At 69.1% G+C, this 55,735-nt stretch carries 53 protein-coding genes, 1 tRNA gene and 1 pseudogene (1 of these 55 cut by a window edge); 37 read left to right on the top strand and 18 right to left on the bottom strand.

Annotated features, from left to right (window positions below; all coding sequences use genetic code 11):
- Positions 1 to 537, bottom strand: partial view of a hypothetical protein gene (locus ELI80_RS10745; protein ID WP_136651919.1) — the 5' portion only. 21 nt of this gene lie to the left of the window's left edge; the window shows 537 of its 558 coding nt (coding positions 1–537); the start codon lies at positions 535 to 537; the stop codon falls past the left edge of the window.
- Between the two features lie 124 nt (positions 538 to 661).
- On the opposite strand from ELI80_RS10745, the gene ELI80_RS10740 reads away from it, so the two are divergent.
- Positions 662 to 1,096, top strand: coding sequence for a SufE family protein (locus ELI80_RS10740; protein WP_136651918.1), 435 nt, complete (start codon positions 662 to 664; stop codon positions 1,094 to 1,096).
- Here ELI80_RS10740 and ELI80_RS10735 read toward each other — a convergent pair.
- The gene (locus tag ELI80_RS10735; protein WP_136651917.1) at positions 1,081 to 1,632 is read right to left on the bottom strand and encodes a glutathione peroxidase; all 552 of its coding nucleotides are present in this window, start codon (positions 1,630 to 1,632) and stop codon (positions 1,081 to 1,083) included. The two genes, ELI80_RS10740 and ELI80_RS10735, sit on opposite strands and share 16 nt — an antisense overlap.
- A complete protein-coding gene (gene mnmA, locus ELI80_RS10730) occupies positions 1,629 to 2,798 on the bottom strand; it encodes a tRNA 2-thiouridine(34) synthase MnmA (RefSeq protein WP_136651916.1) in 1,170 nt (389 codons plus the stop codon). The genes ELI80_RS10735 and mnmA overlap by 4 nt, the downstream gene beginning before the upstream one ends.
- Before the next feature lie 158 nt (positions 2,799 to 2,956).
- On the opposite strand from mnmA, the gene sciP reads away from it, so the two are divergent.
- The 4 genes from sciP (at position 2,957) to recG (ending at position 8,503) form a co-directional block, all read left to right on the top strand.
- Entirely contained in the window at positions 2,957 to 3,241 is a 285-nt protein-coding gene (sciP, locus tag ELI80_RS10725; RefSeq protein ID WP_136651915.1) for a CtrA inhibitor SciP, read from the top strand.
- Positions 3,242 to 3,322: 81 nt separating this feature from the next.
- Positions 3,323 to 4,036: a response regulator transcription factor CtrA gene (gene ctrA, locus ELI80_RS10720; protein WP_136651914.1), complete on the top strand. Its 714-nt coding sequence runs from the start codon at positions 3,323 to 3,325 to the stop codon at positions 4,034 to 4,036.
- Positions 4,037 to 4,292: 256 nt separating this feature from the next.
- Entirely contained in the window at positions 4,293 to 6,344 is a 2,052-nt protein-coding gene (gene ligA, locus ELI80_RS10715) for an NAD-dependent DNA ligase LigA (protein ID WP_136651986.1), read from the top strand.
- Positions 6,320 to 8,503 (top strand): ATP-dependent DNA helicase RecG, encoded by a 2,184-nt coding sequence (gene recG, locus ELI80_RS10710; RefSeq protein WP_136651913.1) that lies wholly within the window; start codon positions 6,320 to 6,322, stop codon positions 8,501 to 8,503. Before ligA ends, recG begins: the two co-directional genes overlap by 25 nt.
- A gap of 303 nt (positions 8,504 to 8,806) precedes the next feature.
- Here the strand turns inward: recG and ELI80_RS10705 are convergent, their stop codons facing one another.
- Positions 8,807 to 9,283, bottom strand: coding sequence for an iron-sulfur cluster assembly scaffold protein (locus ELI80_RS10705; RefSeq protein WP_136651912.1), 477 nt, complete (start codon positions 9,281 to 9,283; stop codon positions 8,807 to 8,809).
- A 60-nt stretch (positions 9,284 to 9,343) separates the two neighbouring features.
- On the opposite strand from ELI80_RS10705, the gene hisI reads away from it, so the two are divergent.
- Positions 9,344 to 9,703 (top strand): phosphoribosyl-AMP cyclohydrolase, encoded by a 360-nt coding sequence (gene hisI / locus ELI80_RS10700; protein ID WP_136651911.1) that lies wholly within the window; start codon positions 9,344 to 9,346, stop codon positions 9,701 to 9,703.
- Here hisI and gluQRS read toward each other — a convergent pair.
- Both gluQRS and trmFO read right to left on the bottom strand, forming a co-directional pair.
- The gene (gene gluQRS / locus ELI80_RS10695; protein WP_136651910.1) at positions 9,692 to 10,549 is read right to left on the bottom strand and encodes a tRNA glutamyl-Q(34) synthetase GluQRS; all 858 of its coding nucleotides are present in this window, start codon (positions 10,547 to 10,549) and stop codon (positions 9,692 to 9,694) included. The two genes, hisI and gluQRS, sit on opposite strands and share 12 nt — an antisense overlap.
- Positions 10,525 to 11,868 carry a methylenetetrahydrofolate--tRNA-(uracil(54)-C(5))-methyltransferase (FADH(2)-oxidizing) TrmFO gene (trmFO, locus tag ELI80_RS10690; RefSeq protein ID WP_136651909.1) on the bottom strand — a complete coding sequence of 448 codons (1,344 nt, stop codon included), beginning with the start codon at positions 11,866 to 11,868 and terminating at the stop codon, positions 10,525 to 10,527. Before trmFO ends, gluQRS begins: the two co-directional genes overlap by 25 nt.
- A gap of 82 nt (positions 11,869 to 11,950) precedes the next feature.
- On the opposite strand from trmFO, the gene ELI80_RS10685 reads away from it, so the two are divergent.
- Entirely contained in the window at positions 11,951 to 12,670 is a 720-nt protein-coding gene (locus ELI80_RS10685; RefSeq protein ID WP_161596457.1) for an FkbM family methyltransferase, read from the top strand.
- Positions 12,671 to 12,757: 87 nt separating this feature from the next.
- Here the strand turns inward: ELI80_RS10685 and ELI80_RS10680 are convergent, their stop codons facing one another.
- Positions 12,758 to 13,399: a 50S ribosomal protein L25/general stress protein Ctc gene (locus ELI80_RS10680; protein ID WP_136651907.1), complete on the bottom strand. Its 642-nt coding sequence runs from the start codon at positions 13,397 to 13,399 to the stop codon at positions 12,758 to 12,760.
- A gap of 168 nt (positions 13,400 to 13,567) precedes the next feature.
- On the opposite strand from ELI80_RS10680, the gene ELI80_RS10675 reads away from it, so the two are divergent.
- Positions 13,568 to 14,392: an alpha/beta fold hydrolase gene (locus ELI80_RS10675; protein ID WP_136651906.1), complete on the top strand. Its 825-nt coding sequence runs from the start codon at positions 13,568 to 13,570 to the stop codon at positions 14,390 to 14,392.
- Between the two features lie 3 nt (positions 14,393 to 14,395).
- On the opposite strand, the gene ELI80_RS10670 is transcribed toward ELI80_RS10675, so the two are convergent.
- Together ELI80_RS10670 and ELI80_RS10665 are read right to left on the bottom strand one after the other, a co-directional pair.
- Entirely contained in the window at positions 14,396 to 15,559 is a 1,164-nt protein-coding gene (locus ELI80_RS10670) for an alpha-hydroxy acid oxidase (protein ID WP_136651905.1), read from the bottom strand.
- A 19-nt stretch (positions 15,560 to 15,578) separates the two neighbouring features.
- Positions 15,579 to 15,959 carry a hypothetical protein gene (locus ELI80_RS10665; RefSeq protein ID WP_136651904.1) on the bottom strand — a complete coding sequence of 127 codons (381 nt, stop codon included), beginning with the start codon at positions 15,957 to 15,959 and terminating at the stop codon, positions 15,579 to 15,581.
- Positions 15,960 to 16,051: 92 nt separating this feature from the next.
- On the opposite strand from ELI80_RS10665, the gene ELI80_RS10660 reads away from it, so the two are divergent.
- The 3 genes from ELI80_RS10660 to rpoD all read left to right on the top strand — a co-directional run bounded on the left by ELI80_RS10660 (position 16,052) and on the right by rpoD (position 20,806).
- Positions 16,052 to 16,636 (top strand): TetR/AcrR family transcriptional regulator, encoded by a 585-nt coding sequence (locus ELI80_RS10660; RefSeq protein WP_136651903.1) that lies wholly within the window; start codon positions 16,052 to 16,054, stop codon positions 16,634 to 16,636.
- A gap of 95 nt (positions 16,637 to 16,731) precedes the next feature.
- Positions 16,732 to 18,639: a DNA primase gene (gene dnaG, locus ELI80_RS10655; RefSeq protein ID WP_136651902.1), complete on the top strand. Its 1,908-nt coding sequence runs from the start codon at positions 16,732 to 16,734 to the stop codon at positions 18,637 to 18,639.
- A 190-nt stretch (positions 18,640 to 18,829) separates the two neighbouring features.
- Positions 18,830 to 20,806, top strand: coding sequence for an RNA polymerase sigma factor RpoD (rpoD, locus tag ELI80_RS10650; protein ID WP_136651901.1), 1,977 nt, complete (start codon positions 18,830 to 18,832; stop codon positions 20,804 to 20,806).
- 57 nt (positions 20,807 to 20,863) lie between these two features.
- Here the strand turns inward: rpoD and ELI80_RS10645 are convergent, their stop codons facing one another.
- Positions 20,864 to 21,415: an NADPH-dependent FMN reductase gene (locus ELI80_RS10645; protein ID WP_136651900.1), complete on the bottom strand. Its 552-nt coding sequence runs from the start codon at positions 21,413 to 21,415 to the stop codon at positions 20,864 to 20,866.
- Between the two features lie 118 nt (positions 21,416 to 21,533).
- Here ELI80_RS10645 and ELI80_RS10640 point away from each other — a divergent pair, with 118 nt between their 5' ends.
- From ELI80_RS10640 to ribD, 4 genes are all read left to right on the top strand, one after another.
- Positions 21,534 to 22,937, top strand: coding sequence for a DNA recombination protein RmuC (locus tag ELI80_RS10640; RefSeq protein ID WP_136651899.1), 1,404 nt, complete (start codon positions 21,534 to 21,536; stop codon positions 22,935 to 22,937).
- A 62-nt stretch (positions 22,938 to 22,999) separates the two neighbouring features.
- On the top strand, positions 23,000 to 23,344 hold the full coding sequence (locus ELI80_RS10635; RefSeq protein WP_136651898.1) for a hypothetical protein: 345 nt from the start codon (positions 23,000 to 23,002) through the stop codon (positions 23,342 to 23,344).
- Positions 23,345 to 23,485: 141 nt separating this feature from the next.
- Positions 23,486 to 23,950, top strand: coding sequence for a transcriptional regulator NrdR (gene nrdR, locus ELI80_RS10630; RefSeq protein ID WP_136651897.1), 465 nt, complete (start codon positions 23,486 to 23,488; stop codon positions 23,948 to 23,950).
- A complete protein-coding gene (gene ribD / locus ELI80_RS10625) occupies positions 23,947 to 24,963 on the top strand; it encodes a bifunctional diaminohydroxyphosphoribosylaminopyrimidine deaminase/5-amino-6-(5-phosphoribosylamino)uracil reductase RibD (RefSeq protein ID WP_268939872.1) in 1,017 nt (338 codons plus the stop codon). The genes nrdR and ribD overlap by 4 nt, the downstream gene beginning before the upstream one ends.
- Before the next feature lie 3 nt (positions 24,964 to 24,966).
- On the opposite strand, the gene ELI80_RS10620 is transcribed toward ribD, so the two are convergent.
- The 3 genes from ELI80_RS10620 to ELI80_RS10610 all read right to left on the bottom strand — a co-directional run bounded on the left by ELI80_RS10620 (position 24,967) and on the right by ELI80_RS10610 (position 29,507).
- Positions 24,967 to 26,976, bottom strand: coding sequence for a capsule polysaccharide biogenesis protein (locus ELI80_RS10620; protein WP_236641447.1), 2,010 nt, complete (start codon positions 26,974 to 26,976; stop codon positions 24,967 to 24,969).
- Positions 26,977 to 26,981: 5 nt separating this feature from the next.
- Positions 26,982 to 28,109: a polysaccharide biosynthesis/export family protein gene (locus tag ELI80_RS10615; protein WP_438943069.1), complete on the bottom strand. Its 1,128-nt coding sequence runs from the start codon at positions 28,107 to 28,109 to the stop codon at positions 26,982 to 26,984.
- A gap of 132 nt (positions 28,110 to 28,241) precedes the next feature.
- Positions 28,242 to 29,507, bottom strand: a complete 1,266-nt coding sequence (locus ELI80_RS10610; RefSeq protein ID WP_328592249.1) for a capsule polysaccharide biogenesis protein — start codon at positions 29,505 to 29,507, stop codon at positions 28,242 to 28,244.
- Positions 29,508 to 29,796: 289 nt separating this feature from the next.
- Here ELI80_RS10610 and ELI80_RS10605 point away from each other — a divergent pair, with 289 nt between their 5' ends.
- The 7 genes from ELI80_RS10605 (at position 29,797) to ELI80_RS10575 (ending at position 35,509) form a co-directional block, all read left to right on the top strand.
- A complete protein-coding gene (locus ELI80_RS10605) occupies positions 29,797 to 30,411 on the top strand; it encodes a riboflavin synthase (protein ID WP_136651896.1) in 615 nt (204 codons plus the stop codon).
- Positions 30,408 to 31,016, top strand: coding sequence for a hypothetical protein (locus tag ELI80_RS10600; protein WP_236641445.1), 609 nt, complete (start codon positions 30,408 to 30,410; stop codon positions 31,014 to 31,016). Before ELI80_RS10605 ends, ELI80_RS10600 begins: the two co-directional genes overlap by 4 nt.
- A 45-nt stretch (positions 31,017 to 31,061) precedes the next feature.
- Complete coding sequence (ribB, locus tag ELI80_RS10595; protein ID WP_136651980.1) at positions 31,062 to 32,180, top strand: 3,4-dihydroxy-2-butanone-4-phosphate synthase; 1,119 nt, start codon at positions 31,062 to 31,064, stop codon at positions 32,178 to 32,180.
- Positions 32,181 to 32,197: 17 nt separating this feature from the next.
- The gene (locus ELI80_RS10590; RefSeq protein ID WP_136651895.1) at positions 32,198 to 32,752 is read left to right on the top strand and encodes a 6,7-dimethyl-8-ribityllumazine synthase; all 555 of its coding nucleotides are present in this window, start codon (positions 32,198 to 32,200) and stop codon (positions 32,750 to 32,752) included.
- On the top strand, positions 32,749 to 33,213 hold the full coding sequence (gene nusB / locus ELI80_RS10585; RefSeq protein WP_136651894.1) for a transcription antitermination factor NusB: 465 nt from the start codon (positions 32,749 to 32,751) through the stop codon (positions 33,211 to 33,213). The genes ELI80_RS10590 and nusB overlap by 4 nt, the downstream gene beginning before the upstream one ends.
- 536 nt (positions 33,214 to 33,749) lie before the next feature.
- A complete protein-coding gene (locus ELI80_RS10580; RefSeq protein ID WP_136651893.1) occupies positions 33,750 to 34,661 on the top strand; it encodes a DUF481 domain-containing protein in 912 nt (303 codons plus the stop codon).
- Positions 34,662 to 35,020: 359 nt separating this feature from the next.
- Positions 35,021 to 35,509 carry an MmcB family DNA repair protein gene (locus tag ELI80_RS10575; RefSeq protein WP_136651892.1) on the top strand — a complete coding sequence of 163 codons (489 nt, stop codon included), beginning with the start codon at positions 35,021 to 35,023 and terminating at the stop codon, positions 35,507 to 35,509.
- A 1-nt stretch (position 35,510) separates the two neighbouring features.
- On the opposite strand, the gene ELI80_RS10570 is transcribed toward ELI80_RS10575, so the two are convergent.
- Positions 35,511 to 35,738: a DUF6324 family protein gene (locus ELI80_RS10570; protein ID WP_136651891.1), complete on the bottom strand. Its 228-nt coding sequence runs from the start codon at positions 35,736 to 35,738 to the stop codon at positions 35,511 to 35,513.
- Positions 35,739 to 35,840: 102 nt separating this feature from the next.
- On the opposite strand from ELI80_RS10570, the gene ELI80_RS10565 reads away from it, so the two are divergent.
- Positions 35,841 to 35,917 (top strand) — tRNA-His (locus tag ELI80_RS10565).
- Between the two features lie 272 nt (positions 35,918 to 36,189).
- Here ELI80_RS10565 and ELI80_RS10560 read toward each other — a convergent pair.
- Positions 36,190 to 36,675 (bottom strand): DUF2937 family protein, encoded by a 486-nt coding sequence (locus ELI80_RS10560; protein ID WP_136651890.1) that lies wholly within the window; start codon positions 36,673 to 36,675, stop codon positions 36,190 to 36,192.
- A gap of 5 nt (positions 36,676 to 36,680) precedes the next feature.
- Positions 36,681 to 38,039 (bottom strand): proline--tRNA ligase, encoded by a 1,359-nt coding sequence (gene proS / locus ELI80_RS10555; RefSeq protein ID WP_136651889.1) that lies wholly within the window; start codon positions 38,037 to 38,039, stop codon positions 36,681 to 36,683.
- A 181-nt stretch (positions 38,040 to 38,220) separates the two neighbouring features.
- On the opposite strand from proS, the gene ELI80_RS10550 reads away from it, so the two are divergent.
- Entirely contained in the window at positions 38,221 to 39,651 is a 1,431-nt protein-coding gene (locus ELI80_RS10550; protein WP_136651888.1) for an AI-2E family transporter, read from the top strand.
- Between the two features lie 7 nt (positions 39,652 to 39,658).
- On the top strand, positions 39,659 to 40,348 hold the full coding sequence (locus ELI80_RS10545) for a P-loop NTPase family protein (RefSeq protein WP_136651887.1): 690 nt from the start codon (positions 39,659 to 39,661) through the stop codon (positions 40,346 to 40,348).
- Between the two features lie 36 nt (positions 40,349 to 40,384).
- On the opposite strand, the gene trpA is transcribed toward ELI80_RS10545, so the two are convergent.
- Positions 40,385 to 41,182: a tryptophan synthase subunit alpha gene (gene trpA, locus ELI80_RS10540; protein WP_136651886.1), complete on the bottom strand. Its 798-nt coding sequence runs from the start codon at positions 41,180 to 41,182 to the stop codon at positions 40,385 to 40,387.
- Positions 41,183 to 41,334: 152 nt separating this feature from the next.
- On the opposite strand from trpA, the gene ychF reads away from it, so the two are divergent.
- The 12 genes and pseudogenes from ychF (at position 41,335) to ELI80_RS10485 (ending at position 55,235) form a co-directional block, all read left to right on the top strand.
- Positions 41,335 to 42,432, top strand: coding sequence for a redox-regulated ATPase YchF (ychF, locus tag ELI80_RS10535; RefSeq protein WP_136651885.1), 1,098 nt, complete (start codon positions 41,335 to 41,337; stop codon positions 42,430 to 42,432).
- 612 nt (positions 42,433 to 43,044) lie between these two features.
- A pseudogene (locus ELI80_RS16655) lies at positions 43,045 to 43,404 on the top strand (hypothetical protein).
- 36 nt (positions 43,405 to 43,440) lie between these two features.
- Positions 43,441 to 44,097: an IS256 family transposase gene (locus tag ELI80_RS16650; RefSeq protein ID WP_438943068.1), complete on the top strand. Its 657-nt coding sequence runs from the start codon at positions 43,441 to 43,443 to the stop codon at positions 44,095 to 44,097.
- A gap of 276 nt (positions 44,098 to 44,373) precedes the next feature.
- Complete coding sequence (locus tag ELI80_RS10525) at positions 44,374 to 45,927, top strand: ABC transporter substrate-binding protein (RefSeq protein ID WP_136651884.1); 1,554 nt, start codon at positions 44,374 to 44,376, stop codon at positions 45,925 to 45,927.
- Between the two features lie 15 nt (positions 45,928 to 45,942).
- Entirely contained in the window at positions 45,943 to 46,887 is a 945-nt protein-coding gene (locus ELI80_RS10520) for an ABC transporter permease (protein WP_136651883.1), read from the top strand.
- Complete coding sequence (locus ELI80_RS10515) at positions 46,884 to 47,741, top strand: ABC transporter permease (protein WP_136651882.1); 858 nt, start codon at positions 46,884 to 46,886, stop codon at positions 47,739 to 47,741. The genes ELI80_RS10520 and ELI80_RS10515 overlap by 4 nt, the downstream gene beginning before the upstream one ends.
- Positions 47,738 to 48,730: an ABC transporter ATP-binding protein gene (locus ELI80_RS10510; RefSeq protein WP_136651881.1), complete on the top strand. Its 993-nt coding sequence runs from the start codon at positions 47,738 to 47,740 to the stop codon at positions 48,728 to 48,730. Before ELI80_RS10515 ends, ELI80_RS10510 begins: the two co-directional genes overlap by 4 nt.
- Positions 48,714 to 49,694, top strand: a complete 981-nt coding sequence (locus ELI80_RS10505; protein ID WP_136651880.1) for an ABC transporter ATP-binding protein — start codon at positions 48,714 to 48,716, stop codon at positions 49,692 to 49,694. The genes ELI80_RS10510 and ELI80_RS10505 overlap by 17 nt, the downstream gene beginning before the upstream one ends.
- Entirely contained in the window at positions 49,694 to 52,021 is a 2,328-nt protein-coding gene (locus ELI80_RS10500; protein WP_136651979.1) for a molybdopterin-dependent oxidoreductase, read from the top strand. The genes ELI80_RS10505 and ELI80_RS10500 overlap by 1 nt, the downstream gene beginning before the upstream one ends.
- Entirely contained in the window at positions 52,014 to 53,513 is a 1,500-nt protein-coding gene (locus ELI80_RS10495) for an aldehyde dehydrogenase (protein WP_136651879.1), read from the top strand. The genes ELI80_RS10500 and ELI80_RS10495 overlap by 8 nt, the downstream gene beginning before the upstream one ends.
- A complete protein-coding gene (locus tag ELI80_RS10490; RefSeq protein WP_136651878.1) occupies positions 53,510 to 54,814 on the top strand; it encodes an NAD(P)/FAD-dependent oxidoreductase in 1,305 nt (434 codons plus the stop codon). The genes ELI80_RS10495 and ELI80_RS10490 overlap by 4 nt, the downstream gene beginning before the upstream one ends.
- Before the next feature lie 34 nt (positions 54,815 to 54,848).
- Positions 54,849 to 55,235, top strand: a complete 387-nt coding sequence (locus ELI80_RS10485; RefSeq protein WP_136651877.1) for a Rid family hydrolase — start codon at positions 54,849 to 54,851, stop codon at positions 55,233 to 55,235.
- A 21-nt stretch (positions 55,236 to 55,256) separates the two neighbouring features.
- Here the strand turns inward: ELI80_RS10485 and ELI80_RS10480 are convergent, their stop codons facing one another.
- Positions 55,257 to 55,691, bottom strand: a complete 435-nt coding sequence (locus ELI80_RS10480) for a LysR substrate-binding domain-containing protein (protein WP_136651876.1) — start codon at positions 55,689 to 55,691, stop codon at positions 55,257 to 55,259.
- Between the last annotated feature and the right edge of the window lie 44 nt (positions 55,692 to 55,735).

Here is a 55,735-nt window from a genome sequence, read left to right as displayed (position 1 = left end):
GTTCACGCCGCCGCTGACTGTCACCGCGCCGATGTTGCGCAGCTCCGCCGTGCTGATCGGCATGGCGGCGGTGATCGTGTCTGCGCCTGGGCTGGCGGCGCGGCGCGCGTCGACCGAGCCTGCCGGCGGCGGCGAACCCAGCATCTGCAGCCGCAGCACGCCGTCCGCGTCGGGAACGATCCGCCCCCGCGGCTGAGCGGTCTGGTTCACCAGCCCGGCATCATGCCAGCCCTTCGTCGGCGCGATCGCCGTCACGACCAGCAGCCGGCCTTCGTTCAGCGGCTCCCACCGGGCCGACAGGATCTGCGCAATCGGCGTGCGGGCCTCGGCCTTGCCGTAGCCGCCCTCGGGTTCCAGCGTCTGCGGCCCCTCCGACGACAGGGGCGCGGTGATCCACCGCACCGGGTTCCACCGGCCGCCGCCCCCCGTTTCGCCCCGCGACCCGCCGCCGCAAGCGGCCAGAAGCGCCGCCGCGCAGGCAAGCGCCACGACCGGGCGGGCGGGCGGGATCGGCAGGTTGCGGAAATGTCGGGTCATGGCGCGGGCCTTCGGCTCGTGAACTCGTCTCCGGTGATAGGCGATCGGGCCGCCTGCCGGAAGGGGCGCTTTGACCATTCCCGGACGCGGGTCTAAGACGGGCGGCAAGCCGAAAGGAAGACCCATGGCCACCCCTGCCTTCGAATCGCTGGTCGAAGACTTCGCCTATCTCGACGACTGGGAGGATCGCTACCGCCACGTCATCGAACTGGGAAAGGCGATGCCGCCGATGGACGAGGCGCTGAAGGTGCCCGCAACCAAGGTCGAGGGCTGCGCGAGCCAGGTCTGGATCCAGCCGAGCGTGCAGGGTGAGCGCTTCGACTTCCAGGGAGACAGCGACGCGCTGATCGTGCGGGGGCTGATCGCCGTCCTGCACGAGCTGTATGCGGGCCTGCCGGTAGCGGACGCGGCGCGCGTGGATGCCACGTCCGAACTGGGGCGGCTGAACCTGCAGGATCACCTGTCGTCGCAGCGGTCCAACGGCCTGCGCGCGATGGTGGAAAGGCTGCGCGGCTCGGCGGAGGCCGCCGCCTCGGCCAGCGATCAGCCGGCGGGCTGATCCAGCGCCGTCTCGATCGCACCGATCAGTGCCGGATCGTCGGGCGCGGTGTCCGGGGCGAAGCGCGCCACCACGCGGCCGTCGCGGCCGATCAGAAACTTCTCGAAGTTCCACATGACTTCGGGCGCGGCGTTGACCGCGATCCCGTGCTTTTCCAGCCGCGGGCGCATCGCGCCCTCGTCCTCTCGCGCGGGTCGGGCGGCGATCAGCCCCGCGAACAGCGGCTGCTTGTCCGCGCCCGACACCGGCGCCTTGGCGAACAGCGGAAACGTCACGTCGAAGGTGCCGCTGCAGAACGAAGCGATCTCGGCATCGGACCCCGGCTCCTGCGCCATGAAGTCGTTGGCCGGGAAGCCCAGCACCACCAGCCCGCGATCCCGGTAGCGCCGGTACAGCGCCTCCAGCCCCTCGTACTGCGGCGTGAGTCCGCATTTCGACGCGACATTCACGACCAGCCTGACCTGCCCGGCCCAGTCGTCCAGCGTGGCGTCGCTGCCGTCGTTGCGCACCAGCGCGATGCTGCGAAGATCGGTCATGCCCCTGTTCCCCTGCCGGTGATCCATCCGCCGCCCAGCACCCGCGTGCTGCCGGATTCGTAGAAGACGCACGCCTGCCCCGGGCTGACGCCTTCCTCGGCCTCGATCAGCTCGACCTCGGCCGTGGTGGCGCCGGTCGGGCGCAGGATCGCCGCGCGCGGTGGGCGGGTCGAGCGGATGCGGACCGCGATCTCGCGCTCGGGGACCGCCGCCAGGTCGCCCGCACCGAGCCAGTTCACCTCGGCCACGCGCACGATGGTCGTGGCCAGCGCCTCGCGCGGGCCGACGACGACGCGGCGCGACGCCGGGTCCAGCCTCACGACGTACAGCGGCTCGCCCAAGCCCCCGATGGCGAGGCCGCGGCGCTGGCCGATGGTGTAGTGGATCACGCCCTTGTGGCTGCCCAGCACGTTCCCGTCCATGTCCACGATCTCGCCGGGATCGGCCGCGCCGGGACGCAGCTTCTCGATCACGCTGGCGTAGTTGCCGTTCGGGACGAAGCAGATGTCCTGGCTGTCGGGCTTGTCCGCGACACCAAGGCCGTAGCGCGCCGCGAGCGCGCGGGTGTCGGCCTTGCTGGCGAGCCCGCCCAGCGGGAAGCGCAGGAATTCCAGCTGCTCGCGGGTGGTCGAGAACAGGAAGTAGCTCTGGTCGCGGTTGGCGTCCGCGGCCATGTGCAGCTCGGCCCCGTCCGGCCCCGCCCGGCGCTGGATATAGTGGCCCGTGGCCATGCAGTCGGCGTCGAGGTCGCGCGCGGTTTCCAGCAGGTCGCGGAACTTCACCCGCTCGTTGCAGCGGATGCAGGGAACCGGGGTCGCGCCGGCGAGATAGGCGTCGGCGAACTCCTCGATCACGGCGTCGCGGAACTTGTTTTCGTAATCGAGGACGTAATGCGGAAAGCCGATCCGCTCGGCCACGCGGCGGGCGTCGTGGATATCCTGCCCGGCGCAGCACGCCCCCTTCTTGGCCAGCGCCGCGCCGTGGTCATAGAGCTGCAGCGTCACGCCGATGACGTCATAGCCTTCCTCGGCCAGCATCGCCGCCACGACCGAGCTGTCGACGCCCCCCGACATCGCCACGACCACGCGCGTCTCCGCCGGAGGCTTGGCGAACCCCAGCGAATTCAGTGCGACGCTGTGGCCCGGCACCGGGCTTGAGATGGTCATTGCGGCATGTCCCTGGGGCGGTCCGCGCAGGCGCGCGGCGGAATACGGAGAAATATAGGAAAATGCAGCGCAGACTCAACCCGCGCAGGACCCTGGCCTTCACGCGGATTTAAGCCGGCCGTCGCAAGGTCACGAGGTCACAGCAAGGCGATGTTTCCATGTACCTACGCAAGTCCGCGGGCCGACGCACCGCAACCCTGCCCGATGGCAGCATCCTGACCCAGGCCGACCTTCCGGCGGCCGACACGCGCTGGGTCGCGCGCCGCAAGCTGGCGGTGGTGCAGGCCATCCACCACGGCCTCATCGACCGGAAGGACGCGATGGACCGTTATCAACTGACGGTTGAAGAACTCGATGCCTGGATAGCGGCCGTGTCCGGTCCCGGACCGGATGCGCTGAAAGTGACGATGGTGCAAAAATACCGCAACACGACAGGCCACTAAGTGCTATAGGCGGGTTTCCGCTAACCGCAGGTTAACCAATTGCGGGCACAACGGCAGCGGGAACGGCAGAAAGGACATGTCATGCGAATCCTGTTGGTCGAGGATGATCCGGCAACCGCTCGCAGCATCGAGATGATGCTGACGCACGCCAACTTCAACGTCTACCGGACGGACCTTGGCGAGGAGTGCGTGGATCTCGCAAAGCTCTACGACTACGACCTGATCCTGCTGGACCTGGACCTTCCCGACATGAACGGGATGGAGGTGCTGCGCCAGATCCGCCTGTCGCGCGTCGACACGCCGGTGCTGATCCTCACCGGGTCGGATGACACCGAAAGCAAGCTCAAGGGCTTCGGCTTCGGGGCCGACGACTACATGACGAAGCCGTTCCACCGGGACGAGCTGATCGCCCGCAGCCAGGCCATCATCCGCCGGTCCAAGGGCCACAGCCAGGCCGTGATCCGGACCGGGCAGATGACCGTGAACCTGGATTCGCGCTCGGTCGAGGTCGGTGGCCGCTCGGTCAATCTGACCGGCAAGGAATACCAGATCCTGGAACTCCTGAGCCTGCGCAAGGGCACGACGCTCACGAAGGAGATGTTCCTCAACCATCTCTATGGCGGCATGGACGAGCCCGAGCTGAAGATCATCGACGTCTTCATCTGCAAGCTCCGCAAGAAGCTGTCGGAGGCGATGGGCGGCGAGAACCACATCGAGACGGTGTGGGGCAGGGGCTACGTCCTGCGAGACCCGCAGGAATCGTCGGCCGCGGAACAGGTCGCGCTTCGGGCCTGAGGGGCCGCCCTCCGCCGCCCCGGCCCTTGCAGATGGACAATCCCGCCGCCCAGCCATTATCAGGATGTCGTGCCCGGCTGTCGGGCACGGTCTTGGGGCGGATCGGGGCAGGCGGGTGACGGACAACCGGCGCGGCAGGGCAAAGGGCCGGGGTGCGGCAAGGCTCGCGGACACCGCACCCGACGCCGCCCACGTGCCGCCCGAGGCGGGACCCTCGTTCCGTCCGGCCGACACCGACGACGTCGCGCGTGCCGAGATGGTCCGGCTCGCGGCCGAGATCGAACAGGCGAACGCGGACTATCACGGCGCCGACGCGCCCACGATGGACGACGCCGCCTACGACGCGCTGAAGCGCGAGCTGGCCGGGATGGAGGCCGAGTTCCCCCACCTCGCCGCCGCCGATTCCCCCAGCGGGAAGGTCGGCGCGGCGCCGTCGGACGCGTTCCGCAAGGTCGCCCATTCCGTCCGCATGATGTCGCTGGAAAACGCGTTCTCGGCGCAGGACGTGGCCGACTTCGTGGCGCGGATCAGGTCGTTCCTGAACCTGGCCGCCGACGCCCCCCTTGCCTTCACGGCCGAGCCGAAGATCGACGGCCTCTCTCTCTCGATCCGCTACGAGCACGGGCGGCTGGTCCAGGCCGCCACCCGGGGCGACGGCACCACGGGCGAGGACGTGACCGCCAACGCGCTCACCATCCGCGACCTGCCCCATGAGCTGAAGGGCCCCGACATTCCCGGCGTGCTCGAGGTCCGGGGCGAAGTCTACATGACGCATGCCGACTTCGCCGCCCTGAACGCGGGGGGCGAGGGGCGGGTCTTTGCCAACCCGAGGAACGCGGCGGGCGGGGCGCTGCGCCAGCTCGACCCCGCGGTGACCGCGCGCCGGCCCCTGCATTTCTTCGCCTACGGCTGGGGCGCGCTGTCCGAGCCGCTCGGCCCCACGCAGTCGGGGGCGGTCGAACGGCTTGCCGCGCTGGGCTTCACGACCAATCCGCTGACCCGGGTCTGCCATGCGGTCGACGACCTGCTGGCCGCCTGGGCAGACATCGAACAGCGCCGGGCGACGCTGGGCTACGACATCGACGGCGTCGTCTACAAGGTCGACGACCTCGCGCTGCAGGCGCGGCTGGGGTATCGGTCGACCACGCCGCGCTGGGCGCTCGCGCACAAGTTTCCCGCCCAGACCGCGTGGACCCGGCTCGACCGAATCGAAATCCAGGTCGGCCGGACCGGCGCGCTGTCGCCCGTCGCGCGGCTTGCGCCGGTCACGGTCGGCGGCGTCGTCGTCTCGAACGCGACGCTCCACAACGAGGACTACATCGCCGGGCGCGCCGCCGACGGGACCCCGATCCGCGGCGGCGCCGACATCCGCGAAGGCGACTGGGTGCGCGTGTTCCGCGCAGGCGACGTGATCCCCAAGATCGACGCCGTCGACCTGGACCAGCGGCCGGCCGAGGCGCCTGCCTACGCCTTTCCGCACCGCTGCCCCGCCTGCGGATCCGATGCCGTGCGCGAGGCGGGCGACGCGGTCCGGCGCTGCACCGGCGGGATCGCCTGCCCCGCGCAGGCGATCGAGAAGCTGCGCCACTTCGTCTCGCGCGCCGCCTTCGACATCGAGGGCCTGGGCAGCCGCCAGGTGGAAGCGTTCTATTCGGCAGGCTGGATCGCCGAGCCCGCCGACATCTTCGCGCTGTCGCGCCACCGCGAGGCGCTGCTGGCGACCCCCGGCTACGGCGAGAAGTCGGTGACGAGCCTGCTGGCCGGGATCGAGGAACGGCGGGTGATTGCGCTCGACCGGCTGATCTTCGCCCTCGGCATCCGCCATGTCGGCGAACAGGCCGCCCGGCTGCTCGCCCGGCGCTACCAGCACTGGTCCAGCTTCATCGCCGCGATGGACGCCGCCCGCGGCGAGACCTCGGACGCATGGCGCGACCTGACCGCGATCGAGGGGGTGGGCGCGGTCCTCGCCCGCTCGCTCGTCATGTCCTTCGCGCAGGAAACCGAGCGCGCGGCGATCGACCGGCTGGTCGCGGAACTGACCGAGATCGTCCCGGCCGCGGCGCCGAAGACCGAGGACAGCCCGATCGCCGGCCTGACGCTCGTCTTCACCGGCACGCTGGAGCGGATGACCCGGGCCGAGGCGAAGGTCCGCGCCGAAGCGATGGGGGCGAAGGTCGCGGGGTCGGTCTCGGCGCGGACTGACCTGCTGGTGGCGGGGCCGGGCGCGGGGTCCAAGGCGAAGAAGGCGGCGGAGCTGGGCGTCAGGGTCATCGACGAAGACGAATGGCTGAAGATCGCACAGGGCTGACGGACCCGGGCGCTGAGGGCGGCGCAGAAGCGGGTGGTCAGGCGGGCGATCCGCCCCGGTCGCAGCCGCCGAAGGGCCGCCCGCCGCCGCTGTTCCCGTTGTTCGCCGCCGCCGACACGCTGCCGGGGATCGGCCCGAAAGCGGCCGAATCACTGCGCGCGCTGGACGTCCTGCGTCCGCGCGACCTGCTGCTGACCCTGCCGCACGCGGGTGTCACGCGCCGCAGCGTGGCGCGGCTCGCCGACCTGCGCCCGCCCGAAACGGCGACGGTCACGGTCACCGTCGGCCGCCACGTCCCGCCCGCCACCCGTGGCCGGCCTTGGCGCGTCGTCTGCTCGGACGGATCGGGCGACCTGACGCTCGTGTTCTTCAACGCGCGGCGCGAGTGGATCGAATCGCAGCTCCCCACCGGGCAGGAGCGGGTGGTTTCGGGCAAGGTCGAGCTGTTCGACGGCATGGCGCAGATGGTTCACCCCGACCACGTCCTGCGCAAGGCCGATCCCGCGCCGCCGGGCTTCGAGCCGGTCTACCCGCTGTCAGGCAGCCTGACCCAGAAGGTCATGGCCAAGGCCGCCGCCGCCGCGCTGGAACGGGTGCCGCCATTGGCCGAATGGATCGACCCCGGGCTTCTGCGCCAGAAGGGCTGGCCCGACTGGCCGGGCGCGCTGGCCGCGGCGCACGCGCCCGCGTCGATGGACGATTTGTCCGCTGACGCCCCCGCGCGTGCGCGGCTCGCCTATGACGAGCTGCTGGCGCATCAGCTGACCCTGGCGCTGGTCCGCCGGGACCGCAGGCGGGCGGCGGGTCGTGTCACCAGGGGCGACGGGCGCTTGCGGGACCGCGTGCTGGCGGGGCTTCCGTGGCCGCCGACGGGCGCCCAGTCCCGCGCCGTGGCCGAAATCGCCGCCGACATGGCCGAGCCCTGTCGCATGAACCGCCTGCTGCAGGGCGACGTCGGGGCGGGCAAGACGCTGGTGGCCTTCCTGTCGCTGCTGGTGGCGGCCGAGGCGGGCGGGCAGGGCGTGCTGATGGCCCCTACCGAGATCCTGGCGCGCCAGCACCTCGCCGCGCTGACGCCGCTCGCGGCGCTCGCCGGCGTCCGGATCGCCGCGCTCACCGGCCGCGACAAGGGCGAGGAGCGCGCCGCCATCCTGCGCGACCTCGCGGATGGTGGCATCGACATCCTCGTCGGCACCCACGCGGTGTTCCAGCGCGAGGTCGTATTCCACGACCTCCGCCTTGCCGTGATCGACGAACAGCACCGCTTCGGCGTGGCGCAACGGCTGGAGCTTGCGGCCAAGGGCCGCGAGGCGCCGCCCGACATGCTGGTGATGACCGCGACCCCGATCCCGCGCAGCCTCGCGCTCGCGCAGTTCGGCGACATGGAGCTGTCGGTCCTGGACGAGAAGCCCCCGGGCCGGCAGCCGATCACGACGATCGTCCTGTCCGACCAGCGCCTCGCCGAGGTGACGGCGCGGCTCCGCGCCGCGATCGACGGTGGCGCGCGCGCCTACTGGGTCTGCCCGCTGGTCGAGGAAAGCGAGACGGTGGACCTGACCGCGGCCGAGGACCGGTTCGTCCGCCTGCGCGCCGAGTTCGGGGACGCGGTGCGGCTGGTCCACGGCCAGATGCCGGTCGAGGCGCGGGACGCCGCGATGGCGGATTTCGCCCAGGGGCGCGCGCAGCTGCTGGTCGCGACCACGGTGATCGAGGTCGGGGTGGACGTGCCGCAGGCGACGATCATGGTGATCGAGCGGGCGGAAAGCTTCGGCCTCGCCCAGCTGCACCAGCTGCGGGGCCGCGTCGGGCGGGGAACGGGCCGGTCCGCGTGCGTGCTGCTGTACCAGCAGCCGCTGAACGAAAGCGGCCGCCGGCGGCTTCAGGTGCTGCGCGACACCGAGGACGGGTTCCGCATTGCCGAGGAGGATCTGGCCATGCGCGGCGCCGGCGACGTGCTGGGGACCGCGCAGTCGGGCCTGCCCAGGTTCTGGATCGCGGACCTGGAACGGCAAGCCGGGCTGCTGACGCTGGCGCGCAGCGACGCGCGCGCGCTGCTGGAGAGCGATCCGCAGCTTCGGTCGGCGCGGGGGCAGGCGGCCCGCGCGCTGCTGTGGTTCATGGAACAGGACAAGGCCATCCGGCTGATGTCCGCAGGCTGACACGAAGTTCTTAAAATGTTCTTTACACCTGCGGCGGCTTCTGGAACAAAGAGGCAACATCGAGTCGCAAGGAGAACGCCGTGTTCAACGAAGACCTGTCCGACATCCTCGGCGTTGCCGCGCTGTCCGTCACCACGATCATCGTCCTTTGGCTGCCGGCCTTCGTGGCGCTCGGCTGAGCGGACGCATCCATTCTGCCTGCCGCGCCGACCCTGCTGCCGCGCCTCTTTCCGGACGCTGCCGCCTGTTCCCCTGTCGGGTTGACGCGCGACTGGCCGGCCCTGTTCCTCGGGCCGGCTTTTTTCATGCCTCGTCGTTCCCCGCGGCATCCTCGATGGCGCCGAGGACCGCGTCCCAGGCAAGCAGGATCGAGGCGTGGCGGTTCGGAAACGCACATGCCGGCGACAGCACCTCGAGCCCGTCGAAGGGCGCGGCGGGCGCGGTCCCTGAAGCGTTAAGCATCCCTTCCAGCGCGTCCCGCGCGGCGCGGAGTTCCGGCGGGCTGCGGCCGATCACCACCTGGCCCAACACCGCGGCCGAAGCCTGGCCCAGGGCGCAGGCCCGCACCTCCTGCGCGAAATCGCCCACGCGGCCGTCTTCCATCACGACCTGCGCCGCGACGGTCGATCCGCATTGCGGCGACCGGCGGCTGGCGCTTCCCTGCGGCGCGGGCAGGCGGCCAAGCCGGGGAATGTCGGACGCGAGCGCGAGGATCCGGCGCGAATACAGCGCCATCAGGTCCTCGTCGGGGGCGGCTGGCGCGGCGTTGGTGTCTGGCATGGCTTTCCCCCTAGCTATCGTCCAGCCTAGATAGGAACGCGCCTGCCCGAAGGAAACCCGATGTTCGACCCCGGCACCCTGACCTTTGATGCGAACGGGCTGATCCCCGCCATTGCACAGGACCATGTATCCGGCGATGTGCTGATGCTCGCCTGGATGAACGCGGACTCGGTGAGGAAAACACTTGAGGAAAGGCGCGTAACCTACTGGTCGCGTTCACGTCAGGCGTTCTGGACCAAGGGCGCGACGTCGGGCCACACGCAGCGGCTGGTCGAGATGCGGGTGGACTGCGACCGCGACTGCCTGCTGTTGCTGGTGGACCAGACCGGCCCCGCCTGCCACACGAACCGGCGCAGCTGCTTCTATACCGCCGTGCGCGACGGGGCGGAGGTCGAGATCATGGCGCCGTCAGACGCCTAGCATCCGGCGGATGTCGGCGGGGCTGCAGCCCTGTTCGCGGTACAGGCGCAGCGCACGGGCGTCGTCCCGCTTCGCGAGCCGCTTGCCATGCTCGTCGCGGATCAGCCGGTGATGGTGGTAGAGGGGCTGCGGCAATCCCAGCAGGGCCTGAAGAAGCGCGTGGATGTAGGTCGATTCGAAAAGATCCTGTCCGCGGCTGACCAGCGTGATCCCCTGCGCGGCATCATCCAGCACGACGGACAGGTGATAGGACGTGCCCATGTCGCGCCGGGCCAGCACCACGTCACCGATCCCCGCAAGGAAGGCCGGTGCGGTGATCCGGTGGGTGCCCGGCACGGCCTCGTCGGCGAAGCCGATCCGGTGAAGGTCCAGCAGCGCGAGCGCCTGTCCTGCGTCCAGCCTGATCGCGTCGTCGGGGGCAGCGTCGGACATCGGGCGGCCGCGGCAGGTTCCGGGATAGACCGGGCCGTCCGGGCCGATCACCTGCGCGCCTTCCTGCGGCGCCGAAAGCGCCGCGCGGATGTCGGCGCGGCGGCAGCGGCAGGGATAGATCACCCCCAGCCGGCCGAGCTGGTCCAGCGCGTCGGCGTAGGCGGGCAGGCGGTCGGACTGGCGCATCACCGGCGCGGGCCAGTCAAGGCCCAGCCATTGCAGGTCCTCGTGAATGGCGCTTTCCCATCCCCCCCGGCAGCGGGATCGGTCGATGTCCTCGATCCGCAGCAGGAACTGGCTCGGATCGGCAAGGCGGGCCGCGGTCAGGGCGGCGAAGGCATGGCCGAGATGCAGCGGGCCGGTGGGGGACGGGGCGAAGCGGGTGCGCCTCAGCCCTGCTGCGCGGCCAGCCATTCGCCGAAATCCTGCTTCGCGCGGGCGGTGTAGGCGGGGTAGCGCGCGGCGCGACCGCGGCGGCCGCCCTTCGCCTCGACCGGGGGGAACAGGCCGAAGTTGACGTTCATCGGCTGGAAGGTCTTCGCCTCGGCACCGCCGGTGATGTGGTGGACCAGCGCGCCCATCGCGGTCGTCCCGGCAGGCGGGGGCAGATCGCGGCCCAGAGCCTGCGCCGCGGCCATCCGCCCCGCGAGAAGGCCCATTGCCGCGCTTTCCACGTAGCCTTCGACACCCGTCACCTGCCCCGCGAAACGCAGGTGCGGCGCGCTTCGCAGCCGCATCCGGTCGTCGAGCAGGGTGGGTGAGTTGAGGAAGCTGTTGCGGTGGATGCCGCCGAGCCGCGCGAAGGCCGCGTCCCGCAGGCCGGGGATGCGGCGGAACACCTCGGTCTGGGCGCCGTACTTCATCTTGGTCTGGAAGCCGACCATGTTGTACAGCGTTCCCAAGGCGTTATCCCGGCGAAGTTGAACCACCGCGTAAGGTTTCTCGGCCGGATCATGCGCGTTCGTCAGCCCCACGGGCTTCATCGGTCCGTGCCGCAGCGTTTCGCGCCCGCGCTCGGCCATGACCTCGATCGGCAGGCAGCCGTCGAAGTAGCCTGCGGTTTCGCCCTCGTGGAACTCGGCCTTGTCGGCGGCCAGCAGCGCGTCGATGAAGCTTTCGTAGTCCTCGCGCGTCATCGGGCAGTTGATGTAGGCGGTGCGCTCCTCCTCGGTCTCGCCCTTGTCGTAGCGCGACTGCCGCCAGGCCACCGTCATGTCGATGGTGTCGGCGTGGACGATCGGCGCGATCGCGTCGAAGAAGGCGAGCGCGTCGGCCCCGGTCCGCGCCCGGATCGACTGCGCCAGCGCGTCCGAGGTCAGCGGCCCGGTCGCCACGATCCAGTTGCCCGAGGCGGGGAGGTCGCGCACCTCGGCCCGGTCGAAGGCGACGAGCGGATGCGCCTCGAGCGCCTCGGTCACCGCGGCCGAGAAGGCGTCGCGGTCCACCGCCAGCGCGCCGCCCGCAGGCAGCTTGTGGCGGTCGGCGGTCGCCATGATGAGCCCGCCGGCCGCGCGCATTTCCCAGTGAAGCTGCCCCACCGCGTTCATCACGTCGTCGTCGGACCGGAAGCTGTTCGAGCACACCATCTCGGCGCAGTCGCCGGTGCGGTGGGCGAAGGTCGCGACGTGCGGGCGCATCTCGTGCAGCACCACCGGCACGCCCGCCTGCGCCACCTGCCAGGCCGCCTCGGACCCGGCGAGCCCGGCACCGATGATGTGGACAGGTTCGGTCATGGGCGTGTCCCGTAGGGCGAAGGGTGGCGAAGGGCGAGGCGGGTTGCTATCAGTCCCCGCGACCGCCCGCAAGGATCGAGCCGTGCCCTCCCCAGACAAGCAGCCCCCAACGCCGGACCGGCCCGAGATCGAGATGTTCACGATCGACGGGGCCGAGATCGAGGTTCCGGTCGCCGCGCTGGTGCCGCGGTTGCGCGGGCGCCTGCGCGACGGCGGCTACGAGGGGCACGAACGCGCGCTGCTGCGCGACCATCTGCGGCCGGGCGACCGGGTGCTGGACCTGGGCGCGGGCGCGGGGCTCGTCAGCATCACGGCGGCGCGGATCGTGGGGGCGGCGAACGTCACCTCGGTCGAGGCGAACCCGGCGATGCTGCGCCACCTGCGTCGCAACCTGCGGCGCAACGTGGGCGCGGAAGGATCGGTCCTTCACATGGCGGCGGTCGGGGACGACGATCCGCCCGGGACGATCGAGTTGCACGTCCATCCCGGATTCTGGAGCGCGTCGATCCTGCCGGGCCGGGCGAAGAACGCGCAGTCCTGCAGCGTCAGGGCGAAGCCGCTTTCCCGGCTGATCCGGCGGGCGCAGGCCACCGTGATCGCGATGGATGTCGAGGGGGCCGAGCAGCGGCTTCTTGCGACCCCGCTGCCGCCGCAAATCCGGCTGCTGGTGATCGAACTGCACCCGGGGCTTTATGGCGAATCGACGCGCGACGGCATCCTGCGGGATCTGGCCGCGCAGGGTTTCGCCGACGTGGGCGCGAAGCGGACCGAGGAGGTGTTCGCCCTGCGCCGCGGCGACTGACGCGCGGCCGCGAACGGAAGGCTCCCCAAGGAAAAGGGCGGCCCTGCGGCCGCCCTTCGGTCCTCATGCGGGCGGGCGCCTGGCCGATCACTCGGCGGTGGCGGCCTCGGTCGCTTCGCCTTCGGCTTCGGTCGCGGCCGCGTCGTCGGACGCGCGCAGGCCAGACGGCGCGGCGATGTTCGCGACGACGAAGTTGCGGTCGATCGTCGGACGCACGCCGTTCGGCAGCGCAATGTCGTTGATGTGGATCGAATCACCGATCTCGCGGCCGGTCAGGTCCACGGTGATGTGGTCCGGGATCTCGGACGCGGTGACCATCAGCTCCACCTCGGGGCGGACGACGACCAGCGTGCCGCCGCGCTTGAGGCCGGGCGACGCTTCGTGGTTGTCGAACTGCACGTGGATGAACAGGTTGATCCGCGTGTTGCGGTGCAGGCGCATCAGGTCGATATGCGTCGGCAGGTCCTTGACCACGTCGCGCTGGACGCCGCGGCAGATGACGCGCACGTCGTCCTGCCCCTCGACCTTCAGGTTCCACAGGGTGGACATGAAGCGGCCGGCGCGCAGCTTGGTCAGCAGGGGGTTGAAGTCGATCTGGATCGGCTGCGGGTCCTTCCCGTCGCCGTAGACGATACCGGGCACCTTGCCTTCGCGGCGAGCTTGACGGGCGGCCCCCTTGCCTGTCCCCGTGCGTGCCTCGGCCACCAGATCTGGAATCTCTTTGGCCATGATGGTTCCTTTCAGGTTGAAGCCGGCCATCCTCCAAGGGTGCATGGCCGACAAGCCCGCGCCTATAGGGCAGGGACCGCCTCCGGGCAAGCGGTTTCGGCGGGTGCGCCGCGCAACCCCCGCTGCCGTCCGCGCGTTCGGCCGCGATGTCAGCAAGGGGATACGAGCATGGCGCATGTCGAAGCATCGGACGGCACGAAGATCCACGTCAGGGACTGGGGGCAGGGGCGCGCGGTCGTGCTGATCCACGGCTGGCCGCTCAACGCCGACAGCTGGGAACCGCAGATCCTCTCGCTCGTCGATGCGGGCTACCGCGTGGTGAGCTACGACCGGCGCGGCTTCGGCCGGTCCGAGCAGCCGGCGCAGGGCTACGACTACGACACGCTGGCCGACGACCTCGACGCGGTCATGCGCGGCCTGTCGCTGAGCGATGCGGTGCTGGTCGGGTTTTCCATGGGCGGGGGAGAGATCGCCCGCTACATGTCGCGCCACGCCGGGCGCGGTGTGTCGGCGGTCGCGTTCGTGTCCTCGGTCGTGCCGGGGATGCCGAAGTCGGCGGACAATCCCGACGGCGTGACGGCAAAGGACCTCGAGCCGATCAAGGCGGGCCTCCGCGAGGACCGGGCCGAGTTCCTGCGCGGCTTCATCAAGCAGTTCTACGGCGTGGGCACCTTCCGCAAGCCGGTGAGCCAGGGCGTCCTGGACTGGACCTGGGGCATGGCAATGCAGGCGAGCCCGATTGCCACGCTGGCCTGCGTGGATGCGTTCGGCACGACGGACTTCACCGCCGACGCGGCCGCGATCGCCTGTCCCGCGTTGATCCTGCACGGCACCGCCGACCAGAACGTGCCGCACAAGGCGACGGGGCAGCGGCTGTCGAAGATGCTGCCGCAGGCGCGCTATGTCGAATATGACGGCGCGCCGCACGGCGTGCTGGCGACGAACGCGGACGAGGTGAACCGCGACCTGCTGGCGTTCCTGCGCGAGGTCTGAGCCTCAGACGTAGTCGTGGCCCCACTCGGCCGGCACCAGCGCGTTGTGCCGGCCGACATTGCGGATGTCGCGCTCGCCGCACAGTGCCATGGTCACGTCCAGTTCCTTGCGGATCACCTCGAGCGCGGCGGTGACGCCGGGCTGGCCCATCGCGCCGAGCCCGTGCAGCCACGCGCGGCCGATCCAGGTCGCGTGCGCGCCGAGCGCCAGCGCCTTCAGCACGTCCTGGCCCGACCGGATGCCGCTGTCGAGGTGGATCTCCACCCGGTCGCCCACGGCGGCGACGATCTCGGGCAGCATGCGGATCGACGACAGCGCGCCGTCCAGCTGCCGGCCGCCGTGGTTCGACACGATGATCGCGTCGGCGCCGAAGTCGGCAGCCTTCCTCGCGTCGTCGGCGTCCAGGATGCCCTTGAGGATCAGCTTGCCGCCCCACATGTCGCGGATCGCCGCGATCTTGGCCCAGTCGAGCTGGGTGTCGAACTGCTCGGCCGTCCACGCGGCGAGGTTGCCCGCGTCCGTGACCCCCTTCGCGTGGCCCACGATGTTGCCGAAGAAACGCCGCTTGGTGCGCGCCATCTCCGACCCCCAGCGCAGCTTCGTCGCGAGGTTCATCAGCGTGGGCAGGGTGAACTTCGGCGGGGCGGACAGGCCGTTCTTCAGGTCCTTGTGGCGCTGGCCGAGGATCTGGAGGTCGAGCGTCAGGACCAGCGCCGAACAGTTGGCGCGCTTCGCTCGGTCGATGATGGCGGCGAGGAAGTCCTGGTCGCGCATGACGTACAGCTGGAACATGAAGGGCGCGGCGGTGTGCTCGGCCACGTCCTCGATCGAGCAGATCGACATGGTGGACAGGCAGAAGGGAACCCCGAACGCCTCGGCCGCGCGGGCCGCCTTGATCTCGCCGTCGGCGCGCTGCATCCCCGTCAGCCCGACCGGCGACAGGCCCACCGGCATCGAGACCGGCAGCCCCACCATGTCCGACGCGAGGCTTCGGTTGGACATGTCCACCGCCACCTTCTGGCGCAGGCGGACCTTCGCGAAGTCGGTCGTGTTCTCGCGGAACGTCTGTTCGGTGTAGCTGCCCGATTCGGCGTAGTCGTAGAACATCCGCGGCGTGTGGGCGCGGTGCATCCGCCTGAGGTCGTCGATGGATGTGATCACGGGCATGCCGGGCGTCCTTTCAGGTTCAATCCGGCACGCAGCCGGGGTCGGTAGAGCCGGGAGGGCAGGTGGCGGCGTCGCTGCGCGCGTCCTCGCCGGGGCTGGTCGCGCGAAGCGCGTCGGCCCGGTCCCGCAGGGCGGCCGCCCGACCGGCAAGCGGCCCCGCGGCCTGTGGCGTGGGCGGGCGCGAGGCTTCGGCCGCGGCCGCGCGCGCCTCCAGCTCGGCCCGCACCGATTCCGGATCGGCAGCCGCGTCCTCGGCATGGGCGGGAATGGCCGGCTCGGCGGTCGCGATCTCCAGCGGCAGAAGCCGCGGATAGGCGGTGTCGTCGCCCGATCCGCAGGCGGCCAGGAGCAGGGCGGCGACCAGGGGCAGGGCGGCAACGGGGAGGAACCGGGCGTTCATGGCCCGGCAAGCATAAGCGCGGAAATCGCGCAGCGGCAAGACGCGGGCACCGACCCTTTCCGCGGCGCCCGGCGTGACCTAGAACCGTGACTATGGCCCGCACGCAAGGTTCCCGCGCCGCGATCACCGGACCGCTGATCCGCGAAAAGTCGCTGCGGCTGTTCGCGCGGCACGGCTATGCCGCCGTCAGCATGCGCCAGATCGCGGCGGACGTTGGCGTGCAGGCGGGGGCGCTCTACGCCTATACGCAGGACAAGCAGGCGCTGCTTGCGGACCTGATGATCGACCACATGGATCGGCTGCTCGCGGCATGGTCCGACGACCTGTCGCTGCCGCCGCTGGACCGCCTCGAGCGGTTCGCGCGGTTTCACATCGCCTATTCGCTGGATAATGCGGACGCCGTGTTCCTCAGCTACATGGAGCTTCGCAACCTCAGCCCCGAAAACCACGCCGCGGTGTCGGCGCTGCGCCGCGCCTACGAGGAATCTCTGTCGGCGATCCTGCGCGACGGGCAGGCGGCGGGGGTGATGACGGTGCCCGATACCCGCCTTGCCGCGATGGCGCTGATCGCGATGCTGACCGGGGTCACCAACTGGTACCGCGAGGGCGGCCGGCTGGACCGCAAGCGCGTGGCCGACATCTACTGGGATCTCGCCCGCGGCGCCGTCGGGGCCTGAGGCGGGGCACGGGGCGGGGCACGGGGCGAGGCGGGGCACGAGGCGGTGCGCGAGGGCCGCTTGCCCCCGGGCGCGCGCGGGGGGATTATGGCCGCATGACCCTGCCCCCCGGTTTCCTCGACGAGCTTCGCGCCCGCGTCCCGCTGAGCCGGATCGTGGGGCGGAAGGTCACGTGGGACCTGCGCAAGTCGAACCAGGCAAAGGGCGACTGGTGGGCGCCCTGTCCATTCCACGGTGAAAAGACGGCCTCGTTCCACGCCGACGACCAGAAGGGCTTCTATTACTGCTTCGGCTGCCACGCCAAGGGCGACGCCGTGACCTTCCTGCGCGAGGCCGAGGGCTTGGGCTTCATGGACGCGGTCGCGGTGATGGCGTCCGAGGCCGGGATGCAGATGCCCGAGCGCTCGCCCGAGAACCGCGCGCGCGCCGACCGCCGGACCGAACTGGCCGAAGTCATGGAACGGGCCGCGCGCTGGTTCCGGCTGCAGCTTCAGACCGGGGCGGGGGCCGCCGCGCGCGACTATCTCGCCGGGCGCGGGCTGGACCAGGCCGGGCAGGACCGGTTCGAGATCGGCTTCGCCCCCGACCAGCGGCAGGCGCTGCTGCGGCACCTGAAGGAAGGCGGCGCGAGCGAGGGGCAGGTCGTGGACGCGGGTCTTGCCGCCCGACCCGACGACGGCGGCGCGGCCTACGACCGCTTCCGCGGCCGCATCATCTTCCCGATCCGCGACGCGCGGGGCCGCTGCATTTCCTTCGGCGGCCGCGCGATGGACCCGAACGCGCGGGCGAAATACCTCAACGGCCCGGAAACCGCGCTCTTTGACAAGGGCCGCAACCTCTACAATCTCGGGCCCGCAAGGGCGGCGGTGGCCAAGGGGCAGCCGCTGGTGGTGGCCGAGGGGTACATGGACGTGATCGCGCTGGTGCGGGCGGGGATCGAAGGCACGGTCGCGCCGCTTGGCACCGCGATCACCGAGGATCAGGTGCGGCTTCTGTGGCGGGTCTCGCCCGAGCCGGTGATCGCGCTCGACGGCGATGCGGCGGGTCTGCGCGCGGCGATGCGGCTGGTGGACCTCGCGCTGCCGCTGACCGGGCCGGGGCAGGCGCTGCGCTTTGCGCTGCTGCCCGCGGGGCAGGACCCGGACGACCTGATCCGCGCGGGCGGCGCGGGCGCGATGCGGGCGCTGATCGACGGCGCGCAGCCGCTCGTGGACCTGCTGTGGCTGCGAGAAACGGACGGCCGCGTGTTCGACAGCCCCGAACGCCGCGCGGCGCTGGAACGGACGCTGGCCGACGCGGTGGCCAAGATCCCCGATGCCGCGACGCGCGACCACTACACCGCCGCGCTGAAGCGCAAGCGCTACAACCTGTTCGCCCCGGTCCGCACCCAGTGGACGCGCGGGGCGCCGGGAAGGGGCAAGGGCGGCCGCGCCGCCGTGTCGGACGCCCCGCTGCCCCAGACCCGCGCGTCCCGTCTTGTCGCGACCGATCCGGGCGACGCGCTGATCGAGGCGATGATCCTCGCGCTCTGCGCCGCGCACCCCGCGCTCGTGGACCGGGTCGAGGCGCGTCTGGAACGGATCCAGCCCACGGACCCGGGCCGCGCGGCGCTGGTCCACGATCTCCTGTCCGGCCGGACCTCCGATGCGGGCCGGCGCGCCCTTGACGACCTGCTTGCAGATCCCCATGTCCGCGCCCTGCCGGCAGTGTCCCAGCCCGGCGCCTTCGGGGACGAGGCTCAGGCCGTCCTGCTGAATGCGCTCGACCGGCTGGATGCGCGGCGGACCGCCCGCGACGAGGTCGCGCGGGCCGAGGCCGAGATCGGCGGCCTGGCCGACGAGGGGCTGACCTGGCGGGTGACGCAGTCGGCGCGGGCGCGCCAGCACGCCGACCACCCCTCGCTGTCCCACGACAGCGATCTGGGCGAGGACCGCGAGGCGCTGGCCGGCCAGCTGGCCGAGGCGCTGAAGAACGAGATCTGGCGCAAGCCGGGGCGCCGATGACCGGCAGGCGGGCGCCGGCGGATAGACGATAAGAACGGGGAGCCTGCGGCAGCCCCGGACGCGCCCGGTCGAATCGGGCGCGAATCACCTTTTCTTCCGGGTTTTCCCGGCGTGCGACTGATTGTAGAACACCCCGATGCGTGATCGATTCGAACCTGATTCGGTCCCGGCGGATCACCTCTGAGGAGCCGTGATGGTCAAGGACGACGACGACAAGCCTGACACCAAGGACGACGAACACTCGCTCGACATGAGCCAGGCGGCCGTAAAGAAGATGATCGCCGATGCGCGCGAGCGTGGCTACATAACCTATGATCAGCTCAACACCGTCCTGCCGCCCGAGCAGGTCAGTTCCGAGCAGATCGAGGATGTCATGTCGATGCTGTCCGAGATGGGCATCAACGTGATCGAGGACGAGGAAGCCGAGGAAGCCGAGGCCGGCGGCGCCGTCGTGCCCACCTCGTCGTCGCGCGAGGTCGCCGTTGCCGCGCCGGAAACCGAAAAGCTCGACCGCACGGACGACCCCGTGCGGATGTACCTGCGCGAGATGGGCAGCGTCGAGCTGCTGTCGCGCGAGGGCGAGATCGCGATCGCGAAGCGCATCGAGGCCGGTCGCAACACGATGATCGCGGGGCTTTGCGAAAGTCCGCTGACCTTCAAGGCCATCACCATGTGGCGGCAGGAGCTTCTGAACGAAGACATCCTGCTGCGCGACGTGATCGACCTGGAAACCACCTTCGGCCGCTCGCTGGAAGACGACGGCGAGGTGGACGTGGACCTGGTCGACGGCGCGGCCGGGCCGGCCGCCGACACCAAGGACCGCGACGAGGAAGTGGACGCCGACGGCAATCCGATGCGCCGCAGCGACGACGAGGACGAGGACGACGAGGGCCAGAACCTCTCGCTTGCCGCGATGGAGGCGAGCCTCAAGCCCCGCGTGCTGGAAACGCTGGAAGCGATCGCGCTGCAGTACGAGCAGCTGGCCCACATGCAGGACAACCGCATGTCGGCCACGCTGAACGAGGACGGCACCTTCACCGCCAAGGAAGAGGCGGCGTACCAGACGCTCCGCTCGACCATCGTGGCGCTGGTGAACGAACTGCACCTGCACAACAACCGGATCGAGGCGCTGGTCGACCAGATCTACGGCATCAACCGCCGCATCGTGACGATCGACTCGGGCATGGTGAAGCTGGCCGACGCGGCCCGCATCAACCGGCGCGAGTTCATCGACGCCTATCGCGGGTCCGAGCTGGACCCGGCCTGGGCCGACCGCATGTCCCAGAACAAGGGCCGCGGCTGGCAGGCGCTGTTCGACCGCTCGCGCGACCAGGTCGGCGCGCTGCGGACCGAGATGGCGATGGTCGGCCAGCACGTCGGCGTCGATATCGAGGAGTTCCGCCGGATCGTGAACCAGGTCCAGCGCGGCGAGAAGGAAGCGCGCCAGGCCAAGAAGGAGATGGTCGAGGCGAACCTGCGCCTCGTGATCTCGATCGCCAAGAAATACACGAACCGCGGCCTGCAGTTCCTCGATCTCATCCAGGAAGGCAACATCGGCCTGATGAAGGCCGTGGACAAGTTCGAGTACCGGCGCGGCTACAAGTTCTCGACCTACGCGACGTGGTGGATCCGGCAGGCGATCACCCGCTCGATCGCCGACCAGGCGCGGACCATCCGCATCCCAGTCCACATGATCGAGACGATCAACAAGCTGGTCCGAACCGGCCGCCAGATGCTGCACGAGATCGGTCGCGAGCCGACGCCCGAGGAGCTGGCCGAGAAGCTGCAGATGCCGCTGGAGAAGGTCCGCAAGGTGATGAAGATCGCCAAGGAGCCGATCTCCCTCGAAACCCCGATCGGGGACGAGGAAGACAGCCAGCTTGGCGATTTCATCGAGGACAAGAACGCCGTCCTGCCGCTGGACTCCGCGATCCAGGAGAACCTGAAGGAAACCACAACCCGCGTTCTGGCCAGCCTCACCCCGCGCGAGGAGCGGGTCCTGCGGATGCGCTTCGGCATCGGCATGAACACCGACCACACGCTCGAGGAAGTGGGCCAGCAGTTCAGCGTGACCCGCGAGCGGATCCGCCAGATCGAGGCGAAGGCGCTGCGGAAGCTGAAGCACCCCAGCCGGTCGCGCAAGCTGCGGTCGTTCCTCGACCAGTAAGCGCCATTCCAGTCAGGAAAAGCGGCGCGGCGGGTCACCCTGCCGCGCCGTCTGCGTTCAGGCGAACCGCTCGACGTGGGTTGCGAAGGCATCGACGAACCCTTGCAGGAACGTCCGCGTGGCGTCGTTCTTGCAGGTCGCGTCGTCGTAATCGTCAGGCTTCCATTGCAGATAGACTTCAGGAAACCCCATCGCACACAGCTTGAGCGCGTCCATCGCCGCCTTGAGGTGCGTCTGCGCCGCGGCTGTCCCGATCGCGCCGGGCGACGCGCCGGTGCAGGCCGACGGCTTGCCCATCAACGACGACTTGCCATAGGGGCGGCTGCACCAGTCAAGTGCGTTGGTCAGCAGCCCCGGCACGTTGCGGTTGTATTCCGGCGTGACGATCAGCACCGCGTCGCACGCCTCGACCTGCGCCTTCATCCGCATCACGGCGTCCGGGCCGGTCCCCTCTTGCCACAGGTCGTCGTTGTAAAGCGGCAGGTCGCCGATCTCGACGAACCGGAAGGCCAGCCGGTCGCCGGCAAGACGCTCAAGCACCCGCGCATACTGGCGGTTGATGGAGCCCTTGCGCAGGGATCCGACGAAAACGGCGACAGTCTTGGACATCTGATTCTCCACGGGATTTGACGCAACCGAACACCCGAGGCGGGTTGAGGTTTCGGACCAAATCGGGAACATGGTGCCGATTGCCCGGAAATTGCGGGCCCGGAACTCAGGATCATCAATGCAGCAGGCCGCCGTAGTTCCCATCCTCGCCGCAGTCGTGGCGATCGTGCTTCTGATCCTCCTGCTGCGCGCCAACGCCCGCGCCGCGGGGCTGCAGCGCGCCGTCGAGGCCGCCCGGTCCGCCGAACACGCCGCCGCGCTGCGCGAGGCCGAGCTGTCGGCAAGCGCCTCGGCGGGGCAGGCCCGGCTGACGGAACTCTCGGGCGAGCGTGACGAGCTGATGGACGCGCTGCACCAGCTGCGAGAGGTGAAGGCCGCGCTCGAACGCGATCTGGCGACCGTTCGCCTGACTGCGGAAAAGGACGCGCAGGCGGCGCAGGGCGAGCTGAAGCTGCTCCGCGACCTGCGCGAGGAAATGACCGCGCAGTTCCGCCTGATGGCCGACGACAGCCTGCGTCGGCAGGGCGCGGACCTGGAAAAGGCCCACAGCGAACGTCTTACCGCGCTGCTCCATCCCGTGCGCGAGCAGGTGCAGAACTTCCAGAAGGAGCTGGCGGACCGCAACATCGCCACGGTCCAGGCGAACGCGGCCTTGCGCGAACAGATCGAGGGGCTGCACCGCCGGTCCGAGGAAATCGGCCGCGACGCCGTGGCGCTGACCCGCGCGCTCAAGGGCGAGAAGCAGCGCCAGGGCGCCTGGGGGGAAATGGTGCTGGCCCGCATCCTCGAACAGTCGGGGCTGGAGGGCGGGCTGCACTACGTGGCGCAGGCGAGCCACACCGACGGCGAGGGGCGGCGCTGGCGCCCGGACGTCATCGTGAAGATGCCGCGCGGCAGGGTGCTCGTCGTGGACAGCAAGGTGAGCCTCGTGGACTACGCCGAGGCCTGCGCCTGCGACGATCCCGACCGCCGCGCGGACCTGCTCAAGCGCCACGCGGCCGCCGTGCGCCGCCACGTCACCGACCTGTCGGCACGCGGCTATGACGCGCTGGATGAAGGATCCGTCGACTACGTGCTGATGTTCGTGCCGGTCGAGGGCGCTTTCAGCGAGGCGATGCGCGCCGACCCGGACCTCGCGTCCTTCGCGCTCGACAAGCGCGTGGGCCTCGCGACCCCTACCACGCTGATGCTGACGCTGCGGACCGTCGACCACGTCTGGACCGTCGAGCGGCGGCAGGCCAACGCCGAGGAAATCGCAAGCCGCGCCGGCGCGCTTTATGACAAGGTCGCAGGCTTCGTCGAGGCGATGGAGGAAACGGGCCGCGCGCTGGATAACGCCGCCAAGGCGCACGACAAGGCGATGGGCCGGCTGACGCGGGGCAACGGCAACGTCATCCGGCAGGTCGAGATGCTGCGCGAACTCGGCGCGCGCACCCAGAAGCGGATGGCGCTGGACCACGACAAGCAGGACCTGCTGCCGGCGGCGCATGAGGAACATGGCCCGCAGGCCGCCCGGTCGTGACGGGCCCAAGGCGGGAACTCCGCCACGGGTCGGGCATTGTGGGAGGAACCAAGGAGAAGACGATGGACCTGACACCCTTCCAGATCGACGTGCTCCGTTCGCTGCTTCGCAGCCGGACGCAAGGTGGAAGCCTTTATCTTACGCAGGCCGAACTCGCCGGCTTGATGGGAACCGAGGGCGAGAAGGCCATCGCGGCGGTGGCAGACGCGCTTCAGGATGTAAGCCAGTGGTTCCGTGCCCATGGGCTGCCCGACGTGACCTCGATCGTCGTTCCGCAGGACAATGCCGACAACAAGGTCATGCTTCCCGACGACGCTGCGGTAGAGCGGCTTGGCGGCCGCGCCGTCGCGCAGGCCGAGGCCGCGCGGGTCCGCGACTTCGACTGGATCGGCTGGCGCGACAGCTGACAGGGGCCGTGCAGGCGGCAGGATGCAGCGGCATTCCTGCCACATCTGCGCGGCTGCATGTGGTAGCCCCGCGCAGGTTCTACCCAAGCGCTGCGCGCGGGCCTATCATCATGTGCACTGGGGCTGCCGGGGGGCCAGGGCATGCGTTGTCCGTTCTGTGGAAACATCGACACGCAGGTGAAGGACTCGCGCCCGGCTGAAGACAACGTTGCGATCCGGCGGCGCAGGTTCTGCCCTGCCTGCGCCGGCCGCTTCACCACCTACGAACGGGTGCAGCTGCGCGATCTCGTCGTCCTCAAGTCCTCCGGTCGGCGCGAGGATTTCGACCGCGACAAGCTCAGCCGTTCGGTCCGCATCGCGCTTCAGAAGCGTCCGATCGAAGCGGAGCGGGTGGACCAGATGATCTCGGGCATCGTCCGCAGGCTGGAAAGCATGGGTGAGACCGACGTGAAATCCAAGGTGATCGGCGAGATCGTCATGGAAACGCTCGCCCGGATCGACACGGTGGCCTATGTGCGTTTCGCGAGCGTCTACAAGAACTTCCAGGCGGCGGACGACTTCGACAAGTTCGTAAGCGAGCTGCGCCCCGCGGCTACGGACGAGTGACTTCGCAGGCCACATCCACCGACCGGCGCCACATGGACCACGCGCTGGTGCTTGCGCGGCGCGGCCTCGGCAATGTGTGGCCCAACCCGGCCGTGGGCTGTGTCATCGTACACGACGGCCGGGTGGTCGGGCGCGGGTGGACCCAACCGGGGGGGCGCCCCCATGCCGAGGTCATGGCGCTGGCGCAGGCGGGGCCTGCCGCCGACGGCGCCACGGTTTACGTCACCCTTGAACCCTGCGCGCATCACGGGCGTACGGCGCCTTGCGCCAACGCGCTGGTCGCGGCCGGCGTCGCCCGCGTCGTCACGGCCCTGACCGACCCCGACCCCCGCGTGAGCGGGCAGGGCCACGAGATCCTGCATGCCGCAGGGGTCGAGGTTGTCGAGGGCGTTCGCGCGGGTCCGGCCGCCGAACTGCAGCGCGGGTTCCTGGCCCGCGTGACGATCGCTCGGCCGATGGTGACGTTGAAGCTCGCCACAAGCTTCGACGGTCGGATCGCGACGGCCTGCGGTGAAAGCCGGTGGATCACCGGACCCGCGGCGCGGCGGCACGTGCACGCGCTGCGTCTGCGCCACGACGCGGTGATGGTGGGGGCCGGCACGGCGCGAGCCGACCTGCCCGCGCTGAACGTGCGCGGCTTCGGGCGGGTTCGCCAGCCGATGCGGATCGTCATCGCCTCGGGTCCGATCCCGGACCTGCCACCGCAGGACGACGATCACGGCCGGCTGTGGGTCCTGCGCCCGCCGCTGCCGGAAGCACTGGCCGAGCTTGGACGACGCGGGCTGACGCGCGTGTTCTGCGAGGGGGGCGGGCAGCTTGCAGCCGGGCTGCTGCGCGAGGGGCTGGTCGACGAGATCGTGGGCTACACCGCGGGGGTGGTGCTGGGCGGTGACGGGCGCCGCGCCGTCGGATCGCTGGGCCTGGCCGCGCTGGCGGACGCGCCGCGCTTCCGGCTGGTGGAAACCCGCGATCTCGACGGCGACATCGTGCACCGATGGGCCGCGCGCAACTGACGGTCAGCGCCAGATCCAGGCGTGCCCGGCCAGCGCGCCCTGCAGCTTCGACAGCGCGCGCAGCGCCGGTCCCGGCGTTGTCGCGCCCGGCTCGGCGAGCCGGTCCAGCGCGACCTCGACCGGGCAGGGCAGGCCGCTGACCGGGTCCATGTAGCGCGGATAGGCGATGAGCGCCGCGTGGATCAGCCCGGCGATGCCCGGGCGCGCCGTGCGACGCGGCGGCACGGGGCCAAGGTCGCTGGTGAGACCCCAGCCCGCGTAGAACGGCGCCCCCAGCGTGGTGACGGGCTTGCCCCGGATCAGCGCTTCGAACCCCAGCGTCGAGGTGATCGTCCAGACCTCGTCCACCATGTCGATCAGCGCGGCGGCCGGGGCGGCATCCGCAGTCACGTCGGCGAGGCCTTTCAGATCGGCCACCTGCACGGCACCGGGGCGCAGCCCCGCCTCCACGTCGGGATGCGGCTTCCAGACGATCAGCGCGCCCGGGTTATCGGCCCGGACCCGTCGCAGCAGGGCCAGGTTCGTGCGCTCGCGCCCGGCGCCCAGCCGTATCGAGGCGTCGTTCTCGACCTGACCCGGCACGAGGATGACGCGGCGGCCAGCCGCATCGATCACCGGAACGCGGCCGGCGAGGTTGTACTTCGTCAACGCGGCCTCGCGCAGGCGGCTCGCGACCTGCCTGGCGCGGCGTTCCCCGCCCGGCGGCAGCGGTGCGGCGATGAGGCGTTCGAGGTCGCTTTCGCGGGTCGGGTCGTAGTAGATGCCGGTCCGGTCCGCGACGAGCGAGAGCGGCGGCACCAGCGACGCGCCAAGCCCGCGCGAGCGCAGGAAGCCGTCCTCGACCCGCGCCGCCTGCGGCACCGCATCGGCGGCGTTGGCCCAGGCGAGCGTGACCTTCGGGGACGGGCGGCCTGCGAAGCGCACGCCGCCGCCGTTGCCAAAGGCGTCAGCAATGAAGCGGCGTTTCCACAGCCGCATGCCATAAGCGACGTGCCCGGCGGCGTCCTGCCGCCACGCCTTTGCCTCTGCCTCGATCTGGCGCAGGGCGCCGGTGAAGTCGGTCAGGCGGTCGCGGCACGGATCGTACCAGGCAGGCGCGAGCAGGTGGCTGGCGGCGAACAGCCGTTCGACGGTGATGCCAGCGGCGACCTCGCGCCGCGGCGTCGGCGTCTCGTCGTCCGACAGCCCCCAGCCGGCGTAGAAAGGCTGCCCGAACAGGCGCGGGCGATGGCCGGCGAGCATCGCCTCGTAGCCCAGCTGCGAGCTGACGGCGTAGACGGCGGCGGCGTTGCCGACGAGCTTCCATGGCGAGACCGGGGTGTCGCAGAACGTCTCGCCCGTCCGCAGGTCCGCTTTGGTCAGGTGGCCGTGGCGCAGGCCGGCGGAGGTTTCCGGGTGGCTGCGGACGATGATCGGCCGGCCGGGATGTTCGTCTCGGGCAGCCTGCAGCATCTGCAGGAAACGCGTCCGGCCAGCGCCGCGCAACGAGGCGTCGCCTGCGGTCTGGTCGATGACGAGGACGTATCCCGGTGCGGGCACGTCGGCTTCGGGCAGGTGGGCGTTGTATTTCGACATGTCCGCCGCCCGGAGGCTCGCGATGCCGAGCGCCGCCTCGGCTTCCAGCGCCGCGGCGCGGGGCGACAGGACCAGCGTCTCGATCAGCGACGGGACGCTGGGGTCGAAGTGCAGGCCGATGGGATCGACGATCAGCCCGATGGGTCCGCGGCGGGCGAGCCGCCCCTTGGCGCGGCCCGGCAGGATCGAGCGCAGGAACGCGTCCTCGATCGTGACGATCCGCGCGCCCCGGCGGCGCGCGACTGCCTGCCCGCGCCATGCGGTGGGGCTTGCGCCCCAGACCCCAACCGCGTCGCCGGCACCAGGCAGGCCCAGCCGCGGCGTCCAGCCGGCGAGCGTCAGGATGCGCCTGATGCGGGGACCGCGCAGGAAGCCGCCGCTGAAAACGAAAAGCTGCCGGGGGTCGCCCCCGGCAGCTTGCAGGTCGTCGTGCGTCAAGGAACCTATTCGCCCAGCGTTTCCAGCGTCCGCGCGGTCGAAGCGCCGCCGGTGATGGCGCCCAGCGTCTTCTGCCACTGAACATAGGGCGCTTCGGTCACGTAGACGGTGTCCTCGTCGCGGATCATGAAGTCGCGGGCCATGAACAGGCCGTTCGGCTGGGTGAGGTCGAGCACGTAGGCCATGCGCTGGTCGCCATAAATGTCGCTGCGGCCCAAGACGGCGCGGGCGACCGATTCCGGCTCGTCGCGCAGGACGAAGACGCCGGTCGGATCGGCCAGCTGGGTCTGCAGGCCGCCGACGAGGGCGATCGCCTCGATCGCGTCGATTTCCTCGCTGCCGAGCGGAACCTTGGTCTGGCCGCCGAGCGCACCCAGTGCGGTGAAGCTGCGCTGGTCTTCCTCGACCAGGATGACGTCGCCGGGGCGAAGGGCGATGTCGTTCCTCGAGTTCTCGTACAGGTCCTTCAGCCAGATGCGGCCGGTGCTGCCGCCGCGCTTGACCGTGACCACGGCGATTTCCGGGTCGATCGACACGCCGCCGGCGCGCGCCAGCATCGCCGACAGCGTCCGGGTCGGGCGCTCGATCGGGAACACGCCCTGGCCGTTCACGCGGCCCATGACCGACACGGTCGCGCCGTCGCCGGCCACGCGAGTCACGGTGACCTGCGGGTCGGGGGTCTGGCTGCCCAGCCGGTCGGTGATGATCTGGCGCAGCGAATCGGGGCTGTTGCCGGCGGCGCGGATGCGGCCGGCATAGGGCACGAAGATGTAGCCGGCGCTGTCGACCTGCAGTTCCTGCAGCGGCGTGTTCGACTGCCCGAGCGAGGCCAGAAGCCCGTCATCCACGTTTTCCCAGATTGTCAGGCCAAGCACGTCGCCCGGCCGGATCTCGTCGGCTCCGACCGCGCCCGCGGACAGGAAGGAGTTGCTGAAGCCGTAGCTCGGCGAATAGGCGGTCGCGCGCGTCACGTGGTCGTTCACCATCACGACATGCGCGTTGCGGACGCCGGCTTCGCCGCCCCGCAGGATCTCGTTCTTGCTGGGCCCCGACCGGGGCAGGCCGCAGGCGGCCAGCAGGGTCAGGCCGAGAAGGGCTGCGGCGCGGGCGACCCGGCCGGTTTTCACGTGCAATCCAATCGCGCGCGATGCGTGGGATACGGTGGTCAAGTCCAGTCTCCTGTCCCTTGGGCCGATTCTACGGACCCTAAGCTGCTTGTGACGGTATCGTCTTGATCCCGCCGGTTCCATCATTTCCGGCACGGCTCAAGAATCGCTCTGGAGCTGTTGCCGGTGTGTCCCGTGCCCGCGCGGCAGCGCCTGGTAGGGGTCGTGCGGCGCCAGCATCATGTCGACGACCAGCCGCAGCGCGTGGGCGCGCGACCGGGCGGCGTAGAAGCCGCCCGGCACCTGGCTCGTTTCCAGAAGGTAGGCGCGGTAGTCGCGGTAGGTCCGGGCGTCGGGGCGCTCGGGATGGCGCAGGAAGTCGTCGAGCGTCTGCCGCGACACGATCCCCGGCTTGTCGAACACCGCGCGCCCCATGGCCAGCACCGGCAGCCCGCGCCACAGCGCCTGCTGCGCGGCGGTGGAATTGACGGTGATCGCGCTGCGCGCCTGCGACAGCAGCGCGGCAAGCTTGCCGCCGTCGACGACGTGGACGCGCGCCGCGATCCCGAGTTCGCGGGCACGGCGCAAGATCGCCTCGCGCACGCGGCCGCGGCCGTCTTCCAGCGGATGCGCCTTGAAGACGAGATGGTGGTGGCGGGGCGCCGCGCGGGCGAACGCCTGCAGCACCTCGTCCGTGAAGTCGCTCATCCTTGCATAGGGCGAATGGGCCACGAAACTTGCATCATGTTCCAGTTGCAGCAGCACCAGCACATAGGGGAACCCGCCGCGCCGGATCGAACGCGCGCGAGCCCAGCGGCTGACGCGGAACACCGGGGTCAGCACCAGCCGGCGCAGGTGCAGCCGGAATTCCTGCACGACGCTGATCGAGCGGTGGCTGCGGAAACCCGGGTAGCGGCGGTTCGCGGCCATGAGCATGAAGTGGTACAGCGCGCCGTAAAACTTGTGCTGCCGCATGTCGCCCCAATGCGCGGGCGGGCGGTAGATGTCCGATTCGTGCCCGCCGAGCGCGGCCCGCATCTCGTCGACCGAAATGCCCATGATGGCAGAGTGCCCGTTCGATCCGCCGCGTTCGTAGCTGATCCAGAACGGGCGCAGATAGCCTTCCTCGAAGACGTGAAGGGTGAGGTCGCGGGCGATCGCCGCTTTTCGTGCGGCGGCGTGCACCGGGCGGACGTCGCCGTAGAGGACGATGTCCGTCACCCCCAGCCGGTCGATCAGCCGGTCGAGATGGTCGGGCCATTCCGCGACCGGCGCGGCGTGGCGGATGAAATGGTCGGGGTCGGACCAGAAGAACTCGTCGCCAGCGTTGAACCCGACGCGCCAGACCTGCGCGCCCGCCGCGCGCAGGACAGCGCCCAGCCTGTCGAAGAACGGCCCGTGAGGGCCCTGGAGCAGCAGGAACACCCGCCCTTCGGGCGGTCGCTCGACAGGATCGGCAGCGGTGATGCGACCTGAGATCAAGGGCTGGCGCTACTCGTGACAAAAGACGTTGCGCGCTCTTTGCACGGATCGGCCCGCCCTGCCAAGTTGCCCCTATCGACAGGGTTAACGAGTTGCGGTGTCGCGACGTCCGCCCGCCGCGCGGCCTTGCGCGCGCGCGGGGTCGGAGGGCATAGTGGCCGCTGTCTCGCGCCCGCGCGCCCCTTAGCCTGTCCGCAGGCGCGCCGCCCGTCTGCAAGAAGGAACCGCCCTCATGTTCACCGGGATCATCACTGACGTGGGCCGCGTGGCCGCGGTCGAGATGCGGGGCGACATGCGCGCGCGGATCGCCTGCGCCTACGACATGGCGAACGTCGACATCGGCGCGTCGATCGCCTGCGACGGGGTATGCCTGACCGTGGTGGAAAAGGGCGCCTCGGGACAGGGCGCCTCGGGCGGGTGGTTCGACGTGGACATTTCGGCCGAGACGCTGAGCAAGACGAACATCGGCGCGAACGGCTGGGACGTGGGGCGGGCGATCAACCTGGAACGCGCGCTGCGCGTCGGCGACGAACTGGGCGGGCACATCGTCTCGGGGCATGTCGACGGCGTGGCCGTGATCGAGGACGCGCATGACGAAGGCGACAGCCTGCGCCTGACGCTGCGCGCGCCCGCGGGGCTGGCCCGCTTCATCGCCCCCAAGGGGTCGGTCGCGCTGAACGGCACGTCGCTGACGGTGAACGAGGTCGAGGGGGACCGCTTCGGCGTCAACCTGATCCCCCATACCCGCCACGTCACCACCTGGGGCGGGGCCGGCGTGGGCGACAAGGTCAACCTCGAGATCGACACGCTTGCCCGCTACGTCGCCCGGCTGGCGGAAGCCGGATGACCCCCGGCGCGGGCCGCACCGCGAACCCCGATGCGATCCCCGGCATCGGGCACAACCGGGGACCGGGCGCGCGCAGCAGCTACCGCGCCCATTGCTGGTCGGTGGCCCGGGCCGAACTGCTGGGCGCGCGGCTTCCGATCGAGGTGGTGCGAAGCCAGGTGGCGCGCGCGCGCGAACTCGGGCTCGACTACAGGACCTACGCGGGCGTCCGTGCCACCACCGGGCGCGATCTCGTGGCGTTCCTGTATTCCTCGAACGCGCTCGGCGTCTTCCGCCGCGGCCAGCCGGTCCCGGGGCCCGAGGCCGCGCGTGTCGCCGCGTCAGCGGCCGCGGCCCACGTCGGTTGTTCGCCCGGCCTTGCGCCGGATGCGCTGGCGCGTCAGATCGGCGCGGCGTCGGCCCGCCTGCTGGCGCCGTTCGGCAGCGACTGGGCCGCGATTCGGGACGAGATGAAGGGTTGGCTGCGCGCGCAGGGGCTGCCCGGCGATGCGGTGCTGATGATCGGCGAGACGGCGCACGAGCGCGAGATGATGGCCTCGGGCGGGCTGGCGGGCTTCGTCGCCGGGCAGGCGTTCTTCGGCCGCGGCACCCGGGCCGGGGCGTGACGGCAGGGGCTGCGCCGGATGGAGAGAGTGATGCGAGAGATGCCGATGCAGTACGAACAACCCGGCCCGGTCGAGCGCGACTGGTCCGACGCGATTTCCTCGATCCAGGACATCATCGAGGATGCGCGCAACGGCCGCATGTTCGTGCTGGTGGACCACGAGGACCGCGAGAACGAGGGCGATCTCGTCATCCCCGCGCAGATGGCGACGCCCGACGCGATCAACTTCATGGCGACGCACGGCCGCGGGCTGATCTGCCTCGCGCTGCCCGGCCCCCGCATCGACGCGCTCGGCCTGCCGCTGATGAGCCCCAAGAACTCCAGCCGCCACGAGACCGCGTTCACGCTGTCGATCGAGGCGCGCGAGGGCGTGACCACCGGGATTTCGGCCCATGACCGCGCCCGCACCGTCTCGGTCGCGATCGACCCGACGCGCGGGGCGGCCGACATCGCGACGCCGGGCCATGTCTTTCCGCTGCGCGCGCGCGAAGGCGGCGTGCTGGTCCGCGCGGGCCACACCGAAGCGGCGGTCGACATCGCGCGCCTCGCCGGCCTCAACCCCTCGGGCGTCATCTGCGAGATCATGAACGAGGACGGTTCGATGGCGCGGCTGCCCGACCTTGTCGCCTTCGCGCAGCGCCACGGGCTGAAGATCGGGACGATCAGCGACCTGATCTCCTACCGCCGCCGCCACGACAACCTGATCGCGGAACGCGAGCAGCGGTCGGTCGTGTCGGCGCATGGCGGCGAATGGATGATGCGCATCTTCGCCGACGAGACGCAGGGCGCCGAGCACATCGTCCTGACCAAGGGCGACGTCACCACGCCCGAGCCGGTGCTGGTCCGCATGCACGCCCTCGACCCGCTGCACGACGCGCTGGGGATCGAACGCGAGCGGGCGGGCGACCTCGGCGCCGCGATGCGCCTGATCGCGCGAGAGGGCAGGGGCGTCGTGGTGCTGCTGCGCGACCTCTCGCCGCTGCTGCCGCGCGACGGCGACGTGTCGCCGCACGTCCTCAAGCAGTACGGCCTCGGCGCGCAGATCCTGTCGGCGCTGGGATTGTCCGACCTGATCCTGCTGACCAACTCGGCCCCGCTGAAGGTCGTCGGGCTTGACGCCTACGGCCTTTCCATCCATTCCACGCGTCCTATTCCGCACGACTGACCCGAAGGGGGCCCAAGATGGCCGCGCTCACCGAACACTCGACCCTGCCGCTGCCCGCCTTCGACAGCGCCGTGAAACTGCTGATCGTCGTCGCGCCCTATTACCGCGCAATCGCCGACGACCTGATCGCGGGCGCGCGGGCGGCGGCGGAGCGGGCCGGCGCGACCGTGGACCTGATCGAGGTGCCCGGGGCGCTGGAGATCCCGACCGCCGTCGCCATGGCCGGGCGGCTCGCCGGCTACGACGGCTTCGTTGCGCTCGGCTGCGTGATCCGGGGCGAGACGACGCATTACGAGACGGTGTGCAACGACAGCTCCCGCGGGTTGACGCTGCTGGGCCTGCAGGGCCTCTGCATCGGCAACGGCATCCTGACCGTGGAAAACATCGACCAGGCGGTCGTGCGCGCGGCCCCCGACCAGCAGGACAAGGGCGGCGGGGCGGCCGCCGCCGCGCTGCACCTGATCGCGCTGCAGCGCCGCTGGTCCGGCACCCGCCGGCCTGTCGGTTTCGCGCCAGAGGACCGCGACCCGGTGCGCCTGGCAGGCGCGCTCGACGGATCCTCGCTCGCATGAACACGCGGCCGGACAAGCGCGCCCGCAGCGGCGCGGCGCGCATCTATGCCGTTCAGGCGCTGTTCCAGATGGAGGCCGCGGACCAGTCGTCCGATCGCGTGCTCAAGGAATTCCTGAACTGGCGCATCGCCGCCGACTACGCCGAGGGCACCACCCCCGAGGCGGACGAAGACCTTCTGGCCGCGATCCTCGGGGATGCGGTCAACTGGCAGGCGCGGATCGACCAGATGACCGATCGCGCGCTGGTGGCGAAATGGCCGATCGGCCGCATCGACCCCGTCCTGCGGGCAGTCTTCCGCGCCGCGGGCGCCGAGCTGGTGGCGAAGCGCACGCCGCCGAAAGTCGTCATCTCCGAATACGTGGGCGTCGCGGACGCGTTCTTCCCCGACGGGAAAGAGGCGCGGTTCGTGAACGCGGTGCTGGACCACATGGCCCGCGAAGCCCGGCCCGAAGCGTTCTGAAGCGCCCGCGCGCCGGGTTCTTCCCGCACCTTGCGGCCCGCTCTGCCTCGTCATTGTTCAACACGCTCTCGCCGCCGCGCATCGTGCGGCGCAGGGACGTGGCCGCTCGGCGCGTACCACGACGTTTCCCTTACGAGCGGCCCCGCCGATCACATCCCTCAAGCTGAGGCGCAAGGGCATCATTCCCGCGCTGGACGTGTGACTTTTGCCACAGTCGATCGGCCAGGAACCTGCATGACAACTTCACGAAAGACGTCTGCGGCGGGCTGCGGCGACCGTCCGTGTTACATGGCTGACAGATATTGCGAACGCGTAAACGATTAAGATTCCGTGATTTCCGCAGGCCAGCACATGATTCTGCTCACGCACGAACGCGGGGCGCATTGATAGTCGATCCGGTTCCAGCAGACTGCATCACGTCCGCGTGAGGTCGGTTTTTTCCGCCGCTTTGGTTCAGATCGGCGGGCTTCTGCATTAGATGAGTGTCACACAAGATCGATGCATGACTGCGTCGGCTGTTGAAGAAGAGGTATGACATGAAAACCCTTTCGATCCTGCTGGGCGCCACCGCTCTGGCGGCCGCAGTTTCCTCCCCCGTGTTCGCGCAGACGGAATTCGCCCCCGGCGCGAACGTCACCGGCATCGGCAACCTCGACGATCGTCTCGACGACATCGAGGACGCGGTTCAGGACGACTTCGACCGTTCGGTGGACCGCAGCCGCTTCGGCCGCCCCGACACCCGCGAGGGCCTTTTCGGCTCGGTCGCGCTGACCTACACCGGCCGTGACGGCAACGACGAGAACCAGGACTTCAGCCTGGCCGGCCGCCTGTCGCACAACCAGGGCCCGTTCCAGCAGTCCGTCGGCATCCTGCTTGAATATGCGGAAGACGACGACGGCGACGCGGAAACCGAAGACACCTCGGTCATCTATGACGGCAACTACTACTTCAACGAGCAGCTGTATGCCTTCATCCTGGGCCGCGTCAGCACCGACGGTCTGGCCGAAGACTACGACGATCCCGACCTGACCCCCGAGGAAGTGCTGGAATACGAAGGCCGTTCGAAACGCGACGCCTTCATCGGCATCGGCCCGGGTTACCGGATCATCAACAACGACCAGACCGCATGGCGCGTTCAGGCCGGCGTCGGGATCCGCTACACCCAGACCGTCGACTTCGCCGAGCCCGACGGGTTGGATTCGAACACCGACACCGGCTACATCGCGTCGTCGCGCTTCTACCACAAGTTCAACGACCAGTTCTTCCTCACCAACGACACCGACTACCTGACGTCGGATGCGAACGATTTGGCGACGAACGAGCTGGGCCTGAACTTCCGCATGTCGGACAACTTCGCGACCCGCGTCTCGTACCGGACCGAGTACCAGTCGGACCGCGAGATCCGCACCGACAACACGCTGGGCGTTTCGCTGGTCGTGGGCTTCTGATCCATCCGATCAGGAACTCTCTCTCTCGAGGGGCGGTCGCAAGGCCGCCCCTTTTTCGTGGCGGGGCTCCCGCATGGCAAAAAGGTCGCCCCTTGGGGGGGCGGCCTGTTCGAGTGGCGGGAACCGCAGCAACCGTGTCGGCGCATGGTTCCCCGAAAGCCTGGATGTCCAGGTGGGTGCCGGGTGACAGAACCAGGGTCCTGCCAGAGCCAGCCCCCTCGGAAGAGTTATGGCCAGTGGAAAAAATGGCCGCGCACGAGAAGAGCAGAAACCCGCCGGATCCAACATCTAGGAACCGCGCGGCTTCGTTGCAAGGGCGAATGCTTGCGCCGTGTTTCCCTTTCGTTCATGTTCGAGCCATGAACGATCCCGCCGCCAGTCTTCACCCTGTTCCGCAATCGGACGCGCCCGGCCGTCTGCCCGGCCAGCGGCTGGCCCGCGGCGTCGCGCGGCTGCTGATGGCGATGGATCACGCGCCGCTGCTGGAGTTCGTGCCCGCCCCGGGCCTGCGCGTGGACGTGATCTCGATCACTCCGCAGGGCGAGATCTGGATCGTCGAGTGCAAGAGCTGCCGGGCCGATTTCGTAGGCGACCGGAAGTGGCAGGGCTACCTTGAATTCTGCGACCGCTTCTTCTGGGCCACCGACTGCGACTTTCCCGCCGAGCTGCTGCCCGACGAAAGCGGGCTGCTGGTGGCCGACCCCTACGGTGCCGAGCTGACGCGGATGGCGCCGCTGACCAGGCTTGCGGCCGCGCGCCGGTCGCGGCTGCTGCGCGACGTGGCGCGGGTCGCGGCCTGCCGGCTGATCCGCAAAAACGACCCGGGCGCCGCGCCCGAGATGCTGTAGCTCAGCGCTTCGGCTTGCCCTTCGGCTTGCCGCCCTTGCCGCCGCTGGCGATTTCCCGTGCGGCTTCGGCGGCCGCCATCAGCTCTTCCGCGATCTCCTCGGCTTCCTCGGGATCGAAGTCGAGCGGCAGGTCCACGCCGGTGCCCTCGACATAGATCCGCACCATCCCCTGATCGGTCGGGCCGATCTGCAGGTTGGCGGCGATGTCGCTTTCGCTGTTGATGCCCATGGGCGGTCCTTTCCTCGCGTCCGCCCCGGTCTAGATTGCGCCTGCCCTTGCGGCAAGAGAGGCTTGCATCGCGCCGCATGCCCGGGTAGATGATCCGCCTGTGCCGCCTTAGCTCAGTTGGTTAGAGCGCTAGATTGTGGATCTAGAGGTCCCCCGTTCGAGCCGGGGAGGCGGTACCACCGTCCAGATGAGTTGACCTGGAAGCGCCGCGGGCGCGATCGCGTGCGGGGATCGCAGCCTCGGCCGTGTCCCAAGTGGCCATGGTAGCGCCTTGCAGTTCTGTTCCTGCCGTTCGCTCTGCGTGCCGCGAGGTCCGGCGGAATGATGCGCTCAGACAGCGCCCCATCGCCCGCCATCTCCGAGGTTACGCTGGCCGTGCCGTCTCAGCCCCCGGTGCGACCGGGGCCGATTGTGGATCTCGGCCCTGCTTCCCGCCTGCCCGCGGGCGGGGTCAACGCCAGGACGGCTGTTCGCGACGACGGAACGGCGCCGCCAGCAGCCCTGCCAGGATCCATCCGACCAGAAAGCCCAGGGCCGCGGCCATGAAGCCCGAGCCGGTCACGGGCACCGCCGGGCGAAAGTCGCCCCATGTCGCGCGCAGCGTTTCCACGTCGCGCAGGCGGTGCGGCAGCGCCATCCGTTCCAGCGGAGAGGCGGCGCGCAGAAGCGCAAGGTCCGCCGAGGCTCGGTCCAGCCGGCTGAACACCTGCCGCATGTCGCCCGCGTGGGCGTCGCGGAAGGCGCTGCCCGACAGTTCGGCCAGCGCCTCGTCGCGGGTCAGCTTCGCGCGGCGTGCGCTGCGGTCGAAGTCGGCCGCGACCTGCGCCAGCGCATCGACCTGGCCCCCCAGACGCTGCACGTACTGGTCCGAAAAGGCCGGGAACTGCGACAACGCCACGGCGAAGACGAGCCCCACGATTAGACGCAGCGTCGCCACCGACCTCAGCCCCGGTAGCTGCGGGCGAAGACCGGCGCGTAGATTTCGGCCACGCGGGCGACCGCGTCCTGCGGCGACAGCTCGACCGTGTCGCCGGTGCGGCGGGAGGTCAGTTCGACCTTGTTCGAGGCCAGCCCGCGCGGCCCGACCGTGATCCGCCACGGCAGGCCGATCAGGTCCATCGTGGCGAACTTGGCGCCCGCGCGCTCGTCGCGGTCGTCGTAGAGAACGTCCAGCCCCTGCGCGCGCAGCTCGCCCTCGATCGCCTCGCAGGCGCTGTCGGCCGATGCGTCCCCCTGCTTGAGGTTGACGAGGCCGACGTGGAACGGCGCGACCCCCTCGGGCCAGATGATCCCGCGCTCGTCATGGCTGGCTTCGATGATCGCGCCCAGAAGGCGGCTCACGCCGATCCCGTGCGAGCCCATGTGGACGGGGGTCCGCTGGCCATCGGGGCCGACCACGGTCGCGCCCATCGGTTCGGAATACTTCGTGCCGAAGTAGAAGATCTGCCCGACCTCGATCCCTCGCGCCGACTTGCGGCGTCCCTCGGGCACGTCGGCGAACACCGCCTCGTCGTGGGTCTCGTCCGTTCGGGCGTAGCGCGAGGTGAACTCCTCCAGCACCGCGCGGCAGGCGGCGGGGTCGTCGTAGTCGATCTCGCGGTCGCCGAAGGTCAGGTCCGTGATCTCGCTGTCGTAGAACACCTCGGACTCGCCCGTCTCGGCCAGGACCAGGAACTCGTGCGTGTTCTCGCCGCCGATCGGGCCGCTGTCGGCGCGCATCGGGATCGCCTGCAGGCCCATGCGTTCGTAGGTCCGCAGGTAGCTGACCAGGTGCCGGTTGTAGGCGTGCAGCGCGTCCGCTTCGGTCAGGTCGAAGTTGTAGCCGTCCTTCATCAGGAACTCGCGTCCCCGCATGACGCCGAAGCGCGGCCGCATCTCGTCGCGGAACTTCCACTGGATCTGGTACAGCGTCAGCGGCAGGTCCTTGTAGCTGTTCACGTTCGACCGGAAGATGTCGGTGATCATCTCCTCGTTCGTGGGACCGTAGAGAAGGTCGCGCTTCTGGCGGTCGGTGATCCGCAGCATCTCGTCGCCGTAGTCGTCGTAGCGCCCGCTCTCGCGCCAGAGATCGGCCGATTGCAGCGTCGGCATCAGCAGCGGGATATGGCCCGCGCGCTGCTGTTCCTCGTGCACGATCTGCTCGATCCGGCGCAGCACCTTGTAGCCGAGCGGCAGCCAGGAGTAGATGCCCGCCGCCTGCTGCTTGATCATGCCCGCGCGCAGCATCAGCCGGTGGCTGACGATCTGCGCCTCGGACGGGGTTTCTTTCAGGACGGGCAGGAAATAGCGCGACAGACGCATGCGGTGACCTCAGGATGTGCCGCACGGGGCTTAGCGGATCGCACCTTTCGGGGCAACGGCCGCCGCCGGGCGTCGGCCTGCTTGCGCCGATGGGGTCGAGCGGTGATAGAGGGCTTTCATCGGACGGGTTCCGGGCCGCCAGAGGGGCGGCGCGCGCCCGGCAGGCAGCTGGAGCATTGCCATGAGGTTGAGCGCGGGCAAGCAGGCCCTGATCTGGGGCACCATGGCGCTGCTGGTCGTGCTGGTTCTCTGGGGCCTGGGGAACGTGCTGATGCCGTTCCTGCTGGGAATGGGCATCGCCTATCTGCTCGACCCCGTCGTGGACCGGCTGGAACGCGCGGGGGTGAGCCGGGTCTGGGCGGTCACGCTGATCACCGCCATCGTGATCCTCGCCCTGATCGCCCTTGTCGTGCTGCTGGTGCCGCTGCTTTACCGCCAGGGGTTGCAGCTGATCCAGACCGCGCCCGCCATGATCGACCGCCTGCAGGAGGCCGGGCAGGCCCGTTTCCCGCAGCTTCTGCCCGAAGGCGGACTGGTCGACACCACGGTCGAGCAGATGCAGGCGACCATCCTTGCGAGCATCGCCGGGATCATGGGAACGGTCATGGGATCGCTCAACGGGGTGATCGGGTTCTTCATGGTCATCGTGATCGCCCCGGTGGTCGCGTTCTACATGCTGCTGGACTGGGACCGGATGGTGCGGCGTGCCGACCTGCTGCTGCCGCGCCCCCACGCCGACACGCTGCGGGGTCTGTTCAAGCAGATGGACGACAGCGTGTCGGGCTTCGTCCGGGGGCAGGCGGTGGTGATCCTGATCCTCGCCACCTTCTATTCGGTCGGGCTGGCGCTGGTCGGGCTGCCGTTCGGGATCGTGATCGGGGTGTCGGCCGCGGCGCTGTCGTTCATCCCCTACGTCGGAACGCTGGTCGGCGGCACGCTGTCGATCGGCGTAGCGCTGTTCACCTTCTGGGGCGAGCCCGCGCCGATCATCGCTGTCGCCGTGATCTTCATCGTGGGCCAGATCGCTGAAGGCAACTTCCTGCAACCCAAGATCGTGGGCGGGCAGGTGGGTCTGCACCCCGTCTGGCTGATGCTGTCGCTCGCGGTGTTCGGGTCCGTGTTCGGGTTCGTCGGCCTGATGGTGGCGGTGCCGCTGGGCGCGGTGATCGGCGTCCTCGTCCGGTTCATGTTCGACCGCTACAAGGTCAGCGCGATCTATACCGGGCGCGAGCCGCCGCCCCGCATCGCCACGCCCGCGCTGATCGAGCTGGTGCCGCGCGGCACCGTCGCCCGCCGCGTGGCCTGGGCGCAGCAGACCCACGACGACGCCGTCCGCGAGGCCCGCGTGGGGTCCGCCCGCGACGAGGCGCGGATCGCGGCCGAGGAGGCAGCGCAGATGGACCACGCGCCCGTCGCGACGGCCGAGGTCGAGATCCGCGATCCCGACGCGCCGGCATCCGAAGGCTCGGGCGAACTGACGCCTCGGGTGCGGACCTGGGGCGGCAGCAGCCCCGACGGCGAGGCGCCGCGCGCCTTCGTCGAGGAGCGCAAGCCCCGAACCGGCGCCGAGATGCGCGACCTGGACGCGGCCGACACGCGCGGCAGGGACTGACCGGGCCATGCCGCGCCAGCTCACGCTGGATCTTCGGACGCCGCCGGCGATGGGGCGGGCGGACTTTCTGCCCGCGCCATCGAACGCCACGGCGCTGGCGATGATCGACATGCCGGAGCGCTGGCCGCAGGGCCGGCTGATCCTCGCGGGGCCGGAAGGGTCGGGCAAGTCGCACATGGCGGCGTTCTGGGCGGCCGAGAACGGGGCGCGCCGCGTATCCGTCTCGGCCCTGTCGGCAGATGCAGCGGACGCGCTGATGCCGCAGGGCGGCGCGCTGGTGGTCGAGAACGCACATCGTGCCGGCGGAGCGGCTGGGGCGGAGCTGGCGCTGTTCCACCTGTGGAACCTCAGCGGCGCGCGCGACGGGCTGCTGCTTCTGACGGCGCGGGTGCCGCCGCGCGACTGGGGGCTGAGGCTGCCGGACCTGAAGTCGCGGATGGAGGGCACGGCGCTGGTCGCGCTGGATGCGCCGGACGAGGGGCTGCTTGCGGCCGTGCTGGTCAAGCTGTTCGCGGACCGCCAGCTGCACCCGGCCATCGGCGTGATCGAGGCGCTGGTCCGCCGGATGGACCGCGACCTGGGGCAGGCGCGGCGGCTGGTCGCCGCGATCGACGCGGCCGCCATGGCCGAGAACCGGGCCGTGACGCGGCCGCTCGCCCTCGACGCGCTTTCGGCGCTGGACGAAGCGCCGGGCTGACCCGGCCGCTTCCCTGCCGCTCTCGGCCGCCTTCCGTCAGGCCCGGTGCGCACCCTCGGTGAGCGTGCGGACGAACTCCAGCACCTCGCCGACCTGCTGTCCTTCGCCGATCCGCTTGACGATGGCGCTGCCGACGACGGCGCCGTCGGCCACGGCGGCGACCGCCTCGGCCGCCTCGGGCGTGGAAATGCCGAAGCCCACGACCACCGGTAGCCCGGCCGCGGCGCGGACGCGCGCGACCTCGGGCGCGACGGCGGCGGGATCGGCCGCCTGCCCGCCGGTGATCCCCGTGACCGACACGTAGTAGACGAAGCCCGACGTGTTCGCGACGACCGCCGGCAGGCGCCGGTCGTCGGTCGTCGGTGTCGCCAGGCGGATGAAGTTCAGCCCCGCCGCGCGGGCGGGAAGGCACAGCTCGGCGTCCTCCTCGGGCGGCAGGTCCACCACGATCAGGCCGTCGATCCCGGCGGCGACGGCTTCGTCGAGAAACGCCGGCACCCCGCCCGGGTGGGCGTAGATCGGATTGTAGTAGCCCATCAGCACGATCGGGGTGGTGTCGTCCTCGCGCCGGAACGCGGCCGCCAGGTCCAGCGTGCCGGCGAGGCTGCCGCCCGCCGCCAGCGCGCGCACGCCCGCAGCCTGGATGGTGGGCCCGTCCGCCATCGGATCGGTGAACGGCATCCCAAGTTCGATGATGTCGACACCCGCGCCCGGCAGGCCCTTCATGATCGCAAGCGAGGTGTCGCGATCGGGGTCATGCGCCATGATGTAGGCGACGAACGCCTTGCGGTCGGCCTGGACGAGAGCTGCGAACGTGCGGTCGATACGGGTCATGGGGATCGCCTTCGTGTCGGTCCGCCACCTCATAGGAGGGAACGCCCGCCGGGAAAAGGGGCGGGCAGGGCCCACCGCGGCGGGCACGGAACTGGACGGCCCGCGCCGCCTGACCTAGAACGCCGCGAAACATCGCATGAAGGATCGCGGGCATGGGCTTTCGCATGGGGATCGTCGGGCTGCCGAACGTGGGCAAGTCCACGCTGTTCAACGCGCTGACGCGCACCGCCGCCGCCCAGGCCGCGAACTTTCCCTTCTGCACGATCGAGCCGAACGTGGGCGAGGTCGCGGTCCCCGACGCGCGGCTGGACACGCTCGCGGGCATCGCCGGGTCCAAGCAGATCATCCCCACCCGCATTACGTTCGTCGACATCGCCGGGCTCGTGAAGGGCGCGAGCAGGGGCGAGGGCCTGGGCAACCAGTTCCTCGCCAACATCCGCGAGGTCGACGCCATCGCCCACGTCCTGCGCTGCTTCGAGGACGGCGACATCACCCATGTCGAGGGCCGCGTGGACCCGGTGGCGGACGCCGAGACGATCGAGACCGAACTGATGATCGCCGATCTCGAATCGATCGAGCGGCGGCTCGCGAACCTCTCCCGCAAGCTGAAGGGCGGCGACAAGGAGGCGGTCGCGCAGGACCGGCTGCTCCGGCAGGCGCAGGCCGTGCTGGAGGCGGGGCAGCCGGCGCGGTCCGTCACGGTGGCCGAGGACGACCGCAAGGCGTGGGACATGCTGCAGCTCCTGACGGCGAAGCCCGTTCTCTACGTCTGCAACGTGGCCGAGGACGAGGCGGCGACCGGCAACGCCCAGTCAGGGCGCGTGGCCGAGCTCGCCCGCGCGCAGGGCGCGGGCCACGTCGTGATCTCCGCCCGCATCGAGGAGGAGATCAGCCAGCTTCCCCCCGACGAGGCGCAGATGTTCCTGTCGGAGATGGGACTGGACGAAGCCGGCCTCGACCGCCTGATCCGCGCCGCCTATGCCCTGCTGGGGCTGCAGACCTACTTCACCGTCGGCCCCAAGGAAGCCCGCGCGTGGACCATCACCCGCGGCACGCTGGCACCCCAGGCCGCGGGCGTCATCCACGGCGACTTCGAGAAGGGCTTCATCCGCGCCGAAACCGTGGCCTACGACGACTACGTCGCCGGCAAGGGCGAGGCGGGCGCCCGCGAGGCCGGCAAGTTCCGCGTCGAAGGCAAGACCTACGAGGTGAAGGACGGCGACGTGCTGCACTTCCTGTTCAACGCGTGAGGGGCTTGGCCCTGAGGCGCGCCGGCGTGGGTGCGGGTCCGGGCGGGGGTTTGCGCTGAGACAAGGGGTGCAACCCCCCGGAACGCGGCGGCCGCATCAAGGCGATCGACGCGAGAAGCTCTCCATCCCGTCCTGTCGCCTTCACCCCGTAGCCCGAGCCGGCGGATCCGCGAGCGCACATCCAGCCGCAGCCGGATCGGGAGAAAACTGTCGCAACGATAGATGGCGGAGGCGGTGGGTCTGAAAGACAACCTTCTCTGGCACGGAAACGAGTGGGAGCCGTAGTTTTCAGCCTTTGCGTCGCGGGATCTTTCTGCGATCGGCGTGACGTTGAACGGAGCCGCTGTCGACCATCACGACCTGATCCTGTGATGCTGGCTGCTCTGCCCTCTGAAAAACTGGAGTTTTCAGCTAACTTCGCTGGTTGCGAGATGAGCTGACGTGAATGGAGACGTCGAAGTTCACGCAGTGTCCCGGGTGGTGGTGTATGAGGCCGCGCGCGCAGTCTTCGACGGAGCGCGAGCCGCGCGGCCGCGGGTGACGCTGGCGGGCATGCCCGATCTTCGGCGAAGGTTTGGGTTGCGAGACCTGAACCCGACAACGGAGAGGACGATGACCGAAGAGAGAATGGCGCGGATCGAGCTGGTTGAGAAGCAGGCCGACGGCGATCTTCTGCGCGATATGCTGGCCTTTGCGGCCGAACGGATCATGAAACTCGAGCGTTGAGGAATCGATCCAGTGGATCGATGGTAGCGAAGGATGAGATCCCCAAGCTCCGGAAGGGCAGCTATTTCCCGAGCTTTCGGAGCCGCGCCGCACGGCCGAGGAGGCCCTCGTAGCGGTGATCCAAGAGGCCTATGTCCACGGTGTCTCGACTCGCTCGGTCGACGATCTGGTCAAGGCCATGGGCGCGGGCGGCATGTCCAAGAGCCAGGTCAGCCGACTTCTGCGCCGGGATCGACGAGCGAGTGAACACCTTCCTCTCCCGGCCTCTGGAGGGGTCCGCGTATACGTCGACGGCCATCTCTCTGGCTGGACGCCACAGACCTTAAGCTCCGGAAAGGGGGGCGCATCATCAGTAAGGCGGTGACAATTGCGGTGGCGGTCAACGAGGACGGCAAGCGCGAGGTTCTGGGTGTAGCCACCGCGCCATCCGAAGCCGAGACCTTCTGGACCGAGATCCTGCGGTCCCTGGCCGACCGGGGCCTGCGCAGGGTGAAGCTGGTGATCGCCGACAACCACAAGGGGCTGCGGGCTGCGGCACGTCGGGTCCTCAACGCCACCCGCCAGAGGTGCCGCATTCACTCTATGCGCAACGCCCTGGCTCACGCTCCGGCCAAGCAGCGCACCGCCGTGGCGGCGATGCTGAAGACGATCTTCGCACAGGAGACCCGGGCCGAGGCTGAAGCCCAGTGGGAGATCTTGGCCGACGCGCTCCGCGAAAAGCAGCCCAAGCTCGGGGCCCTGATGAATCCCTCCCGTGACGACGTGCTAGGCCTACATGTCCTGCCCACGCGAGCACTGGACCCAGATCGCCAGCACCAACCCGCTGGAGCGGGTAAACCGCAAGGTGAAGCGGCGCGCCGACGTCATCGCATCTTCCCCAACGACGAGGCCATCATCCACCTCGTCGGCGCGCTGATGCTCGAGACCAACGGCGAATGAGCGACTCCCCTTCTGTTGGACAGTTTTCGGGCTGATTTAAGTACTCTCTGCCCCTGCTGGCCGGTTCTGATCTGGTTGAAGTAGACCACAGCGGGCGGCTGTCAGCCATGGGCCGCATGAGTCACGGCCCGATTTTCGGGGGGTAGTTCAGTTTTCCGCAACAGCTGCTGCAATTATTCTATTTGACACCCGGGTGCCACCCTGACTTCGTTTATTCCATTGCGCTCGCTCGCACGCTTGGGCTGCGCGAACGGTTCTGATGAGGGGATTAGGGACATGACCATCGCGAAAGCCACGTTCTGGGGTTTGCTGACCTGCGTCAGCTTGTCAGCAGCATGGCCAGCACTAGCTGCCGGCACGCTCCGCTTCGGCGTGGCGGCCGCCGACCTCGGCACGCTCGATCCGGCGCGCGCCACCTCAACCCCCGACAAGCCGCTGACCGGCTGGATCTACAACGGCCTTGTCCGCTTTAAGCCGGGCTCCGACGACATCTCCGCCCTCGAGCCGGACCTAGCCGAAAGCTGGGGCGAGAGCGAGGACGGGAAGGTCTGGACATTCAAGCTGCGTCCAGGGGTCAAGTTCCACCACGGGTACGGCGAGCTGACGGCAGAGGACGTCGTCTTCTCGCTCAAGCGCGCCAGCAACCCCGACACCTCGGCTTTCGCGACCGATTACAAGGCCGTCGAGAACATCGAAGCCGTCGATGCGCTGACTGTGCGCATCACCCTCAGACAGCGGGTTCCTTCGCTGCTGGGGCTGGTCTCGAATTATCACGGCGGGAACATAATCTCGAAGAAGGCGGCTGAAGAGGAGGGCGCTGGCTTTGCCACGAAACCGGTCGGCACCGGCCCCTTCATGGTAGACAGTTACACCTCGCAGGAAAGCGTGCGGCTGGTGCGGAACCCGGACTATTTCCGCGGCGTCCCGAAGCTTGACGGTATCGAGGTTCGGTACATTCCCTCTGATTCAGCCCGCGACCTGGCGCTGAGGGCGGGCGAACTGGATGTGTCCTATGGCCGCCAGGACCAGCAGTGGATCGACGCGACCAAGGGGATGAGCGGTTTCGTCGTCGACATCATGCGCCCTGCCGAGTTGCAGCAGTTCCATCTGAACATGACCTCTGCACCGCTCGACAAGATCGAGGTGCGCCGGGCCGTGGCGACGGCCCTGAACCGCGACGAATTCGTCAAGTTCATTGGGACCAACCTCGCCCAGCCAGCAGGATCGGTCATTCCGACCGGCAACCTCGGCTGGGACAACTCGACCCCGATCTTCGGTCAGGGTGATGCCGAAGCCGCCAAGAAGATGCTGGCGGATGCCGGCTTTCCGGACGGCATCAAGCTGAAGATGATTCAGACCTCGCTTCCCAACATGCTGAGCGTCGCGCAGGTCGCACAGGCCCAGCTGGCCAAGGCCGGCATCGACCTTCAACTCGACGTCGTCGATCACCAGACCTTTCACGCCCAGATCCGCAAGGACCTCAGCCAGGTGGTCTACTACTCGGCAGCGCGCTTCCCGGTGGCGGACGTGTTCCTCAGCCAGTTCTTCCTCTCCGATTCGATCGTCGGCAAGCCGACCGCAGCGACCAACTTCTCGCACTGTGATGTGGCCGACGACGAGATTCTGGGTGCCCGTGCAGAACCGGACCCCGAAAAGCAGAGGGCCCTTTGGGCGGCCGCGCAGAAGAAGATCATCGAGAACGTCTGCGCAGTCCCGCTCTATGAACAGCTGATCGCCTATGCCCGCCGCGAAAACGTGGACTGGGGTTATGACCTGAAGGCCGATCTGCACCTCGGCCCGGTCATCACCGAGCTGACGGACCTCAAATAAGCCGGGGTCGTCGCGGTGTTGCGCTTTATCGGTCGCCGGCTCGTGACACTTGTCCCGACGCTGCTGGCAGTGCTGACGCTCGTGTTCGTTCTGGTTCGGGTGGTGCCTGGGAACCCGGCGCTCATCCTCCTTGGAGACCAGGCGACCCCCGAAGCCATCGCCCGGTTTTATCGGGAAACCGGACTCGATCAGCCCATCTGGCACCAGTATCTTTCGTTCCTGGGCCAAATCGCGCGGGGGGATCTGGGCCGGTCGATGATCAACGACCGCCCCGTCACCTCCGCCATCGCCGAGGTTCTGCCCTACACGCTCGAGCTTTCGATAGCGGGGGTGGTGGTGGGGGTTCTGCTGGGGGTGCCCCTCGGAGTCGTCGCAGCCCGTTCGAACGGCGGATGGGTGGACTGGCTGGTCCGCATCGTAACGCTGGGGGGGTTGTCCTTTCCGGCCTTTGTCTCGGCGATCATGATGTTGCTGGTGTTCGGGCTGTGGCTGGGATGGTTCCCGATCATCTCGGGCGGCAAGCCGTGGAGCGATCCCGGTGGCCGGCTGATGTCCTTGGCATTGCCGGCCATCAACCTCGGCCTGGTGATGATGGCCTATGTGGCGCGGGTGACGCGAGGGGGCATGCTGAACACCCTGCCGTCCGACTTCATCCGCACGGCCCGGGCCAAGGGCGTTCCGATGCGCCGCATCGTGTGGAAGCACGCCCTGCGCAATGTGCTGCTGGCGGTGGTCACCTTTACCGGCCTTTATTTCAGCGTGCTGATCGGCAACTCGGTCCTGACCGAGATCGTCTTCAACCGCCCGGGCTTGGGCAAGCTGGTCGTCGGGGCGCTGGATCGGCGCGACTATACGCTGCTGCAGGGCCTTGTGGTGACCTACGCAGTGCTGGTGGTGGTCGTGAACACGCTGACCGACCTTCTTTACGGCCTTGTGGATCCGAGGGTGAAAACGGGATGAGCGCGGCAGCACCAGTTCCGGCCGGCGCGGCAGGCCGCACCTATCGCCCAGGGCGCACGGCAATTCTCATCGGCGCCACGATCATGGCGGCCGTGCTGGCGGCGGCCGTGCTGGCGCCGGTGCTGGCACCGCACGATCCCTATGCGCAGTCGATCGCGACGCGGTTCCGGCCGCCTTCGGCCGAGCACTGGCTGGGCACCGACGGTTTCGGTCGCGACACCTTCTCGCGCATCCTCTACGGACTGCGGGTGACGCTGTTGACGGCCTTTGCATCGACGTCACTGGCGCTGGTCGCCGGCACAGCCCTTGGGATCATGTCCGGCTATTATGGGGGCACGCTGGATCGCTGGATCTCGGCCGCGAACGACCTGCTGATGAGCTTTCCGCAGATGGTCGCCGGCATCATCATGGTTGCCCTTCTGGGACCGGGTGTGACAAATCTGATCCTGGCCATCGCCATCACCGCCTTTCCTGCCTTTTACCGGATGGCGCGGTCAGCCGCGCTCGCTCTGCGCGGACGTGATTACATCGACGCCTGCCGGGTGCTGGGATATTCGGACGGGCGCATCATGCTGCGCCACATCCTGCCCGAGACGATGGACGACATGATCGTCGTCGGCACGCTGTGGCTGGCGACAGCGGTGCGCACCGAAAGTTCGCTGGCCTTCATAGGCCTGGGGGCACCACCGCCTGCGGCGACGCTGGGGGGGCTGGTCCGCGAAGGCTTCGACAACCTGCTCGAATATCCCGGCCTAGCGATCTGGCCCTCGCTGATGATCCTCTTGATCATGATCGGGCTCAACCTAATCGGGGACGGGCTGCGCGATTCCAACGACCCGAGGGCCTCGGCATGAGCGTGCTGCACATAGACGACCTTCGCACGTCGCTGACGCTGAACGGGCGTCAGCATCACGCCGTGCGCGAGGTGAACTTTCGCATCGAGGAAGGTGAGACGGTCGCCGTCGTCGGCGAAAGCGGCTGCGGCAAGAGCATGCTGGCCATGTCGATCATGGGCTTGCTGCCCTCGATCGCCGTCGTGACCGACGGGCATGTGGTTCTCGAGGGCAAACCCATCGAGCGTGAGAGCGAGCGGCAGATGGAGGCGATCCGGGGTGCGCGCATCGGGATGATCTTTCAGGAACCGATGACTGCACTGAATCCGGTCCTGACGGTCGGCGAGCAGATTGCCGAGCCGCTGCGCGACCACCTTGGTCTCTCGCGCAGCGAAGCCCGCAGGCGCGCCATCGCGCTGATGGAAAGGGTGCGCATTCCGTCGGCTGCTAGCCGATATGATTCCTATCCGCATGAATTCTCGGGCGGGATGCGCCAGCGCGTGGTTATTGCCCTGGCTATCGCCTGCGGTCCGCGCCTGCTGATCGCGGACGAGCCGACGACGGCGCTGGACGTGACGGTGCAGCGGCAGATCCTCGACCTGCTTGACATGCTTCAGGACGACGGCCGGATGGCGATGATGCTGATCACGCACAACCTGGGCATCGTCGCGGCGCACGCGGATCGGGTCGTGGTCATGTACGGCGGCGACATGGTCGAGTCGGCCCCCGTCCGCGCGCTGTTCCGCAATCCGGCGCACCCTTATTCACGGGCGCTGCTTGCCAGCCTGCCCCGCGTGGACCGCGACCTGTCCGAGCTTGCCTCGATCCCCGGCCGCGTGCCGCCTTTGACCCGGCTGCCCGACGGCTGCCGCTTCATCGACCGCTGTCCGCACGCAATGAAGATTTGTCAGGCGCTGCCTCCCCGTGTCCCCGTCGCGGACGATGCCGAACACGAGGTGCGCTGCTGGCTGCACGTGGAAGGGAGCGGGCGCGATGCTTCTGCAGGTTGAGGGGCTTCGCGTCACCTATCCGGTCTCGCGGGGCTGGCCCGTTCCCCGCACGTCGTACCTGCGCGCGGTGGACGACGTCAGCCTCAATGTCGGCGCAGGCGAGGCGCTGGGGATCGTGGGGGAAAGCGGCTGCGGCAAGTCCACCGTCGCGCGCGCGATCCTGCGCCTTGCCCGCGCGGACGAAGGTCGGGTCGTTTTCGATGGCGTGGATGTGACGCGTCTGCCGCTGCGCGCCCTCCGCAAGCTGCGGCCTCGGATGCAGATGATCTTTCAGGACCCTGCGGCCTCGCTATCGCCGCGCATGCGCATTGGCGACGCGCTGGCCGAGGCGATCGCGGTTCATGGGATCACCCACGGAGGCGATGCAAGGCGCCTGATCAAGGAAACGCTGTCGGATGTGGGCCTGCCGCCCGAGGCGGCCGCGCGCTATCCGCACGAATTCTCGGGGGGGCAGAAGCAGCGCATCGGCATCGCGCGGGCACTGGTGCTATCCCCGAGCCTGATCATCGCCGACGAGCCGGTGTCCGCTCTGGACGTGTCGGTGCAGGCGCAGATCCTGAACCTGTTGGCGCGCCTTCAGAAAGAACGTGGGATCGCCTTCGTTTTCATTTCGCATGATCTGGGCGTGGTGCGGCACTTCTGCGACCGCACGGCCGTGATGTATCTGGGCCAGGTGATCGAACAGGGCGACACGCGCCCGCTGTTCGATCGTCCCGCGCACCCCTATACCCGCCTGCTGCGGACCGTCTCGCCGGTGCCGGACCCCGATATCCCCGTTCCTCCCCTTGCGGTCGAAGGAGAGCCGCCGTCGCCGCTCGACCCGCCGCCGGGCTGCCGGTTCCACCCGCGCTGCCCCTATGCAGCCGAACGATGCCGGGCCGAGATTCCCGCCCTGCGGCCAACAATGGGACATCTTGTCGCCTGCCATTTCGCCGAGGCAATCGCCGCACAGGAGGACGCGTGATGGGGGAACCCGTAGTTCATGCCAGCCACTGGGGGGCCTTCTATGCCCGCCGTGGCCCCGATGGCGTCGAAATCATCCCGCACGAGGGCGATAACGCGCCGTCGCCCATCCTGCGCAACAATCGCACCATCCTCGACCACCCGGCGCGGGTGCTGCGCCCCGCGGTGCGCGAAAGCTGGCTGCGGCACGGCCCCGGTCCGCGCCAGCGCCCGATCGGCGAGCCGTTCGTAGAGGTCTCGTGGGAAAAGGTTTCCGAACTGCTCGCGGCCGAGATCGCGCGCGTCTCGGCTCTGAGCGGACCCGCGGGTGTCTACGGTGGCTCTTACGGGTGGGCGAGCGCGGGACGCTTTCATCATGCCCAGAGCCAGATCCACAGATTCCTCAATGTCGCGTTCGGCGGTTACGTCTCAGGCGTTAGCAGCTACAGCGCGGGTGCCGCGGCACCCCTGCTGCCGCGACTGATCGGGCCGTTCAGCGAAATCTCGCGCAACACGGTGTCCTGGCAGCAGGTCGTGCGCGAAGCCGACCTGATCGTGACCTTCGGCGGCATGCCTCCGCGCAATTCAGCGATCGGCAACGGCGGCGTCAGCGATCACGTCGAACATGACGCCATGCGCCGGATCGCCGCGCGCGGGGGCGCCTTCCACCTATTCTCGCCCATTGCCGACGACATGCCGGACGACATCGGCGCCGTGTGGCATCCCGTCCGGCCGGGCACGGACACGGCGGTCATGCTGGCAATGGCTTGGGTTCTGCAGAACGAGGGCCTGGAGGACCGGGCATTCCTGTCCCGCTACTGCGTCGGTTACGACCGGTTCCGCGACTATCTGCGGTCAGACGCCGATGGCGGCCCCAAGACCCCCGCCTGGGCCGAGGCCCTGACCGGCATCCCGGCCGGCACCATCACCGATCTTGCGCGCAAGTTGGTAAGCTGTAATTCCCTGATCGTTGTCGCCCACGCACTGCAGCGCGCCGAGTACGGTGAACAGCCGGTCTGGGCGGCGCTGGCGCTTGCCGCAATGGTTGGGCAGATCGGGCTGGCGGGCCGCGGCTTTACCTATGCCTTCGGTTCGCTGGCCCATACCGGGCGCCAGAAGGTCGCAATTCCGATCCCTGTATTGCCCCAGGGTCGCAATGGCTGCCGCGACTTTATCCCGGTGGCGGCCGTCTCGGACATGCTGCTGCACCCGGGCGAGCCGTTCACCTTCATGGGCGAGACTCGCAGTCTGCCGCACATCAGGCTGATGTGGTGGGCGGGGGGCAACCCGTTCCACCATCATCAGGACCTTGCGCGCCTGTCACGGGCGATCGGCCGCCTGGATACTTTTGTGGTCAATGAACAGGTCTGGACCGCCACAGCCAAGTCCGCCGACATCGTCCTGCCGATCTCGTTCACGCTCGAGCGGTCGGACTTTGGCGGCACACGGAACGACCCGCGCCTGTTCGCCATGCAGCCTCTCGCACCGCCCAAGGCCGAGGCGCGGTCGGACCACGAGGCGCTGGCCTCGGTTGCGGCGGCGATAGGAGGCGATGCGCACGCCGCCTTTACCGAGGGGCGCTCGGTCGACGAATGGCTGCGGCATCTCTACGAGCCGACGCGCATTGCCCTCGCTGAACGGGGCCTCGACGCACCGGATTTCGACGCGTTCTGGCAGCGGGGCTGGATCGACCTGCCCTGCGAGCCGGACATCGGGGGCTTCACCGCCGCTTTCCGCGCCGATCCCGAAGGACACCCGCTGGCCACGCCGAGCGGCCGCATCGAAATTTTCAGCGAGGAGATCGCGGGTTATGGTTACAATGAAGTTCCGGGGATGCCGGTCTGGCGTCCGCATCGGCGCCAGCCCGACGATGCCCGGCCATTCCACCTGATTGCCAACGCACCGGGGACCAAGCTGCACAGCCAGCTGGACTTCGGCGAAACGTCTGCCGCCAGCAAGGTGGCCGGCCGCGAAAGGCTGCGCATGAACCCTGGCGACGCCGCCGCGGTGGGCCTTGCCGATGGCGACATCGCACGGGTGGAAAACGACCGCGGCGCCTGCCTTGCAGGGGTCGCACTGTCGGACCGCATCCGGCCCGGCGTCGTCCATCTGGCAACGGGCTCTTGGTTTGACCCCCAGCCGGACCCGAGCGGACGTGCGCCGGTCTTCTGCGCGCATGGTCAGGCTAACGTGCTGACCTACGATATCGGCACTTCGCGCCTGACGCGCGGCTGCACCGGGCAGATCAGCCGCGTGGCGATCAGCCGCTGGACCGGACCCGTGCCTCCCGTGCGTGCCTTCGAGCCGCCGCCCCTTTTCCCCCTTGTCCCGGAGAGCAACGATGATTGAGGCCGAGCAGAACAGGCTAGCCGCTGCCGCGGTGCGGATTGAAACGCGCGCTTGGATCGATGGCGAGGTCTGCCATGCTGCTTCGGGCGAAACCTTCGCCACGGTAGCGCCCTCGACTGGAGACCACCTTGCGGATGTGGCCGCCTGCGGACCTGAGGACGTGGATCGGGCCGTGCGCGCCGCAAGGCGCGTCTTCGACGACGGCACCTGGTCACGCTGCGATCCGACCGATCGCAAGGTCGTCCTGCTGCGCCTTGCCGATCTGCTGCGCAAGCATGGCGACGAGCTGGCGCTGCTGGAGTCACGCGACAGCGGCAAGACCATCCGTGACTGCCGCAACGAGGTCGCGCACGAGGTGCCCAACTTCTTCCAGTGGTATGCAGAGACGATCGACAAGAGCTTCGACCGCATCGCGCCGACCGGCCCGACCGCCTTCGCCGCTATTGTCAAGGAACCGATCGGTGTCGCGGGACTGATCGTACCATGGAACTTTCCGCTGCTGATGGCGGCTTGGAAGCTGGCACCGGCACTGGCTACCGGGTGCTCGGTCGTCCTCAAGCCGGCCGAGCAGACGCCGCTGACGGCCCTGAGGCTGGGCGAGCTGGCCGCCGAGGCAGGCTTGCCGCCGGGCGTCCTAAACATCATTCCAGGGCTGGGCGAGACGGCGGGTCAGGCGATCGGCCGCCACCCCGATATCGACACAGTGTCCTTCACCGGCTCGGGTGAGGTCGGTGCTTATCTTCTGGGCTATGCCGCGCAGTCGAACCGGAAGCCCGTCGGGCTGGAACTGGGTGGCAAAAGCCCCTTCCTAGTGCTGGAGGATGCCCGCATTACCGACAGCCTCATCGAGGCCGCCGTGATGGCGGCGTTCTGGAACGGCGGCCAGAACTGTTCAGCCAACATGCGCCAGATCATTCACCGCCATCACCACGAGGAATTTGCGGCGCGCGTGACCGCGCGGGTGGCTTCGCTGGTGGTCGGGGACCCGCTCGACCCGGCGACGGACATCGGCGCACTTGTCACGGCCGAGCATCGTGACCGTGTGGCGGGCTATGTGGCCGCCGGACGATCCGAGGGAGCGCGCCTCGTGCGGGGGGGCGAGACCCTGCAGGGTAACCCCGGCTTTTTCCTGACCCCTGCGGTGTTCGAGGGTCTGAAGCCAGACATGCGGATTGCCCGCGAAGAGATCTTTGGCCCGGTCCTTGGCATGATGGTGGTCGACAGCGATGACGAGGCCCTGCGCATGGCCGTCGACACCGACTTCGGCCTGCACGCCTCGGTGTTCACCCGCGACTTGGACAAGGCCTTCCGGTTTGCCCGTGCGCTGCCAGTCGGCACGGTTTCGGTCAATAGCTTCTCGGAAGGATCCATCGCTACGCCCTTTGGCGGATACCGGCGCTCGGGGTCGCTCAGCCGCGACAACGGTCTGGAGGCGATGGCGCAGTATCAGCAGACAAAGACCGTCTGGATCGGCCTCGGAGCGGACCAATGACCCTGTCCGTCCCCGTTGCCCCGTTCCGCGGTGACGAGACGCTGCCTGACACCGTCGATGTCGTCATCATCGGCGGCGGCATCGTCGGGGTTACAAGCGCGCTTGAACTGGCCGAGGCGGGGGTGACGGTCGCCCTGTGTGAAAAGGGGATCATTGCGGGCGAGCAGTCCTCGCGCAACTGGGGCTGGGTGCGCCAGATGGGGCGCGACGAGGCCGAACTGCCCCTTGCTGCCGCATCGCTGGAAATGTGGCGGGGAATGGACCGCCGAATCGGCGCACCGACTGGCTTTCGCCAGTCTGGTATCATCTATGCCGCCTATACCCAGCATGACGCTGCCCATTGGACCCAATGGCACGAAATCGGAAAACGTCACGGCATCGACACCCGCATCTTGGACGGCGCGGCGGCCCGCGACATGATGCCGGGCATGGTGGGGGCGCTGTGCATGGCCCTGTGGTCGCCCCAGGACGGGATGGCCGAACCTTGGATCGCCGTTCCGTCCATGGCCGAGGCGGCCCGCCGAGCAGGGGCGATCATCCTAACGGAATGCGCCGTCCGTGCCTTGGACATCACGGGGGGCCAGGTGTCCGGTGTCGTGACGGAAAAAGGCCGGATACGCGCCAGGCAGGTAGTGATCGCCGGCGGGGTCTGGAGCCGGACGCTGCTGAGAAACCACGGCGTGACGTTCCCCCAGCTTCGGATCGTCGGCACGGTTGCCCGCGTCGAGGGCGTGACCGGCCTGCCGGACCACCCCGTCGGCACCGAGAATTTCTCGGTCCGGCCGCGCGTCGACGGCGGTCATACCCTGACCTTGCGCAATGCCAATATCGCAGAAATCCTACCGGACAACATTCGCTTCTTGCGTCAGTTCCTGCCCCGCCTGCGCGACAACTGGCGCGAGTTCCACCTGCGCGCCGGGCCATCGTTCTTCCGCGAGGCGCGGCGCCCCCGGTGCTGGAGCGCCGACGAACGCACCGTGTTCGAGGACATCCGCAGCCTTGATCCCTCGCCGTCGCGCCAGTTCCTTCGACGGGCCCTGGCGAACGCGACGCGGGCCTTTCCAGCCTTTACCAATGCCCGTACCACCCACGCCTGGGGCGGGATGATCGACGTGACGCCCGACGCCGTTCCCGTGGTTGATCAGATTCCGGGCTTGCCGGGGGCGATCATCGCGTCAGGCTGTTCGGGGCACGGCTTCGGCTTGGGACCCGGGCTGGGTCGGCTGACGGCCGACACGGTCTTGGCACGGCCGCCCGTCGTCGACCCCCGGCCCTTCCGCTGGTCAAGGTTTGATCGCTGAACTGGCCCACTCATCACCGACGAAAGGAACCAACATGACCAAATCATCCTCTCAGCGCACTAACTTCTCCTCCGGTGGAGCCTATGAGGGACAATACGGCTATTCTCGTGCTGTTCGCGTCGGCGACCAGATTTATGTCTCGGGCACCTGCGCGCCTGCCGCTCACGAGCACAGCGACGCCTATACCCAAGCCAAGGCCGCGCTGGACGTGATCGGCAGGGCGCTGGAGCAAGCCGGGACAACGTTGGAGGGCGTGGTCCGGACCGTCGTCTATGTGCGTGATATGGCCGATGCCGATGCCATCGCGCGCGCCCATCTTGAAACATTTGACGCGATCCGACCTGCCAGCACGATGGTCCAGATCACGTCCCTGCTGCGCCCATGGCAGAAAGTAGAGATCGAGGCCCACGCGATCGCCTAGAACTGAGGGGCAGACGGCGCCTCAAAGCAGCATCAATAAGGCGCTGACACGCTCGTCAAAACGGGCAATGAAGGCCGCAACAGCGTCACTCAGGGGCACGTGTTCTCGCACCACTAGGAAGATGTTGAACCGCGCCGGGGACTCAAAGGGCCGGCTGATGCCGCCGGCCCTCGCATGGCTCGCAGCCGCGAAAGGATCGACGACGGCGAGCCAGTGTCCCTCTGACACAAGCCGCGATGCGCTGGCCGACAGGTGAACGCGCATCCTGACCACGGGCGGATCGGGCAAAGCTGCTGTAAGCTGATCCAGTTGCACACCCGTCACGGTCGTGTCGGCAAAGCCGATTATGGGCGCGCCTGCAAGGTCGGCGGGCGTGACCACCTCGCGCGTATCGAGCTTGTGGCCCAGCGGCATGATGCAGTGATAGGGCAACTCGGCGTGCCACACCACGCGCATGGCCTGCCCCCCTGAGGTGGTCCGTTTGTAATCTTAGTGCATGA

This window comes from Paracoccus aeridis, from assembly GCF_004923205.2.
Lineage (GTDB): Bacteria > Pseudomonadota > Alphaproteobacteria > Rhodobacterales > Rhodobacteraceae > Paracoccus > Paracoccus aeridis.
The sequence above is the reverse complement of the archived record's forward strand: the minus strand, read 5'-3'. Positions and strand labels throughout refer to the sequence as shown.

Coding starts and splice junctions, on each gene's coding strand:
- ELI80_RS10740 (WP_136651918.1), top strand. CDS start 662: ATGGCCACCCCTGCCTTCGAATCGCTGGTCGAAGACTTCGCCTATCTC.
- ELI80_RS10735 (WP_136651917.1), bottom strand. CDS start 1,632: ATGACCGATCTTCGCAGCATCGCGCTGGTGCGCAACGACGGCAGCGAC.
- mnmA (WP_136651916.1), bottom strand. CDS start 2,798: ATGACCATCTCAAGCCCGGTGCCGGGCCACAGCGTCGCACTGAATTCG.
- sciP (WP_136651915.1), top strand. CDS start 2,957: ATGTACCTACGCAAGTCCGCGGGCCGACGCACCGCAACCCTGCCCGAT.
- ctrA (WP_136651914.1), top strand. CDS start 3,323: ATGCGAATCCTGTTGGTCGAGGATGATCCGGCAACCGCTCGCAGCATC.
- ligA (WP_136651986.1), top strand. CDS start 4,293: ATGGTCCGGCTCGCGGCCGAGATCGAACAGGCGAACGCGGACTATCAC.
- recG (WP_136651913.1), top strand. CDS start 6,320: ATGGCTGAAGATCGCACAGGGCTGACGGACCCGGGCGCTGAGGGCGGC.
- ELI80_RS10705 (WP_136651912.1), bottom strand. CDS start 9,283: ATGCCAGACACCAACGCCGCGCCAGCCGCCCCCGACGAGGACCTGATG.
- hisI (WP_136651911.1), top strand. CDS start 9,344: ATGTTCGACCCCGGCACCCTGACCTTTGATGCGAACGGGCTGATCCCC.
- gluQRS (WP_136651910.1), bottom strand. CDS start 10,549: ATGGCTGGCCGCGCAGCAGGGCTGAGGCGCACCCGCTTCGCCCCGTCC.
- trmFO (WP_136651909.1), bottom strand. CDS start 11,868: ATGACCGAACCTGTCCACATCATCGGTGCCGGGCTCGCCGGGTCCGAG.
- ELI80_RS10680 (WP_136651907.1), bottom strand. CDS start 13,399: ATGGCCAAAGAGATTCCAGATCTGGTGGCCGAGGCACGCACGGGGACA.
- ELI80_RS10675 (WP_136651906.1), top strand. CDS start 13,568: ATGGCGCATGTCGAAGCATCGGACGGCACGAAGATCCACGTCAGGGAC.
- ELI80_RS10670 (WP_136651905.1), bottom strand. CDS start 15,559: ATGCCCGTGATCACATCCATCGACGACCTCAGGCGGATGCACCGCGCC.
- ELI80_RS10665 (WP_136651904.1), bottom strand. CDS start 15,959: ATGAACGCCCGGTTCCTCCCCGTTGCCGCCCTGCCCCTGGTCGCCGCC.
- ELI80_RS10660 (WP_136651903.1), top strand. CDS start 16,052: ATGGCCCGCACGCAAGGTTCCCGCGCCGCGATCACCGGACCGCTGATC.
- dnaG (WP_136651902.1), top strand. CDS start 16,732: ATGACCCTGCCCCCCGGTTTCCTCGACGAGCTTCGCGCCCGCGTCCCG.
- ELI80_RS10645 (WP_136651900.1), bottom strand. CDS start 21,415: ATGTCCAAGACTGTCGCCGTTTTCGTCGGATCCCTGCGCAAGGGCTCC.
- ELI80_RS10640 (WP_136651899.1), top strand. CDS start 21,534: ATGCAGCAGGCCGCCGTAGTTCCCATCCTCGCCGCAGTCGTGGCGATC.
- ELI80_RS10635 (WP_136651898.1), top strand. CDS start 23,000: ATGGACCTGACACCCTTCCAGATCGACGTGCTCCGTTCGCTGCTTCGC.
- nrdR (WP_136651897.1), top strand. CDS start 23,486: ATGCGTTGTCCGTTCTGTGGAAACATCGACACGCAGGTGAAGGACTCG.
- ELI80_RS10605 (WP_136651896.1), top strand. CDS start 29,797: ATGTTCACCGGGATCATCACTGACGTGGGCCGCGTGGCCGCGGTCGAG.
- ELI80_RS10600 (WP_236641445.1), top strand. CDS start 30,408: ATGACCCCCGGCGCGGGCCGCACCGCGAACCCCGATGCGATCCCCGGC.
- ribB (WP_136651980.1), top strand. CDS start 31,062: ATGCAGTACGAACAACCCGGCCCGGTCGAGCGCGACTGGTCCGACGCG.
- ELI80_RS10590 (WP_136651895.1), top strand. CDS start 32,198: ATGGCCGCGCTCACCGAACACTCGACCCTGCCGCTGCCCGCCTTCGAC.
- nusB (WP_136651894.1), top strand. CDS start 32,749: ATGAACACGCGGCCGGACAAGCGCGCCCGCAGCGGCGCGGCGCGCATC.
- ELI80_RS10580 (WP_136651893.1), top strand. CDS start 33,750: ATGAAAACCCTTTCGATCCTGCTGGGCGCCACCGCTCTGGCGGCCGCA.
- ELI80_RS10575 (WP_136651892.1), top strand. CDS start 35,021: ATGAACGATCCCGCCGCCAGTCTTCACCCTGTTCCGCAATCGGACGCG.
- ELI80_RS10570 (WP_136651891.1), bottom strand. CDS start 35,738: ATGGGCATCAACAGCGAAAGCGACATCGCCGCCAACCTGCAGATCGGC.
- proS (WP_136651889.1), bottom strand. CDS start 38,039: ATGCGTCTGTCGCGCTATTTCCTGCCCGTCCTGAAAGAAACCCCGTCC.
- ELI80_RS10550 (WP_136651888.1), top strand. CDS start 38,221: ATGAGGTTGAGCGCGGGCAAGCAGGCCCTGATCTGGGGCACCATGGCG.
- ELI80_RS10545 (WP_136651887.1), top strand. CDS start 39,659: ATGCCGCGCCAGCTCACGCTGGATCTTCGGACGCCGCCGGCGATGGGG.
- trpA (WP_136651886.1), bottom strand. CDS start 41,182: ATGACCCGTATCGACCGCACGTTCGCAGCTCTCGTCCAGGCCGACCGC.
- ychF (WP_136651885.1), top strand. CDS start 41,335: ATGGGCTTTCGCATGGGGATCGTCGGGCTGCCGAACGTGGGCAAGTCC.
- ELI80_RS10525 (WP_136651884.1), top strand. CDS start 44,374: ATGACCATCGCGAAAGCCACGTTCTGGGGTTTGCTGACCTGCGTCAGC.
- ELI80_RS10515 (WP_136651882.1), top strand. CDS start 46,884: ATGAGCGCGGCAGCACCAGTTCCGGCCGGCGCGGCAGGCCGCACCTAT.
- ELI80_RS10510 (WP_136651881.1), top strand. CDS start 47,738: ATGAGCGTGCTGCACATAGACGACCTTCGCACGTCGCTGACGCTGAAC.
- ELI80_RS10505 (WP_136651880.1), top strand. CDS start 48,714: ATGCTTCTGCAGGTTGAGGGGCTTCGCGTCACCTATCCGGTCTCGCGG.
- ELI80_RS10500 (WP_136651979.1), top strand. CDS start 49,694: ATGGGGGAACCCGTAGTTCATGCCAGCCACTGGGGGGCCTTCTATGCC.
- ELI80_RS10495 (WP_136651879.1), top strand. CDS start 52,014: ATGATTGAGGCCGAGCAGAACAGGCTAGCCGCTGCCGCGGTGCGGATT.
- ELI80_RS10490 (WP_136651878.1), top strand. CDS start 53,510: ATGACCCTGTCCGTCCCCGTTGCCCCGTTCCGCGGTGACGAGACGCTG.
- ELI80_RS10485 (WP_136651877.1), top strand. CDS start 54,849: ATGACCAAATCATCCTCTCAGCGCACTAACTTCTCCTCCGGTGGAGCC.
- ELI80_RS10480 (WP_136651876.1), bottom strand. CDS start 55,691: ATGCGCGTGGTGTGGCACGCCGAGTTGCCCTATCACTGCATCATGCCG.